Raw genomic sequence first — 57,671 nt, 5'->3', positions numbered from 1 at the left:
TGCCAAAGAATGAGGCTGCCCTGGTATTTGGTTCCAATACGATCGCCAACATGGTGAAGACAGTCAACGATAAAATCGGATTGATCACACCGCCGATGAATGACGAGGGCACAAAGGCCCTCTGGTTAAAACCTGGTATGTATTTTTCGATTTCTGCATCCTCCTCTGATGAAAAGCAGAAGGCAGCAGCCGAATTTGTAAACTGGTTCCTGAACAGCGAGGAGGCCGGCGGAAAAACCGGAACAGACAGAGGGATTCCCGCCTCCTCAAAAGTACGTGATGCCCTAAAAGAAGGAACCATCGGAAACATTGACCAGAAGGAAAAAGAGATGTTCGATTATTACGACGTGGCGGCCTCTGTATCAGGGGAATGCCCGCCTCCCGACCCGGAAGGTACATCGGAGATCAATAAAGTGTTCCAGGATGTGATGAATCGTGTATTTTATGGACAGATGACATCTGAGGAAGCTGCAGCTTCTTTCAGAGAGCAGGTAAACAAGATACTGGCAAAGAATAAAAATTAAGGGATGGAAAAACAGGGGAGGGTATACGTCCCGCCCCTGTCCAAAGAAAAAGGAGAATTACATGAGACATAAAAAGAAAAGTGCGAATGTGCTGGGATACTGCCTGATCTCTCCATGGCTGATTGGATTTTTTGTCATGTTCCTGATTCCCATGTGCATTTCTTTATATTATTCTTTTACAGATTATAATCTTTTAAGTGAACCAAACTTTATTGGAATCCAGAACTATGTGAGGATGTTCACAGATGACCCTGACTTCTGGCAGGCATTAAAGGTGACTTTTGTATATGTACTGATACTGGTTCCCTGCCGGCTGGCATTTGCCCTGCTGGTTGCCATGCTTTTGAATGCCAAGAGGAGAGGCGGGGGGATTTACAGGACCTTGTATTACATTCCATCCATCATAGGCGGAAGTATAGCGGTATCCATTGTGTGGAAACAGCTTTTTGGAAATAACGGTGTGGCCATGTCCCTGCTTGCCCTGGCAGGCATTGACCAGAAAGTATCGTTCATCGGAAATCCTGACACAGCGCTTGGAACCTTGGTCCTTCTTGGGGTCTGGCAGTTTGGTTCTTCCATGCTGATATTCCTGGCCGCTTTAAAACAGGTTCCTGCCAGCATCTATGAATCGGCCAGTCTGGACGGGGCCGGAGGACTGCGCAAATTTTTCAAGATCACACTGCCCATGATAAGCCCTACGATTTTCTTTAACCTGATCCTTCAGATCATCAACGGGTTCCGGGCATTTACCGAGGGGTATGTGGTGACAAACGGCGGTCCTATGGACAGCACGCTGTTCTATGTGCTGAACTTGTACCGGAGGGCATTTACCTACTTTGATATGGGATACAGCAGTGCAATGGCATGGGTCCTGGTTCTGATCATCGCCTGCTTTGCCGGACTTGTATTCAAGTCCCAGGGGGCCTGGGTGTACTATGAATCGAAAGGGGGAGAATAGGGAAATGGTAAAGAAACATAAAAAACTGGGTACTTTTCTGTACCATTTTACGGCGGTCCTTTTGGGGTCCGTTATGATATACCCACTGCTCTGGCTCATTGCCAGCTCCTTCAAAGACAACAGTGAAATCTTCGTAAATGCATTTTCACTTATCCCGGAAAAGTGGGCCATAGCGGAAAACTATCAATCCGGGTGGAATGGAGTGGGTGGCGTATCTTTTGGAAAATTCATTTTCAATACCCTGACCGTCACCGTGATAGGTATAGTGGGATGTGTCATCACCTCCCTTCTGGCCGCCTACGCCTTTTCGAGGATTCATTTTAAAGGCTCTAAGTTCTGGTTCATATGTGTCATGATCACTATGATGATTCCCAACCAGGTAATGGTGGTGCCCCAGTATATCATCTTCAAGAAACTGGGACTGATCGACACTCTCGCGTCCCTGATCGCCCCCTGGTTCTTCGGAGGAGCATTCTTTATCTTCCTGATGATGCAGTTTTTCAGAGGGATTCCAAAGGAGATGGATGAGGCGGCGGAGATTGACGGCTGCAATAAGATGCAGACTTTACTCCATATTTTGATTCCTATGGTATCGCCGGCAGTGGTGACAGCATCCATCTTTTCCTTCTACTGGATTTGGCAGGACTTTTTCCAACCGTTGATCTTCATGACAGATCCGGACAAATATACGGTTTCTTTGGGGCTCAAGCTTTTCCTGGACCCCGAGTCGGCAAGCAATTACGGCGGTATGTTCGCCATGTCCTTTGTATCCCTGATCCCGGTCATTGTGTTTTTCATCTGCTTCCAGAAATATCTGGTGGAGGGAATGGCGACATCGGGGTTAAAAGGATAGGTCATATAAAGAGATAAGGAGAGAGGATATGATAAACGCAGCAGTTGTAGGAACAGGAAATATTTCAAATGAACATATAGGGGGCCTGTTGGCTTTCCCTGACAGATGTAAGATCGTGGCCCTGGTGGATATCTACCCGGAGAAGGCCCAGGCTGTAAAAGAGAAATACGGCCTGCACCATGCGCAGGTGTTCGACAGCCATGAAAAGATGCTGAAATCAGGCTTGGACATCCACCTGGTACATGTCTGCACACCGCCGTCCGCCCATGCCGGGATCGCCGTCCATTGTATGGATGCCGGAAAAAATGTACTGGTGGAAAAACCCATGGCTCCCAGCCTCAAAGAGTGCGACGCCATGCTTGAGGCAGAAAAGCGAAACGGTGTCACTATGGGCTGTATTGCCCAGAACCGTTTCCGAAACAGCATCTATAAACTGAAAAAAATGGCGGACAGCCATCTGGCTGGTAAAATCCGCTGCGCTCATGTCAATTCTCTGTGGTGGAGGGGACATAGTTACTATGATCTGTGGTGGAGAGGTACCTGGGAGAAGGAAGGCGGCGGACCGACCCTGAACCATGCAGTGCATCACATTGATATGATCAACTGGATTCAGGGCGGCCTGCCTGTGGAGGTCACATCCATGCTTGCCAATGTCATGCACGATAATTCGGAGGTGGAGGATCTGTCCTTCGCAGCCCTCCGTTACAGGGACGGCTCTGTGGCTCTGGTGACAAGCTCCGTGGTGCATCACGGGGAGGAACAGGGAATCACACTGCAGTGCGAGAATGGCAAACTGGCAGCTCCCTGGTCAGCCGCTGCGGAGACATCACAGGAAAACGGGTTTCCGGTGGAAGGGCACAACAAAGAACTGATGGAGCAGCTAAATGCTGCCTGTGATGCCATACCGGATCTGCAGTATGAAGGCCATACAGGTGAGATCGACAACGTGCTTCATGCCCTGGAAAACAAAAGCAGGCCTTTGATCACAGGTGAGGACGGCAGAAAGACAGTGGAGCTTATCACTGCCATCTACAAAGCCGGATTCCAGAAACGCACCGTGGCGTTGCCGATCACATCGGATGACGATTATTATACGTTGGAAGGGATACAGAAAAACGCAGTCCATTTTTATGAAAAGACAGGGTGCGTAGAAAATTTTACTGCATCCGATATCACCGTTGGAAATTATGTGGATGACAAGTAGGAGGGAAATATGGATAAGAGAGACGGAATGAACTATGCGCCAAAAGGAAAACCCCATCCGGTGGTGGAGAAAGGGGATTTCGTGTTCGCGGCGATCGGGCTGGACCATGGACATATCTATGGAATGGCCAACGGCCTTATTGAGGCCGGCGCATCCCTGAAGTGGGTGTATGACCCGGACCCTGCAAAGGTGGAGGCGTTTCTTGCTGCATATAAGGAGGAGGGGGCGCAGGCTGCCGGCAGTGAAGAGCAGATTTTTCATGACCCGGAAGTGAAAATGGTGGCATCTGCCTGCGTTGCCTCAGAGCGTGCCCCCCTTGGCGTCCGTGCCATGAAAGCGGGCAAAGATTATTTTGTGGACAAAGCCCCTCTGACCACACTGGAGCAGTTGGAGATGGTGAAGACTGCCATCGGGGAGACAGGAAAAAAATACATGGTGAGCTACAGTGAGCGGCTGCAGGTGGAGAGTGCGGTGTACGCGGGGGATTTGATCAAACAGGGCGCCATCGGAAGGGTCATCCAGGTCCTCGGCCTTGGACCCCATCTTTTAAATGCGCCGTCCAGACCAGATTGGTTCTTTGAGAAAGAGAAGTATGGCGGAATCCTCTGCGATATCGGCAGCCATCAGATTGAGCAGTTCCTGTATTACACCGGGGCCGAGGATGCGACGGTTGTGAACAGTGAGATTGGCAATTATGATCACCCGGAATATCCGGGTCTTGATGATTTTGGGGACGCCACTCTTGTGGGAGACAATGGTGCCATGGGATATTTCCGTGTGGACTGGTTTACCCCGGACGGGCTTTCCACGTGGGGAGACGGCCGTACTTTTATCCTGGGAACAGAGGGCTACATAGAGCTGCGCAAATACACGGATGTGGCAAAAGATGAGAATTGTGACCATGTTTTCTGGGTGGACAAAGAGGGAGAGCACTATATCAATGTGCATGGACAGGTGGGATTCCCCTATTTTGGGCAGCTCATTCTGGACTGCATCAACCGGACAGAGAATGCCATGACCCAGGCACATGCCCTGAAAGCCGCAGAACTGTGTGTCAAGGCACAGATGCTGGCCCGCAAGGTGAGATGAAAGAAGGTGTTTTCATGCTGAGGATCGGAATTGCGGGGCTGGGGGTCATATCAGCCAGCCATCTGGAGGCCATCGGAAGGCTGAAAGAGAAGGCAGTGATAGCCGCTGTCTGCGATATTGATACGATAAAGCGGGGAAAGGTGCCGGGAGCCGTGTTCTACACAGATTTGGAGACTATGTTGAAATGTGAGCGTCTGGACTGCCTCCATGTATGCCTTCCGCATCATCTCCATGTGCCTGCCGGGAGACTGGCTGCCCGCTATGGTGTCCATGTGTTCATGGAGAAGCCGGCGGGACTTGACGGGGAGGATGTGGAAAGCCTTATAGAAGACCAGGAATCCCAAAAGATCAAAATAGGCGTCTGCCTGCAGAACCGCTGTAACGAGACTACCAAAAAGATGCGGGAAATCCTAAGCAGCGGCAAATATGGGAGGCTGAGAGGCTGCAAGGCCATTGTCACCTGGGACCGCACCAGGGATTACTATACCAAAGACCCGTGGAGAGGAAAACGATCCGAGTCCGGCGGCGGCGTCATGCTGAGTCAGGCCATACATACATTGGACCTGCTGGAGTTGTTCTGCGGGAATCCAGTGTGGGTAAAAGGATTGGCGGGAAATCTGCTGCTGGAGGACATAGAAGTGGAGGATACCGCCTGCGCCCATATAGCATTTGAGGACCATGTAAGTGCTGTCTTTTATGGCACGGTGACCCATTGCAGCAATTCCAGCATTGAACTGGAAATCATTATGGAGGACGCTGTTTTCTGCATAAAGAACAACAGGCTCATCCGCCTGAAGAACCACCATGAGACTGTGCTGGCGTATGACAATATCCTGCCGGGAGGAAAAGATTATTACGGTTACAGCCATTACAATGCGATTCGTGAGTTCTATGAAGAACTGGAAGGCAGAAACGGCTCCCATACCAGGCTTCAGGAGGCTAAAAAAGTAAATGTGCTGATAGATAAGATCATGGAATCCGCAAAAAGCGGGAAGAAAGTCTATTTTTGATGATGGCAGACACACATTTATCCCAGTGCCCTATCGTTTGATCAGGCTCCCCAGTACATCTGGGGAGTTTTTGTGTTGCAAAATGCGGAAAAAACCGTTATGATAGTATCCGTACAAAAAGGAGCAGAACTATGGAGAAAAAAGAAATCCACGGTGTTGTCTTTGACATGGACGGCCTGATGTTTGACAGTGAGAGGATCGTAAAATACTCCTGGGATGTGGCGGGGGAGCGGATGGGATACGGGAAGCTGGGGGATAATATTTTTCATACCCTTGGTTTTAATGTAGACAAGAGAAAGCGCCACTTTAAAGATAAGTACGGGGAAGATTTCCCCTTCGGACAGTTCCGGGATGAATACAGAAAAGCATTCTGGGAGTATGAGAAGAAGAACGGCCTTCCGGCAAAGAAAGGGCTTCATGAACTTCTGGATGTGCTGGCACAGCGGGGGATTCCCATGGCAGTGGCAACCTCATCAAGCCACGAGTATGCAAAGAACAATCTGAAACGGGAAGGGATAACCGCATATTTTACGGCTGTCATCACAGGGAGTATGGTTTCCGAGGCAAAACCATCTCCTGAGATTTACCTGAAAGCCTGTGAAGCGCTGAAGGTCAGCCCAGCCCATGCCCTTGCCCTTGAGGACTCTTACAACGGCATACGTTCGGCCCACAAAGCAGGTATGATAACCATAATGATACCCGACCTGCTCACGGATTCCTCACCGGTGGACCAACTGCTGGACGGCAAAATGGAATCCCTGCTTGCCGTTGCCAGGTGGATTGAAAATTGCTGATATAAAAGAAATTACCAAAGGAGAAAGTTTCGATGGAGAAAAAAACATTTGTCACAAAAGAACAGTTGGATGAAATTGTAAAAAAATACCCGACGCCCTTTCACCTGTATGACGAGAAAGGGATCCGGGAGAACGTGAAGGCTGTGAAAGAGGCATTTTCCTGGAATGAAGGGTTTAAGGAATATTTTGCAGTGAAGGCAAATCCCAATCCGTTCCTGGTGGATATTTTAAGAGAATACGGCTGCGGCTGTGACTGCTCCTCCTACACAGAGTTGATGCTGTCCGAAGCCATGGGCTGCACAGGGGATGACATTATGTTCTCCTCCAATGACACGCCGGCAAAGGATTATGTGTATGCCAGCAAACTGGGAGCTGCCATTAATCTGGATGATTTCACACATATTGATTTCCTGGAAAAGACCTTGGGCGCTATCCCGAAACGCATTAGCTGCCGCTATAATCCGGGCGGTGTGTTTGAGATGGGAAACGGCATCATGGACAATCCCGGAGATGCAAAATACGGAATGACCACAGCGCAGATCTTTGAAGCCTTCCGCGTCCTGAAGGAAAAAGGCGCGGAGGAATTTGGGATCCATGCATTTCTGGCCAGCAATACGGTGACAAATGAGTATTACCCGGTGCTGGCAAAAGAGCTTTTCAAGCTTGCAGTAAAGCTGGAACAGGAGACCGGGGCAGATATTAAATTCATCAACCTGTCCGGAGGCGTGGGAATTCCCTATACTCCTGATATGAAGGCCAATGATATCCGCGTGATCGGAGCAGGCGTGAAAGAAGTATATGAGGAAGTATTGGTGCCTGCAGGTATGGGAGATGTGGCGATCTATTCAGAGATGGGACGCTTTATGATGGGCCCGTACGGCTGTCTGGTAACCAAAGCCATTCATGAAAAACATACTCATAAGGAGTATATCGGTGTGGATGCCTGCGCAGTGGATTTGATGCGCCCTGCTATGTACGGTGCATATCACCATATCACCGTCATGGGAAAAGAGGACAAACCCAGTGATCACAAATACGATATTGCAGGTTCCCTGTGCGAGAATAATGACAAATTTGCAGTTGACCGCATGCTGCCTGAAATCGAAAAAGGTGACTTGCTGGTTATCCATGACACAGGTGCACACGGCTATGCCATGGGATATAATTATAATGGAAAACTAAAATCCGCGGAGATCCTTCTGAAAGAAGACGGCAGCACACAACTTATCCGCCGCGCGGAGACGCCGAAAGATTACTTTGCCACCCTGGATTGTTTTGATATTTACAGCAAACTGGATCAATAAGAGAGAGACTGCCCCAGTCCGGAGACAAGCCGGACCGGGGCGTTTTTTTATCCAAATATAGTTCAAAAACTGTCAAAGATAACCTATTGTCCCTGCTTTTTACAAAGGATATACTAAATGATATATATGAAAAAATACCCATATTCTGTGGAAAAATAAGGAGAAAACAATATGGTTGATACACTGCACTTACTCATAAAACCTGCATCCGGAAATTGCAATATGAGATGTTCCTACTGCTTTTATGCGGACGAAGCCTGCAGCAGGGAAATTCAATCCTATGGGATCATGGAGTTGGATACTGCGCAGACGCTCATAGAAAAGGCCTTGGACTATGCGGAAAAACGCTGCACCTTTACTTTCCAGGGAGGGGAACCTACCCTTGCAGGGCTATCTTATTACAGGGCATTTACAGAGATTGTCAAAAAAAACAATAAAAAGAAAATACAGACAGAATATAACATCCAGACCAACGGATACAGGATGGGGGAGGATTGGTTTCCTTTTCTGAAGGAAAATAAATTCCTGGTGGGAATCTCCCTGGATGGCGGCAGGGACTGTCACGACCGTCTGCGCAGGGATGCGAAAGGAGAAGGTACCTTTAAACCGGTCATGAAAACCATCGCAGCGCTAAAGAAACATGGAATAGAGTTTAATATCCTCACCGTTGTGACGGGGTATTCTGCCGGACATGCACAGCGGCTGTATAGTTTTTTCAAAAAGCAGGGGCTTTACTGCCAGCAGTATATTGAATGCCTGGACCCCATTGGGGAGATACAGGGAACAGGCACTTACTCCCTGTCTCCTGAGAAATACGGCCTTTTCCTGAAAAGTTTGTTTGACTGCTGGTATCAGGATATAAAAAAGAAAGCAGGGAGGCCGTCAGAGGAGAAAAGTGTTTACATCAGGTATTTTGAAAATCTGGCGGCCATACTGAAGGGGCAGGCACCGGAGCTGTGCAGTCTGCGTGGCGTCTGTGGGATCCAGTGGGTAGCAGAGGCGGACGGCAGCCTGTATCCCTGTGATTTTTATGCCCTGGATGCATGGAGGCTGGGGAATATCAAGAATAATACTTTTGAGGAGATGGATGCAAAAAGAGAAGAGCTGGGATTTATCAGGGGGTCCAGGATACTGCCAAAAGAGTGCAGAGAATGCCCGTATCTGGTACTTTGCAGGAATGGCTGCCGTCGTTTGTGCAGAACGGAAAAACAGGTGGACGGCACGTATATAAGAGGAAAGAATTATTACTGTGAGGCATACAAGGCATTCTTTGCTTATGCCCTGCCTAGACTTCAGGAGATCGTACATATATGGGAAAGATAAAAAAGAAATTACAGAGCCTGGGCCTGGGACGGAAGATTCTTCTATCCAATCTGGTGTTATTTGTGGTGCCGTGTTTGATCCTCATGCTGCTGCTTTTTAACCTTGTGCAGACAGGCGCCAATGAGAGGCTGAACAGCTCTAAGATGGTGATCCTGAATCAGATAGACCAGAACATGGAGGACATGTTCCAGGACATTATATCATATACAAATTATTTTTACTGCAACCGGGAACTGAACCGGCTGATCTCCCTGAGGGATTTTCCGGCTCCTTATGATGAAATCGTGACACAGAAGCACATCCGCAGCTATTTCAGGGAGAGCCGGATTATCTACAGTAATATGGACTACAATATGCGCCTTCTCTGCGACAACGGAAAAAATTATTCCACAGAGGATGACGGAAGTGAAAACCTAGTTTATCCCAGGCTTGAGCAGCTTATGCAGGAGGATTGGTACCAACAACTGGGGGAGAATACCAGCAGCATCAAATACATTCCCGCATATGTGAGTGAGGAATTCCAGAAGACAGAGGACGGCAGCGCCATGCGGGCTGTGCGCCTTACTAAGAATCTGAACAGCGGCAGAGTGCTTGGGATCATGGAGGTCAATATACAGCAGAAGCAGATGAAAGACATCTTCCAGGGTGGTTTGGAAAAAGAAAGCCAGCAGGTTTTTCTGATGGACGGCACAGGGCGGATCCTCTGCAGTACAGAGGACAGCCTCACGCAGCAGAGGGTGGAGGAGAAGGGGTATCTGAGCAAACTGACAGGATATGACCACGGATATTTTTCCGCTGGGATGAACGGCCAGCCGGCTCAGGTTTCTTTTGTCACAAACGAGACAACAGGCTGGAAACTGGTGATGTATGAGGAGGAAAAAGGAGCGGTATGGGCCGGAAACCGTATTTTTGTCATGATTCTCCTGGTGGCTGCTGTGTATGTCCTGCTGGCTGTGTTTATGTCTGTATACAATTCCAGATATATCAGCGGTCCGCTGCAAAAGCTGAAGGCAGACATGAAAAATGTATACAGAGGGGACCTGACTGTGCGCACTCCGGTGGAGACAACCGATGAATTCGGTCAGCTGAGCCTGCAGTTTAATCAGATGCTGGAACGGATAGAAGAGTTGATCGTTAGGCTGGAACAGGAGGAGGAGGAGAAGCGGAGCCTGGAAATGCAGGCTTTGCAGGCGCAGATAAATCCCCATTTTTTGTATAATACCCTGGCATCCATCCGCTTTCTGGTAGAAATGGATATGGGGGACCGGGCAGACCAGTCCCTTCTGGCGCTGGTGAAACTGCTCAGAAGAACCTATTCTGACAAAAGAGAGCTGATTCCTGTCGCAGAGGAGATGGAATCCCTGAAAAATTACCTGGTCCTTATGGAAAACAGATATCAGGATACCTTTGTGTGGAACCTGGAGGTGTCCGCTGAGGCAGGAGACTGCCTGATTCCCAGGATATCCGTTCAGCCCCTTGTGGAAAATGCCATTGCCCACGGTTTTTGCCAAAAAGAGGATACAGGCCATATCCTGATCGAGGCCAGGGCAGAGGGAGGGATTCTTTTGGTCCGCGTGGAGGATGACGGAATCGGGGGCAATCTGGAATATATCCGTGAGGTTTTGGCAGGAAAGGAGGAAACACACACAAAAGAACAGTTCAGCGGAATCGGAATCCGAAATGTACAGAAACGCCTGCAGATCATTTATGGTGAGGAATACGGAATTTCAGCGGAGCACACTTCTGGAGGCGGAATGCGTTTTGACATCAGGATTCCCCACAAGGCTGTGCAGAAAGGTGTAAGGACTACAGGGCAGGAGGAGATGAGAGACATAAGATGCGGATTATAATTGTGGAAGACGAAGCAGTAACCCGTAGATGGGTGAGGAAAAAAATAGAGGAACTGGATATTAATTATCATGTGACAGGGGAATTTGCTAATGGAAAACAGGCCTTGGAATACTGCAGGGAGCATGAAGTGGAGGTGGTGTTTACTGATATCCGGATGGCAGTTATGGATGGTCTGGAATTTCTGGATGAACTGAAAAAAGAGAGGGTGGTACAGCCTTACAAAGTGATCCTGAGTGCTTATGATGATTTTCATTATGCCAGACAGGCACTGAAGACAGGGGCTCATGAATTTATACTCAAGCCTGAGATCACCAAAGAGGGATTGAAATCTATTCTGGAGGAGGCCAAGCGTTTTCTTGAAAAAAGCAGAGTGCCGGAAAATACTGCGGATTCCGGCTCCGGGGAAGCGCAGCAGAAAAATATAATACTGAAGCTGATAGAAGCTGACTGCAAAGAGAAACAAGAAATTCTTATCCGGGAAATGGGGGCGTACGGCATTTCTCTGAAAGAGAAGGGGATTGTTCTGCTTTCTATATCTCTGTCAAAACAGGAAGAAAAGTATGCGGCAGCGGAAGTTGCAGAACTTTTCATGCAGGAGGAACACATAGACGGTGTCTGCATCCCCATGGAAGACGGGGAGTATCTTCTTATCTATAATCCAGGCCTGCATATGGACCGGGACGTATTCGCAAAAAAGCTGGAGGCGCTTTTAGAGATGAATCTGGGGGCGGAGGTTTATATAGGGAGCAGCGCAGGGAAAGACGGTTTTTTACATCTTAGGGATAGGCTGAGACAGGCCAGGACAGCCAGGGAGAACCGTATCTTTTTCGGAATCCCGGGAATGCAGAGATATGAGACCATGTCGGTGAGCGCCGCTGCCGGGGATGGTGATTTATATTATGCTAAGGAGATGAAAGAGATTCTGGCAGCAGTGTCAGAAAATGATTTTGCAAGCGCTGAGGAGAAGATGAGAGGTGTCCTTCTGGATGCAGGAAGAAAAACCATGCTGCCCCCTGCCTACGTGAAAGCACTGTGCATTGAGCTACTGTCCTCCTGCATCCAGAAGGCCAGGACGTATGCCCTGACAGCAGCGGAAGAGGAGAAAGTCAGAAATACAGAAATGATGTTCAGCGAGCAGTTTGAGACATTAGACAGCCTGAGAAGCTGGATGTATGCCGGGATGGCCGGTATATGCAAAATCTGCAGAGAAAAGTGCAGCATAAACCAGTATTCGCTTCCGGTTCGGCAGATAATAGACCATGTGAAACAGAATTATAAACAGAAGATCTCCCTGGAAGAGGTATCGGTTCTGGTCCATTTAAATAAAAGTTATGTCTCTGTTCTTTTTAAAAAGGAGACGGGAGAGAAGTTCAGTGACTTTCTTCTACGAGTCAGGCTGGAGGAGTCCTGCAGGCTGCTGGCTGACACCAGAAAAAGCATACAGGAGATTGCAGGAATGGCCGGGTTTCCGGATGCGGCATATTTCAGCAGGGCTTTTAAGGAGCGGTATGGAAAGTCTCCTATGGAATACAGAAAGAGAATCTGAAAACCAGTCAAAAAATCCAAAGATAATCCATATTTTCCGCGGGCAGTCTGAGTAAAACCCAAAAGGCAGGGCTCGTGCAGGAAAACTGCAAAACACAGTACAAAAACAAGCGGACACGGTACATGGAAGTACAGCCCTGTTTTTCTTATACTGATCATAGAATAAAAAACAGGAGGAACTTAAAATATGAAGAGAAGAACAGCACTGCTGTGCGCGGTACTAATGGGAACAACTGCAGTCCTGGGCATGGCAGGATGCGGCAGCAAAGGGACAGAGGAGCTGGTGAAAAAAGAGGAGCAGACAACTTCTGATACCGGGAGATCATCAGGGGAGAAAACAAAACTGGTCTTTTTAAGAGGCGGGACAGAACCTGAGCGTAAAGCCTACTGGGAAAAGATGATCGCCGGTTTTGAAGAGGAGAACCCGGATATTCAGTTTGAGTATCAGGAATGTCCTTACGGAGATGACTTTGAGACGAAACTGAATACAGGATTTGCTTCCGGCACTGCCCCGGATATCATTAATTTCACCATGGCGTCTATGGGGACCAGGGTGCCCCTGGGACAGTATGCGGCACTGGATGAATATGTGGACAATTGGGAAGGCAGAGATGATTTTATGGAAAATGCCCTGAAGCTGGGCAGCATCAATGATAAGACATACGGAATCGCTGTATTTCCGGATCCCAGAATGCTGGCGTACAACAAGGAACTATTTGAGGAGGCAGGGCTTGACCCGGATACACCGCCTGCAACCTGGGAGGAAATGCTGGAAGACCACAAAAAACTGATTAAAAAAGATGACAGCGGCAATGTGGTACAGTCCGGGTTCGCCATGCCCACTTCCGGAACTTCCATGCAGCATTATATGTCTATCTTCATAGAGGAGAACGGTGTGAAGAACCTGGTGGATGAGGATAATGACGAAATCCTCTGCAACACAGACAAAGCGGTTGAAGCGGTAGAGTTCATGAAAGAGGTTGCGGATGCCGGAGTCATTCCCTTTGACTGTTCCAATTCCGAGCAGGACCCTTTCGGTATGGGAACCGCAGCTATGGGCATTGTGACGGATCAGACGTTTAAGCAGTTAAATGATGGCGCCCTGAAAGGAAAGATTGCGCTTGCCAGTCCGCTGAAAAACACACAGCAGGCAACCTTCTGCGGCATGAGCTTTCTGTTTATGAGCGGTGAGACACGGCATAAAGAGGAAGTATGGAAGTTTATTGAATATGTATCCAGCCCTGAGAGCATGTGGACGAGATATGAGGATCTGGGAACCACGCCGATCAGGGAATCCCTGAAAGATAAGTTTATTGAGCAGGACCCTGAGACAAATCAGGTCATCTATGATTCTATTAACTGCGGAACCGGGTCGCCGAAAGTGCCCTATGCCAATTCCGTTTACAATATTATCAATGAAGCTATGGAAAAAGTAATGTATGATGTGGAAAGTCCAAAGGCAGCCATGGATGCGGCAGCGGATAAGATACAGGAAGAAATAGACAATCAGTAAATTCTCAAAGAGGTACTAAATGCTGATAAAAAGGAGGAATTTACATGATGAAAAAAGCAAACGCCGTGAGAAAAAAGAACAGAAATGACAATTGTGCGTATCTTATGATTCTGCCGGCCTACTTCGTTTTCACAGTCTTTATCCTGGTACCCATTGGAGTTGTGATCTATTACAGCGTAACGAATTTTAATCTCTATTCACCGCCGGAGTTTGTGGGGATGAAGAATTACCTGAACCTGTTTAAAGATGCCGATTTTCTGGTATCTGTTAAAAATACATTGCTGTATACTCTGGGCACCTTGTTTCCCCAGTTGTTTCTGGGGCTTATGCTGGCAGTGATGCTGTACCGGAAGTCAAAGCTTATTCCCATTTTCAGAACAGCTTTTTACCTTCCAAATGTTATGTCCATGGTCTGCATGTCCATGGTGTGGCTGTGGATCTATGATCCCACCTTTGGCCTCTTAAACAGTCTGTTAAAAGTATTTGGATTATCCGCTAAGCAGTGGCTGCAGGACCCTAAATTGGCTATGTTCTGTGTGATCCTTATGAGTATCTGGAAGAGCTGCGGATACAGTATGGTGATCTTCCTGTCAGGCCTTACCTCCATACCGGATTCCCTGTATGAGGCGGCAAGCCTTGATGGGGCGGGGAGCCTTCATAAGTTTCTGCATATTACCTGGCCCCTGTTAAGACCCACCACCTTTTTTCTGCTCGTGACGGGAATTGTGAACAGCTTTTCTGTATTTGAACAGATTAATATCATGACAGCAGGCGGGCCTTTGAATAAGACCACGACCATTGTGCACCAGATTTACAGAAGAGGTTTCCTGGAATTTAAGATGGGTTATGCCAGTGCCCTGTCTGTTATGCTGCTGTTGTTTTCCGTGCTGATCACCGTGCTGGTATTCCGGTTTGGAAGCGGCGGGCAGGATGTGGATGTATCATAAGGAGGATAAAAAACGTGAAGAAAAAGAAGGTATATCACATACTCTGGATCATTCTCATGAGTGCGCTGACAATCCTAATGCTGGTACCCATTATAATGATGATCACAACAGCGGTTAAGCCCATTGAGGAAATCCGCTCTGCAGTATTTCACCTGCTGCCGCAGACCTTTACACTGGATAATTTTAAAGAGGCCATGAGCGCGGGGCCCTGGAATCTGTTTTTCAGAAATTCCCTGTTTATCACACTGGCCGCTGTGGTGTTCTCCCTGCTGTTTAATTCCATTGCGGGATATGCATTTGCCAGGCTTAGATTTAAGGGGTCAAAAGTGCTTTTTATGTTTCTCTTAATAGGGCTTATGATGCCGCCCCAGGTGACCATGCTCCCCACCTTCCTGATCATGGCAAAATTCCCGCTGATGGGGGGGAACAGCCTGTTTGGAGCTGGCGGAACAGGAATGATAAATACCTATGCCGGACTTGTGATCCCTCTTGTGGCAGGCTCTTTCGGCGTATTTCTCTGCAAACAGTTTTACGAGAATTTCCCCCAGTCCCTGGATGAAGCGGCAGAGATAGACGGAACCAACAAGTGGCAGACCTATTTTATGATATATCTGCCAAACTCAAAGGCGATCCTGGCTACCCTGGGACTGTTAAAAGGAGTTTCTGTGTGGAATGATTATCTCTGGCCTTTGATCATGACCAACTCTGAAAATATGAAAACCGTACAGCTTGCGCTTACCATGTTCAAGACAGACGGCTACATACAATGGGGACAAATGATGGCAGCCTCCGTGCTGGTGGTCATGCCCATGATCCTGCTGTTTCTATTCGCACAGAAATACTTTGTACAGGGCATCGTCACTTCAGGATTGAAATAGGAAGGAGAAAAATTAATGGAAAGGCCTAATATTATTTTTTATTTTACAGACCAGCAGAGGCATGACACGCTGGGGTGTTACGGGCAGAAGCTGGATATCAGTCCGAATCTGGATGCATTGGCAGAGGAGGGGGTGCTTTTTGAGGAGGCTTATACAGCCCAGCCGGTGTGCGGGCCATGCAGGGCATTGTTTCAGACCGGACAGTATCCCACAGCGATCCATTGCTTCCGCAACGCACAGCCTCTCCCTATGGATGTAAAAACGCTGGCCGATTATCTGGAGGAGGCCGGATATGAGACCGCTTATGTGGGAAAATGGCATCTGGCAAGTGAGAGGAAGGATTACGGCACTCCGCCCATTGTGGATTATGAGACAAGGGCAATCCCTCCGGAGAGAAGGGGCGGATACCGGGGATACTGGAGGGCAGCCGACCTTCTGGAATTTACATCCCACGGCTACGGCGGGTATGTATTTGACGAGAATATGCAGAAGTGTGAATTTAAAGGATACAGGGCAGACTGCATAACAGATTTTGCCCTTGATTTTTTGGAACAGTATGAGGGGGAAAAGCCGTTCTTTATGACAATCTCCCATATTGAACCCCATCATCAGAATGACCGGCAGTGTTATGAGGGGCCGGCAGGTTCAAAGGAACGGTTCCGGGATTTTGAACTGCCGGGTGACTTGGCGGCGCTTCCCGGGGATGCCAGGGAAATGTATCCGGATTACCTGGGGTGCTGCAAAAGCCTGGATGACAACCTGGGAAGGCTGGTAGAGAAGCTGAAAGAAAAAGGGATTTACAGGAACACGGTCATTATCTACAGTTCTGATCATGGGTCCCATTTCCGAACCAGAAACAGGGATGAGCATCTGTGCGGTGGAGATGATTACAAAAGATCCTGTCACTCTGCCTGTCTGCACGTGCCCCTGGTGATTTCGGGGCCGGGATTTCAGGGCGGCAAAAAAGTAGAGGAGCTGGTGAGCACTGCAGGGCTGCCAAAGACGATTCTGGCTGCAGCAGGAGTGGATGTGGGGGACGCCATGATAGGGGAGAATCTGAAAGAAATCGCAGATGGGAACCTGCAGCACCATACAGACCGGGTATTTGCCCAAATCAGCGAAAGCAGGGTGGGACGCTGCATCCATACAAGAGATTGGCTTTACAGCATACATGCTCCCGGGCTAGACGGCAGCTTGTACCCTTCCAGCGGCTATTATGAGGAAGATTTCCTCTATGATTTAAAAAATGACCCATATGAGTTGACGAATCTGGCAAAAGATGATAAGTATAGAGCTATCAGAGCGCAGCTTGCAAAGGAACTTCAGGAGGAGATGAAAAAGGCCGGGGAAGAGGTTCCGGTCATCGCACCTTCCTGATCAGGCTGCCTTGAATAAACCAGAAAGGACAGCAGTAAATATATGGACGAATTACTCTATGGCGTGGCATATTATGACGAATATATGCCTTATGACAGGCTGGAAAAAGATGTTGCAATGATGAAAAAGGCAGGAATCAATCTGGTAAGGATCGCGGAATCCACCTGGAGCACACTGGAACCACAGGATGGGGTGTTTGATTTTTACCATATTGACCGGGTTCTGGATGCCATGGAGGAGGCAGGTATCCACGTGATCGTGGGCACGCCTACTTATGCCATTCCGGCCTGGATGGAGAAAAAGCATCCGGATGTGATGGCAGTGACCAAACAGGGCCGGGGTATCTACGGGGCAAGACAGATCATGGACATCACCAACCGCCATTATTTGTTTTACAGTGAACGTGTCATAAGAAAACTGATGGAGCATGTGAAGGACAGAGCGTGTGTCATAGGCTATCAGATCGACAATGAGACAAAATATTACGGGACCGCAGGGGAACGCGTACAGGAGGCATTTACTGCTTATTTGAAAGATAAATTCCGGGGTGATGTGGAGGCGATGAACCGGGAATTCGGCATGAATTACTGGAGCAACGCCCTGCACTCCTGGGAGGATTTTCCCGATGTGAGAGGGACTATCAACGGCAGTCTGGGCTGTGAATTTGAAAAATTCCAGCGGGGCCTGGTGACGGAATTTCTGTCCTGGCAGGCAGCCCTTGTGGGGGAATATAAGAGGGAAGACCAGTTTGTCACACAAAACTTTGATTTTGAGTGGAGGAACCATTCCTTTGGTGTACAGCCGGAGGTAAACCATTTCCATGTATCCAAATGCCTGGATGTTGCAGGGTGTGATATCTATCATCCAACCCAGTCAAAGCTCACGGGGAAGGAGATCGCTTTTGGCGGGGATTTGACACGTTCCTTAAAGCAGGACAACTACTATGTGCTGGAGACCGAGGCTCAGGGCTTTACCCAGTGGGTGCCTTATGACGGACAGCTCAGGCTGCAGGCATTTTCCCATCTGGCAGGCGGAGCGGACTGTGTGGAATACTGGCACTGGCACTCCATCCACAATTCCTTTGAGACTTACTGGAGGGGGCTGTTAAGCCATGATTTTGCCGAGAACAAGACATATGGGGAAGCAGTGGTCATCGGAAATGAAATGAAGCGTCTGGGAAGCCATTTGCTCCATTTGAAAAAAGAGAATAAGGCTGCCATTATGGTGAGCAATGAAGCGCTGTCAGGTCTGAAATGGTTCCCGATCCAGGGCAGTCTGGAGCAGAAGAAATCCTACAACGATGTGGTGCGCTGGATTTATGATGCCCTTTATGAGATGAATGTGGAATGTGATTTTGTGTCACCGGAGGCGGAAAATCTGGAAGATTATAAGATGCTGATCCTTCCCGCGCTCTACTGTGTGCCGGAGGAGACGCTTGTCAGGATCCGGAGATTTACGGAGAACGGCGGATGTCTTCTGGGTACGTTCAAGACTGCTTATGCCAATGAGAATGTGAAAGTTTACCACGATTCCCAGCCTCATATCCTGTCTGAATGCTTTGGGATCCTGTATAATCAGTTTACATACCCGGAGGATACATACCTGGAAGGCAGGCTTTGCAGCAGAGAGGAGAAAGAGGGAGCAGAGGTATTCATGGAATGTATTCAGACAAAGGGGGCAGAGACGGTTCTTCGGTATGTGCATGACAACTGGGGCCAGTATGCCGCAGTGACAGAGAATACGTTCGGCAAAGGAAAAGCCGTGTACCTGGGATGCATGTTCAGCCCAAAACTGCTGAAAAAACTGTTGGAAGAACTTTTAAAAGACTGCCAGATCCATCCGAATCCAGGTTCCTGCGGATTCCCGGTCATTGTGCGGGGCGGCAGAAACCAAATGGGAAAACAGGTGTATTATTTCCTCAACTATTCCGGAGAGAAACAGGAGGCTGCGTGCCCGGAGGGAACATGGACAGAGCTGTTTTCAGGGGAGACCAAGAGGGCAGGGGAAACGTTGTTATTACAGAAATGGAACCTTTTGATCCTGGAAGAACAATAACCATTATATGACCATTTCGCGTACGAGTCCGGCTTGCCGGACTCGTTGTCTGTTGCATGGGAACGTACCAAAGACTTTTTGGGAACAGCGGCCATGCCTGGACGCGGGAACCCTGCAGAGCCTACTTTCCCACTTGATAGCGGCAGTATTTCCTGCATCCAAACAGGCAGGCGGAGACCAGAATAATGCCTGAGATCAGATAACTGCCTACACGGTAAGCAAAGGGCCACGAGGTCAGTTCATGGAACGGCAGGAAGAACGGAAGACAGTTGAACAGCATCCGGAGCAGCATTACGATCCTGCCGGGCCCCATTTCCACAAGGAAAACGGTGTAAAGGGCTGCAGGGAGCAGATAAGCGGCAGCGGACCACAGCAGAGTGGAAAAAGAGCTCTTTTTTACAGAGGAAATATACAGCGTTATGGCAGCGGTCACGAGAACTGAGAAAAGCCCTGCCAGCAGATAAACCAGCAGTACGGCACCGGTGGTCCTTTTGGGGTCGCCATTCCAAAATAGATTGCCTGTGATCAAGTCGGGAAAAGAAAGGCCTGCGCTGACCGCAAGGCCGTCGCTGCCGTAAATAGACAGAAAGGCTCCCGCCAGAAGCAGGGTAAACAGAAGGTATATGCCGCCTGCCCACGCAAATGCTGCAAGTATCTTGGCAGCCGCTGTCTTTGTCCTTCCGTTTTGTGTGGTCAGCAGAATTCCGGCAGCCTGTCCCGCGTACTCTTCCGAGAAGACAGGAGCACAGGAAATGATCACCAGCGCAGAGACGATCCAGAGGATCATCATATGCATTTCACTGAAGGTGTTGTCCCAGCCGCCGATATAGCCGTATACATATTCTCCGTTCATCATTTCCGCGGCATAATTGTCGTCCGTACCGGCAATGGCAGTGGGGACACCCTCCTGGGATCTGGAGTTGGAAAGGCGGGTGGTCACAAAGCGGCTGGTGGAATTGGCATAATAGCCAGGTGCAGTATCGCCTGTATCCAAATCATCATCATTTATATACCAGCCAAATTCTGCTATGACAGCCTCCGCCTTTTCCCGGGTCAGGGGGCCTGCGTAGCGGCGGGCGATTTCCCGGTTATATTGAATGGCGTCTGTTCTTCTCAGACAGGTACCGTTATCAAAAGCAAATTCTGTGCCAAGGACAGACATCTGAACATAGGCGGCCATGAATAAAAAGCCCAGCAGTGCTCCGGCTATAAGTATTTTCCTGGAACAGATTTTGTACAATTCATTTCGGAACAGCATATCAGCACACCTCCCTGTTTTCTGTGACATAGAGATAAGCGTCTTCCAGGTCAGGCTGTACTTGGCTGGCATGGGGAGAGGGACAAGTACGGGAGAGAATGCGCAGCCGCAGGTTTTCTCCTTCTGTCCTCACATTGCACACAGGGAATTGTTCCTGAATGGCTTCTGCCTCCTGGGGGGAGGCTGTAACTTCCCATACATGTCCGGAGGCCGTCTGGAGCAGAGCGTCCGGTGTCTGATCTTCTATGATCTTCCCCCTGCGCATGATCAGTATCCTGTCAGCAGCATTTGCCACATCCGACACTATATGAGTGGAGAGGAGCACCAGCCTGTCATGTCCCAGAGAGCTGATGATATTTCGGAAACGGATGCGTTCCTTTGGGTCAAGGCCTGCCGTGGGTTCATCCAGCAGCAGGATCTTCGGGTCATTGAGCAGCGCCTGGGCAATCCCCAGCCTTCGTATCATGCCTCCTGAGAGATGCTTGATTTTCCGCTTTTCCTCCTCCTGGAGCCCTGTAAGCTTCAGCATTTCCCTATATCGGGTCAGTGCTCGTTCTCTGGGAAGTGCTTTTAGGGATGCCAGATAGAGTAAGTAGCGTTTCACTGTGAAGTCGGGGTAATAACCAAAATCCTGGGGCAGATATCCCAGCAGGGTGCGGTAGGATGCCCCCATTTTATGGATGGAAATGCCGTCCAGTGTTACCGCCCCTTTATCGGGCATGAGAATACCGCAGAGGATGCGCAGTAGTGTAGTCTTACCTGCGCCGTTTTCCCCGAGAAGCCCGTATACACCGTTTTTCAGTGTGAAAGAGATATGGTCTGCGGCTGTCTTTTCTTTATAATGTTTTGTGACATTTTGTGCTTTTAATTCCAGCAAAATTCTTTACCTCCTGTGGTTAAACTGTAAAACAGCCTGTGCAGCTCTATGGCCAGAATCACAATTCCGGCTGCCAGTGCCATGGCCCATAGGGGCAGATAGAGGCTCTGGTACGCTTTTGGAAAGGCTGCGGGAAACAGGGAAAACAGGAAGACAAGCAAAAGGGTTCCGCTCAGGATCATTTTCTGGGAGGAGAGCCTTCTTGTTGACAACAGGAAAAAATAGCAAACATGGGAAAAAATAAATGGAACAAGCAGATACAGACAGAGGGCAAAAATGCTGTATTCTGTCTGATCCCGAATACCGAAAAGCAGCAGAGTCAGAATACATAAGTTTACACCCGCTGAAAAAAACAGTTTTACCGCCCAGATCTGTCCCAGGTTAAAGCAGCAGCTCTGTTCCAATTCTGCCATACGGCAGGAACGGCTTTTAGCCAGTTCCAGCACAGCCGCCAGACCCAGACCGGAGGAAAGGGCGCAGACAGGCGGCAGAATGTTTTCGCTGCCCTTTATCAAAGAACCAAAACAGGTCAGCAGGACAACCGCAGCGATCAAAAAGAAAGACTGTATGATCCAGTATTCCAAAGATATATAATGTATTTGGTCCAGCAGCAGCTTTGGCATGGAAATCTGTCTTTTCAGATTTAACGCGTCTATCTCAGCACGGACGGTTTTCAGGGAAGCTTCTTTTTTTTCCCGGTTTACGGGGATGCGTGGTACGGGTATTTTCATGTCAGCCATAAAAATCCTCCTTCCTTAATGTGCGCTTCAATTTGTCCATGCCCTGCTTCATCCGGGATTTCACCGTGGATGTACTGGTGCCGGTAATCTGCGCGATCTCTCTGTGCTTCAGGCCGTAGAGACTGTGAAGGACAATAACTTCCCTCTGGATATCCGGCAGTTTCATAAGCGCCTGCACCAACTGTCTGGAACGTTCTTCCCGGATAACAGCCCCCAGCAGATCGTCCTGTATCCCGGAGCTGTCAGCCCAACGGATGGCCGGATTTTCCGGGGCGGATTTTTCCAGAGGTGTAAAGGTAAGATGACGGTGGGAGACTGCTTCCCCGGTGAAATAGTCAAAACAGACATTTCTGGCTATGGTAAGAAGATAGCCTTTCAGGTTTTTATAACGGTAGTTGTCCACATAGCGGATGAAACGAAGAAAAGTTTCCTGCGCCAAATCATAGGAAAGATCGGGGTTGCCGGTCTGGTAACAGCAGAAGCGGTAAATGTCGTCGTAATATTTTTCCGCCAGCAGATTCAGGTATTCTTTTCTGCCGTTTTGTATTTCTTTGATCATTTTTCTGTCATCCATAGACTCCCCCCTTCCTGTCTTCCATTATATATAACCCGGAAAGGAAGAAAAAGGTTTTATTTTTTTACAATATCCTGTAAACGCGCTTCACAGTGCGGCACATGTTCTGGCGCATAAACCACAGCCAATGCATGAAGCTGTATCAAAGTAGCGAAAACGCTCATAATCGTTCCGGCATCGGGCAGAGGGGAATTGTACAATGAGGCTGGACAGGTTGCTTTTGAAGATTTGCTTGACGGTTAAGAGAAGCCCGATGATACCGCTGATAAAAATATTACAGATCAAAAAGTATATCATAAAATCAGCCATGCGAACCGCCCCCTTTCTTTGGACGTTTGGAAAGGAGGGAGCGAAGCGCGTTTATTTCTGTTTCGGACAGTTTACCGTTTTCAAGATAGGAAGACAGCATACTGGTAATGTCTCCATCATAGTAACGATCCAAAAAGGAGTCGCTTTCCTGATTGATGTATTTGCTCTCCTGTACTAACGGCGTATAAACAAATATCCTGCCCTGTTTTTCGTAGGATAGGACTCCTTTGGTTACGAGACGTTTGATCAGAGTCTGTATTGTCTTTGGACTCCAGGCTGTAGTTTGTAATAATTTTTCGGTTATCTCATTGGTATTGACCGGCGCATATTGCCATACGATTTTCATAACTTCGAATTCGGCTTCAGATATTTGCGGTAAGGCAGCCATGATAAATCCCTCCATAAATCTTACATGTGTAATAAAAGTATTATAGACAATATCATAATGCTTGTCAATTTCAAGAAGTTCATTATCTGCGGCTTTCTGGCCCCAGACTGCGGACAGGTCTGGGGGAGAGGGCAGGTACTGGGCAAAGTTGGATGCACGCCGGAGAATGAAAAATCTGCCAGCTTTATACCTCAGCTTTTGACTTAGGGTAACAGAAAATAAGCAGCATTAGTAAAAATAGGAATATCCCGTGGGGATCAAGTGCTGAAAGGTACCTGATCCTACGGGATATTCCTATTTTGGGGTAAAGGACTTAAAAATCGGTATTAACCGACAGCCCCCGGTTTATCTTAGCGTAACCTTTGTTTACTTAGTCATAACCCTGCAGCCGTTCACCGGCAGCTTGGGCAGGTATTCAAAATACCAGTTCTGCCGTTCACCGGAATATTTCAGTATGGCAGGTATCCACGCATTAGAGACCTGCACATACACATATTGTTCCGGATGAACGGGTATCTTCTTGCTGCCGCCATTCTCTTTGAGAACACAGGTACGGCCGTTATTCATTAAAGTTCCTATCATGTGTTAAGCCTCCTTTACTCTTTTTATAATAAGAGTATATATGGTAATTATGACCATTTCTTGGAAAAAATGTGAAGGGTTGGTGATATTTGTGTGAAAAGAGTAAAGTTTTTATGAAAAGCAGAAAAAATCCTGCTATTTTATGGGATGTGAAAAAGAAATTATGGAGATAGCGGGATTTGAACCCGTGACCTATACGTTGCGAACGTATCGCTCTCCCAGCTGAGCTATATCCCCAAAAAGAAATGGAAGCAAGGAGGCTCGAACTCCTGACCTTTCGCGTGTGAGGCGAACGCTCATCCCGGCTGAGCTATGCTTCCATATAAAATATTATAGCACTTTGTTTTCAAAATGCAAGAGAATTTCAGGTAAGATTAATTTGTATATCACAAATTTTTGTAGTATAATCCCAGTTAAAGATTTATATAAGAAAGGATGCAGCAGCATTTTTGTAAAAATCGGAAGTAGCAGCGGATTTTTATGAAATCTGACTGGATAGCTGGGACATATGTATAAATTACTGTTTGTTGATGATGATAAAGCCCTTCTTAAAATGCTGGAGAATTATTTCCGTTTGAGAAGATACCGCATTCTGCTGGCAGAGGATGGTATGGAGGCGTTGGAGAAAATTGAGGATGTCCCGGATTTGATCCTGCTGGATATCAATATGCCCCGCATGGACGGCATGGAGCTGTGTGTGAAAATACGGGAATTGGTCTCCTGTCCGATCCTGTTTCTAACTGCCAGGGTAGAGGAGCAGGACAAGGTAAACGGCCTTCTGGCAGGGGGGGATGATTATATACTCAAACCGTTCAGCCTGAAAGAACTGGAGGCAAGGATCTCGGCGCATATAAAGCGGGAGGAGAGGAACCGGCACAAGACCCGTTTAAAATACAGGGAGGGCCTGCTGCTGGACTACAGTGCCAGGAAGGCAATGTTTGGGGACAGGGAACTGGAACTGACAAAGCTGGAATATGATATCGTAGAATTTTTATCCGGGAATCCCGGACAGGTATTTGACAAAGAAAGAATTTACGAAAAAGTATGCGGCTATGATGCGGAGGGTGACAGCCGGGTGATCACGGAATTGATCAGAAGGATCCGCAGAAAAATGGGGGAATATACCGGGACAGAGTATATTGAAACCGTATGGGGAAGTGGGTACCGATGGAAAAAATAAAAAATCTTTCGCTCAGGAAAACAATCATACTCTATGTGGCTGCTGCACTGATACTCACGTTTTTTATCTCCTCAGGCATTATCCTGACGGCGGAACAGACGCAGAAACACATATGGGGCCAATACACTGACAGTGATATACTGTCGGGTCATGAAGTGGGGTACGGATATATTGCTGAAGTGGAAAGACCTGACAAAAACCATATGCTTTACCGGGACTACATGATATCACAGATCTGCGATGCGGTTGAAACCTGGACCATGCTGTTTCTTCCCATGACGGGAAGCATTATCGCGGTTTTCTGTTTTTACAGGGATAAGGTCAAAGAACCTCTTGAAATTCTCACAGAGGGTTCCAGGAAGATACAGGAAAACCGTTTGGATTTCCCTGTGCATTACAGGAAAAAGGACGAGATGGGACAGCTCTGCCGTGAGTTTGACCGGATGCGTTCCCAGCTCCAGGTAAATAACAAGAAGCTCTGGAACATGGTGGAGCAGGAGCGGACTCTGAAGGCTGTCATTGCACATGATATCCGTTCCCCTCTTGCCGTGCTCCGGGGATATCAGGAGACCCTTATGGAGTTTCTGCCGGGCGAACAGTTAAGTGAGCAGGATACAAAAGAGATACTGCAGTCCGGTATGCAGCAGATTGACCGGATGAATGCTTTTGTAGAGCAGATGCGGCGGCTGTCAGGGATTGAAGAAAGAGAGATCCATTATGAGAAAATAGAAACGGCTGTACTGCTTCGGTATATGGAAAATACGGCAAAGATTCTGGCAGACAGGGAAGAGTGCCGGGCCGTGATAAAATCAGAGGATATACCGGAAAGCTTTCTGGGGGATTATTCTGTCATCTGTGAGGTTTTTGAAAATCTTCTGGGAAATGCAGTGCGGTATGCCAGGTATATGATCCTTATTTCTTTGGAAGTTTCTGAGGATAAGCTTTTTATATGCCTTGGGGATGACGGAGAGGGATTTCACGGGGAGGAGGACGAAATCACAAAACCTTTCTATCATGATAACCTGGCAGATGATTTGAAACATTTTGGACTTGGCATGTATTTGAGCAAATTATACTGCGAAAAGCATGGAGGTAAGCTGCTTTTAGGCAGTGCCCATATAGGGGGTGCCTATGTAAAGGCGGGGTTTCATGTGCAGAGAATAGAATAGAGACAGAAAGTATGCAGTGCCGGAAGAAATTCCGGCCTTTTTGTTGTCTTTTTGTTGTTATTTATAGTTTATGATCAAAGCATAACAAGGAGGAATGCATTATGAAGGTTATAATCAAAAAAGAGCTGAAAGGGTTTTTGAAAAATCCGATCTACTATGTGGGAATTCTGCTGATCGTTTTTGGACTTTTTCAGATCCTGCAGCCGTATCTGAAGCTGCATTACTGGGAAAATGATGCGCAGGTTGCGTCTGCCAGGCTGAAAAATATAGCAGATGCAGATATTATGGACGGATATCTGCCGGCAACAGAGGAGGAGCAGATTGAGCTGGCCTTGCCGGATATCTGCAGAGAACTCAGGGAATCTCTGGATGTCAGCAAGGAAGAAACCGATGCGATAACAGAAATGTTTCTGAAAGAGAAATACAAGCAAGACGAAATTATGGATTATCTGATTGACCATTACAGCTACACCAACATGGATTATTACTTTCAGGAGGCAGAGCTTAGACAGGGGAGCGCAGAGGAAGTTAACGCGTACATGGAAGAAAAATTCGGACAGATGCGCTATTCCGAATATTTTGCCAGGAAATTCGCAGATTTTGCAGGACTGTTCTTCGTGTTTTTTTCCGCTGTGTTAATGGCATTTTTATTTCTGCAGGATACAAGAAAAAACACTTATGAACTTCTCCATACGAAACCTGTTTTGGCGTGGCAGTATGTGTTAGGGAAAATCACGGGAGGTTTTTTGGCACTTTTGCTGCCTCTTGCTCTCATCACTTCCTTTTTCACTTTCTTATGTCTGCAGAATGGAAAAAACCAGGGATTTCCGGTAGCTGTGTGGGATGTATTCGGAGCGGCATTTGTGTATATTCTGCCAAATCTGCTGATGGTCATCTGCGTATATGCCCTGACGGCATTTATATTTAAAAACCCGCTTCCGGCCACACCGCTTTTGATCCTTTACATAGTTTATTCAAATATGGGGAGTATTGGACCGGATGGAAAGTACGGGTATTACGGAAGACCGCTGGCTATTATCGTGCGTTTTCCGGGGCTGCTTTTGGACACTTCCCCGCCGCCGCTGGCTGTTATGAACCAGACCATGCTTCTTTTTGCGGCAGCCGGAGTTATTTGGGGGTGTATAAAGATTTGGAAGAAAAGGAGGGTATAGATGAAAGAGATTAAAATATGTCTGCCGCCTTACAAAATGATCTGTGCCTTTTTCTTTATCTTCATTTTGGCGCTTGTCAGGGGGATTTCTGCTGTAGATGAGATTGGGCCTACGATTGATACCTATATTGCCCTGCTGACACTTGTCCTGTGTGCAGATACCTGTTATCAGGAGATCCCCGGAGGTGCCTGGGAGATCCTGGCTATCAAACCGGGAAAAATACAAAGGAGAACGATCATGCGGCGTTTTGCTGTACAGTTTGTATTTTTGATCTGGGTGGCAGCGGCGGGGTATGGTATGTTTTATCTTGTACAGCATCCATATATAGCAGGAAAGGAACCCAACCGGTTTTTAACCGCAATGGCGGCAACAGCGGCGAGTATTGTTATGTTTGAGGCTGTCCCTGTATTTTTTACAAAAGTCACAGGCAGCCTTTGGGGTTCAGTGGGGGCCTCGGCTGTCCTCTGGTTTTTCCTCATATCCAGCAACGCGGTAAAACTGCCGGCTTTTCTTCAGATCTTTGCCTTCGGAGGCAGTACCATGGAGGCGGGAGATATGAGCTGGCTCAGTGGAAAAGCAGCAGCACTGGTCATTGGAGCAGTCTGCATCTGGGCAGTTGGTGATTTTGGCAGACACACAGTTAGAAAGAAGAAAGAAAGGGTATAGGTGAGTATATGTCAATTCAGATAGAAAATGTAACGGTTGCGTTTCAAAAAGGGGTAAAGGCCCTGGATGATATTTCTTTTACAATTCCATCCGGAGTTTATGGGCTTCTTGGGGAAAATGGTGCTGGCAAGACCACACTGATGCGGGTGCTTGCCACACTGCTTGGGCCGGATTCCGGGGAAGTGAGGATGAATGATTTGCTATACAGGGAGAGAAATTATCCTTCCATTCAGAAGAAAATAGGATATCTTCCACAGGAACTTTCTCTGTATCCCAATCTGACGGTCCGGGAGTGCCTGGAATATCTCGGGGCAATGTCCGGTATCGCAGAGGGGGAATGCAGGAAGCGGATCGACTATTACCTGGAAAAAACAAGCCTGGAGGAACATCAGAAAAAGAAAATGAAACAATTATCCGGGGGGATGAAACGGAGAGTGGGTTTGGTTCAGGCACTTTTAAATGAACCGGAGTTTCTTATTGTGGATGAACCCACAACGGGGCTGGACCCGGAGGAGAGGATCCGTATCCGGAATCTTCTGGTGGAATTTGCTGTGGGGCGGACCGTATTATTCTCCACTCATGTGGTGGAGGATCTGGCGGCAGCCTGCAGCCAGTTGTCTGTGCTGAAAAAAGGGAAAATGCTTTACAGCGGTTCTGTGAGTGAGCTGCTGAAACTGGCAGATGGGCATGCCTGGATATGTAAAACAGAAGAGGAGCAGCAGGTGCGTCTGCTGGAACAGAAATATCATGTCTCCTCCAAACAGATCCTGGAGGATGGCATGACCATCCGGGTGATCAGTCCGGTGAAGCCGGAAGTGCCGTGCAGTCCGGCGAAAGTGACATTGGAAGACGCATACATTTATGTGTCGAATTTCTAAATATTTGGATACAGGCAGGCCGCGGTTCAATGAATTCCGCGGCCTGCCATTTTCTATGCTGTGAGTCGGTTTTTCGTGTATGAAATATCTTTTGAGCTGTAAGTCCCTAACGGTTACCTGAAATTATTCATTGCCGGAGAAGGAGCATTTTCTTCCTGTGTGTTTCCGGAATCTGTGCTGTCTCCCAGTGTGACAGAGACCGTTTTCTCCTCATAGCTGTTGTTTTGGCCCGGAACCTGCAGTGCCACATCCACGGTTTCGCCGGCCTTATAATACTGGAGCAGACTCTGTAGCTGGCTGATGTCTGTGATAGATGTACCATCAAATTTTGTCAGGACACTTCCGGAAGAGATGCCTGCTTTTTCGGCTGCACTGCCGGAAACGACTTCTGAGATGTACACACCTTTTGGAAGGCCATAGATTTCTTCTGCTTCACTTGTAACATCAGCACCTTTGATTCCCAGACTGCCCTGTTCCCCTTCAGAAACTTTTTCACGGGTGGTTTTGTTCATAAGTGTTTCGATAATGTCAGAGGCCCTTGACATGGGGATGGCATATCCCATGCCTTCTACTTCTGTGGAGGCCAGTTTTGCGGAGTTGATGCCAACGACCTCCCCGTTCATATTGAGAAGGGCACCGCCGCTGTTTCCGGGGTTGATGGCAGCATCTGTCTGAATATAAGTAGCAGAACCGGAGTCATCTGTGCTGGCACCCGTCTGGGAAGAGGAACCGGAAAGTGTACGGTTTACAGCGCTTGCGATACCTGTTGTGACGGACTGTCCGTAGCCCAGTGCATTACCAATGGCTACAACCTGCTCCCCTACCTTCAGGGAATCAGAATCACCGATGTTAGCCACTGCGATCGCTGACATGGTTTCATCGGAAATACTGTCAAGCGGTACTGCGATAACAGCTAAATCGTTCTCTGGGTCCGTACCTTTTACTTTTGCTTCCAGTACATTGTTGTCAATGAAACATACGGAAAGGGTATCTGCGTTTTCCACAACGTGATTGTTTGTCACAACTAAAAGTTCCGTATCATTTTTTCCGATGATAATACCAGAACCCTGGCTTTCTGTCTCCTGCGTCTGTGGATATCCGCCGTATCCGAACTGGCTGAAATAATTCCGGACTTCCTGTACGGATTTGTTCGTTATGGCAACAATGGAGGGCATAGCCGATGCTGCGATATGGGACACATCCAGGCTTCCCGTGATCGTACCGGAACCGCTGGAAACTGCTGTTGTTTTCAGAAGGCTGGATTTTGAACTATCACCGCTGTCTCCTGAGGCACCGGAGGAAGCTGCTGGCGCATTTGCGGTGTAAATATGATTGACCGCCTGGAAAGAACCGGCTGCCACGGACCCGAAAAGAACAGCACTCAGAGTCAGGGTACCAATGCGTTTTGCAAGGTTTTTCTTCTTGTTTCTGCTGCGTTTGGATGGCTTTTTATCAGATTCCGGTGATCCTGTAGGGCCGTCTGAAAGAATCGGATAGTGGGACTGCTCGTTGTTATTGTTGTTATCTGAATTAAAATCATAGTAGTTTGACATAATGAATTCCTCCTCAATTTTACGTTTACCTCAATTTTACGTTTATTATTATTTGTTTGTGTTTGTATGTTGCTGCCTCTTTGTTTATGTCTATAGAATATCGGATAATTGTGGTGAAAATGTTTTGATTCTGTGATGAAATTGAGGAGGAAGTGTGTAAATTTGGTGAACTGATGTGGGATGGGGAAGAAATGACTTGATGGATATAGAAAAGGGGCTATCTCATTTTGATAGTCCCTTTGGCTAAGCTTATATTTTTGAGAACCGATACTCCATGATAAATTCCTCATCTTTGTCGATGACAGCCTTAAAGCCCAGGCCTTCATACATTCGCAGTGCGTAATTTTCCTTCTGCACAGACAGGGAAACTTTTTCATAGCCTTTTTCTTTAAGCAATTCCAACATCTGCCTCATCAGTTCAGTGCCTATGCCGCAGCCCCGGTACTCTTTGAACAGGGAAACGGCAAATTCCGGTGTCTCGTCATCAATATTGCCATATCCATGAATATTTCTTACCCAGACAGCGCCCGCTAACTTGTGGTCCACCTCTGCGCATAGGCAGAAGTCATCTTTCAGAGTTCCGAAATCCTGAATGTAAACCTGTAATTCCGGATTTTGTATTATTGTTTTTGGGAATGGAATTTCGTTCTCTCTCTGGAAGATAGATTCATACAAAAATTCCGCCAGAAGCGGATATTCCTGTGGGTACATTTCTCTTATAATATATTTCATAGCGTCCTCCGATTTTTTGTAATTTTAGAAATCGGCTGTCCTTCCACACATACGGATACCCCCTTTATATAATATAAGATCATTGTAACAGCCGGGATGTGTCTTGTCTATATAGAGGCGTGTAAAACATCGGTTTCTAACAGGAAATCCTCGTTGCTTATCCATACTTTTTTATGGTAAGATATAAGCAAAACAGTTTGGAGATTGGTGCATGAAAAATAGTGATTCAATACTACAGATTACAAGTGAGGCGTTTTCGGATGAAGGATATATGCCCAAGAGGTATACTGGTTTCGGCGAAGATGTTTCACCGCCTTTTTGCCTCTTGAACTTGTCACCCAAAGCAGTTTCTGTTGCGATCATTATGAATGATCTGGACATTCCTATGGTAAAAGAATATACTCACTGGCTGATCTGGAATATTCCGCCCCAAAAGCAGATACCGGAGAATATCCCATATGGGCCTGTGGTGCAGGAACTGGGCAATGCAGTACAGGGAACAGCTTATGGCAAGAACAGATACCGAGGACCAAAACAGCCTATATTTATTAGAAATACCCACAGGTATGTATTTCGCATCTATACACTTGACTGTTTTTTGAAACTTCGCAAGGATGCGGGAAGGAAGGAACTGCTCGATGCCATAAAGGGCCATGTGATTCAGGAGGGCAGTATAACCGGCAGATATAAGCGATGATTTCCGGGAAGTGTTATAATATGTACCGGCAGCGTATTGCAGACTGTAGAAGTAATATAGGAGAGAAACATGGATAAGGATACTGTGATTCATTATGTGGAGATAGACAAAAAAGATGCTTCCATCTACGATGAAATAGAGATGAAAGTAAGAGTGAAAGAAATCTATGAGGTTAATGGGAACGGGGTGGATGATATTACCTTTCAAAAGAAAGAAGTATCACCATATACAAAAGATTTTACAGAAAACGCTAATTATAAAAGATGGAAAAGGCAGTTTGATTTAGAAAACTGGAATTTTTTCGTGGCATTTGATGGGAACAGGCCAGTAGGTGGAGCTGTGCTGTGCAGTCATTCGTCTGAGCTGAATATGCTGGAAGGGCGGGAAGATTTGGGTGTTCTGTGGGATATCCGTGTGGATTCCGGTTATAAACATTGTGGTGTGGGGCAAAGACTATTTCAATTGGTAAAGGTTAAGGCAGAGAATTTAGGTCTTATACAGTTAAAAATAGAATGTCAGAATAATAATGTTCCAGCAGTGGATTTTTATTTCAAACAGGGGGCACACATAGGCGCAGTGAACAGGTATGCCTATTATGGAGATAAGGATGCGGCAGATGAAGTGCAGTTCCTTTTATATGTAAATTTGTTCCCTGGAATACATAACTGAAAAACAAAAGAATTGTTTTATCATTCATGAGTGTGATATGATTTACGAAATCAGATTTTTTAAAGGAGAACATTTATATGGCGAAAACGGCATGGATCTTCAGCTACAAACTCAAGAAAAATGTGAGCGAGGAACAGTTTATCGAACGAACAAAAAAGTTACACGATGAAGTTATTTCTAAAGCGAAAGGATTTATTTCCTGGGAACATTACTTACAAGATAAAGTGTGGACTGACTTTGTTCTTTGGGAAACAGAAGAAGACGCAAATAACGCTACAACGGTAGGACAAGGAAAAGAAGTTACGGAGAATTTTTATGCTTGTATCCAAATGAATACTTGTAGAGCCTTGATCTCAAAACTTGTTAAAAAATACTAGAGTGAGTCGGAATGAATTTTCAGACACACTCTAGCAGCTTAATTCGTTCATAAGTTCAGTATGGGTTTCGGTCAGTTTAGGGCTTGGATCTTGGCGAGGGATTTTGCGAAACAAAGTGTAGTGTTATACGTTTCTTTGGCGTTGCTGCTTCAAATGCCGCTGCTATCGGGGAGGGTAATTGAAGCGGCAGGTCTTTTCCTGGTTCACAACTGCAACCGGACAAAATACAGTCCGGACTGTGCTGCCGGCAGTCACGGGCAGGAGAAAAAATTTAGTGGATATGATTCGTTTTTGTGGATTTTTACAGGATTGACAGGTTAGAAGAAGGAATGTATAATCGGTTTATCTGGAGAGCAATTCATTTAATCTGCGGCAGGTCTGCCGAAAGTTCCAGAAAGTATAAAATTGAATATGGACGGATGAAATGGCGGGAATGGCAGAGTTTTGCGGTGATTAGCAAAGTGATAGTTGATATAAGCTGTTTTTTATATTATACTTATGGTATAGAATACAATTGCCAAATTAACTGCTAAGTGTGCTGTGATCTGATGGCTCAATCTTTGCTTTTTTATCCGGGAAGGAGGTCTATGAAAGGAATTATGCTGACAGCAATGGATGAGGAAGTCTATGAAGGGCTGTCAGATAACGAGATTTTTGCAGATTTATTTAACGGCGCCTTGTTCGGCGGAAAACAGGTGATCAGGCCGGATATGCTGGAACAGGAAAATGAGAAAAAGGTGATGCGTGCAGGAAGAGAGGGCGGAAAGCGGGTGATACTCCGTAGAATCCGGGATGTGCAGAAACTGTCTGTGATGGGGGATAGCTGCCTGGCAGTTATACTGGCGGCAGAGGGACAGAGGACGGTACATTATGCTATGCCTGTCCGCTGTATGCTTTACGATGCCATTGATTATACAGGGCAGGTGGAGCATATTGTAAAGGAGAGAAAAGGAGAAGGAAAATTAAAGAAAGGGGCAGAGTATCTTTCCGGGATGAAGAGGGAAGACAGGCTGCTGCCGGGGATCACGATCGTTTTTTATTATGGGGAGGAGCAGAGCTGGGATGGGCCGCTGAGTCTTCATGATATGCTGGATATCCCGCCGGAACTGAGACCGTGGATGGAGTGTATCCAGGATTACCGGATCAACCTGGTGTGCAGCAGTACAGTGGAGAGCAGTAATTTCAGGACGGGGCTTCGGGAGGTCTTTGAATTGCTTCCGCTGCTGAAAGATAAAGAAGGGATGAAGGAATTTCTGGAGGCCAGAAAGGATGAGTTCATGCATCTGGATGCAAAAAAGGGCTGGCTGGTGTCAAAATTCCTGAATGTTCCTGCTTTGAAAGAGCTGAAAGAAAATGAGAAAGGAGAGGTGGATATGTGTACGGCCATTGAGGAAATGATGGAAGAAAGGGAAGAACGTGGAATATTACAAGGAATAGAGCAAGGAATAGAGCAAGGAATAAAACGTGGAGAAGTACGAGTAAACCAATTGATTGAAGTATTGTTACAGCAACCATGCCAGAATGAGGCCTATAAAGAAATCCGGAGGGCAGTAACAGACCGGGAATATCAGAAGAAACTTTTTGATAAGTTTGGAATTTAGAAAGCTTTATATTCTGTAACGGATGGGGCGTATTCGTAGTTTCAGAAACTGGTGTCAAGGCATTAAGGGGCGGAGGTGGACGGACAACCTCCTATGGGGGCATTCCCCGCCACTTTGCAATACAAAGCATTTTATTTAACGGTAAAGAACTGGTGGGCTCTATGCCGGCACAGATGTTACGCGATCCCGTTAAATTAAGACAGATTTTGGTGTGTACCGTTTCAAATCTTTTATTCTTTTTGCTCCTGTTTTTTATATTTTAAAGAAATCTTCTTCAATAGAATATGAAACGTGTACAGAAGTAACAAAACGCCCCAGGAACCAGCCTCGGCATATGCAATGATCATATTCCCGCACAGTCCGACAAAAGCATATGAAAATATAATCCGGGAAATCAAGGAAATAACACCTGCAATACTGGAAAACAGTATATCCCCAATTCCTTCTATGTAGCCCCGAACCGACGCCGCAATGCCAAAAATGGCATAGAAAACAGCAATTGTCTGAAAATAATTTTTTCCAATCTCCGTTACCTCCGGGCTTACTCCAAACATAGCGATCAAATAGCCGCCGGTCTCCACTATGAGCCATGTCAGCAAAAGGGAAACGCAAAACATCATTGCAGTGCCAACGCAGACAATCTTGGGAATCTGCCTTTTCCTTCCTGCACCAAAATTCTGTGCCACAATTGTGGATATTCCCGAGCCAAGATTAACGATCGGCAGAAGTACCATAGTATCCACGCGGTAGGCCGTGGTGATCGCCGCAACGGTCTGTGTTCCGAAGCCATTCATGAAATTTTGTAATATGAGTCCTCCCAGTGAAGTGATGCTGGATTGGATCATAGGAGGAATTCCTAAATGAAGCCCCTCTTTCAAAACGGAGTAGTCCAATGTCCATTTCTTTACAGAGAAACGAAGGCAGGAATGCTTCTTTACACTATATAAAATAATAAAAATTGTCATAAAAGTCTGTGATATCACAGTTGCAATTGCCGCACCGACAACACCCCAGTGCCAGACACTTACAAATACAAGGTCCAGTATGACATTTACAACAGATGAAAATAAAACAGCTGCAAAAGGTGCACGGCTGTTCCCAATCCCGCGAAGCGCTGAAGCATAAACATTATATACGGCAAGGAAAGGGATTCCAATCAATATTATCTGCAGATAATCCTTTGCCATATAAATAGTATCCTGTGTTGTATTCATGATACGAAGCAGCGGATACGCTCCTAATATACCGATGATTGATATTATCAAAAACACACCGCCGAGGATTACAGAAAATACAGAAAGTATGTTTGAAATATGGACCTTTTTTCCTGCACCGTACTTTTGTGCAAATAAAATACAAAGTCCAAGCGTAAATCCCGTAATAGCGTTGAGGAACAGATCAACAATGGTACCGGTCGAACCGATAGAGGCAAGCGCCTTCTCTCCCATTGTATTCCCGACGATAAAGGCATCCACCCAATTATAGAGCTGCTGCAGTATACTGCTCAAAATAAGAGGTACACAAAATCTGATCAATGTAATTGCTATATTTTCCGTTGTATTTTTATCTCTGTTCATTATCAAACTTTCCCCCAAAAACAAAAACCGTATACAAGACATAGCCTTGTATACGGTAGGTGCTCACCCGTTGATTAATAAAGTATATCAAATAGCTGTTATAATTACAATAACAAAGTAAAAGCCCAGTCTCCCCGTATAGAACACAAGCTGCGGACTATATTAGTCAGCATATAATATCCTTGATCTTATGAAGCAGAGTAACGGACACGGCGCCGGATATATCAATATTTCTAACTTTATCCGGGTAGGTCAGATTAAAGGAAACGCGTGCACTATTTTCAGTAACCGGGACTGTGAAACTTCCGGATGCGGAAGCATTACGTGACGCAGAACCGGTCGGGGCAAAAAAAGAATACAACCGTTTAAGCGTCCCATTGATTTTAGGTGTGATCTGCATGAAACTGTCCGCTTCCGGCGTTGCTAAAAATATAAAATCTATAAGATACAGATATCCCGGTTCCAGAAAGATTTCTGCATCCGTTAAAGAAATATGATTACCCTCCTGAAACAAAACAGCCATTGGCAGGTCAGATTTAGACGGTGGATTTGCTTGTACACCGTATTGTGCGTAAGAATATGTTTCACATGGTTTCATGCAGCCACAATGAAAGTCATTAAAATTCATATTATATTTTCCCTTTTTCTTTATAGTGTATGGTTTACAAAATAATATTGCCACAGATGGAAAATGACCGGACAGACACAACAGACTCTGCTGCCCGCCAGTCCCCTTCGGTCATCAGGCAAGCCCCTGTCATTTCCGTTTCACATTACCGATCTCCCTGATTACGCTGTATAATAAACACAACGAACAGGGACACCTCTCTATGCAGACTATGGAGGAAGTGAAAAAGGAGCAGGAGGAAATCCGCTGGCGTACAGAGGAGCCGGATTTACATTGTAGCGGAAAGGCTTGGTGTAATCCCAGGTATCAAAAACGATAATATGCTTCAGGGACTTGCCTGCATATTTCAGCATACCCGCCTCGCCTTTTCTTCCATTATAGTGGAACGTATGTGGAATGGAGTCCCGGAAACGGTTCACTTAAGACCCTCGGCAATGATGGCTCTGCTGTCAACACTACTGGTCCGTTTTGACATAATGGCTTTATATTCCGGGGATGAGAAGCAGTATTTTCCTGTGGCTGCACTCAACGGTATAGATGCCAACCGTTGCTGGGTTCTTTTTTGCGATTCTGCGTTTATTATGTCGCAAACATGTATGGTTAGTGGTATAATGGATTATGATTTTCATCCGCTGCAGGAAAGGGATATCTGCACAGATGAAGGATTCAGAGAACGGAAGGAATAGGAGAACAACATGCTTGTAGTAATGAAATTCGGTGGCAGCTCGGTGGCTGATCTGGAGAAGATCAAACATGTGGCAAAGCGCTGCATAAAGAAATGGAGAGAGGGAAACCAGGTGGTTGTAGTCCTCTCTGCCATGGGAAAAACCACGGACCGGCTGCTTGCCCAGGCGGGAGAGATCAGTAAGATGCCGTCCAGACGTGAGATGGACATGCTTCTGGCAACAGGGGAGCAGGTGTCTGTATCCCTCATGGCAATGACAATGATCCAGATGGGGGTGACAGCCATCTCCCTGAACGCATGGCAGGTGCCCATGCACACCACCTCAGTGTACCAGAATGCAAAGCTGAAAAGGGTAGATGCTGAGAGGATCACCAAAGAACTGGATTCCAACAAGATTGTTGTAGTGACCGGATTCCAGGGCATCAATAAATATGACGATGTTACCACCCTGGGAAGGGGCGGTTCTGACACCACCGCTGTGGCGCTTGCGGCTGCCTTGAACGCGGATCTGTGCGAAATATATACAGATGTGGACGGTGTGTATACGGCAGACCCCCGCATTGTACCGGATGCCAGGAAGATGCCGGAGGTGACGTACGAGGAAATGCTGGAATTTGCATCCCTGGGGGCAAAGGTGCTGCACAGCCGCTGTGTGGAGATGGCAAGGCGGTATAATGTGAATCTGGTGGTAAAGTCCAGCATGAGTGAAGAAGAAGGGACCATTGTGAAGGAGACGACAAAGATGGAAAAAATGCTGATAAGCGGTGTGGCCGTTGATAAGAATATTGCAAAAATCGCAGTTTCAGGTATGAAGGACAACCCGGAGAGTACTTTCCGGCTCCTGAACCTCATGGCAAAGAACGGGGTGAATATTGATGTCATGATCCAGTCCCTGGAAAAAGACGGAACCAAGACGCTGACATTCACTGTGGCAAGGCCGGATATGATGATGACCCTAGACCTTCTGAAAAAAAACAGCGACGTGATCGGAAATGCAAACGTGGGCTGTGAGGAAGATGTGGCGAAAGTCTCCGTGGTGGGGGCAGGGGTGAGCTCCAATCCGGGCGTGGCGGCAAAAATGTTCGAGGCCCTGTCAAATGCGGGGATCAACACAGATATGGTGACAACCTCTGAAATCCGCATTACTGCGGTGATCAAAGAGTCTGAAGCGGAAATAGCTATGCGGGCAGTACATGACAGATTTGCGTCTGAGTGGGAATAAATGCTTTTTGCCCAGGAAAACTTGTTGTGCATTTAAGTTGCGCTGTGCTTTACCGTACGAAATAAAGACTTAGTATGGAAAGGCGGAATCAACGTGGCAAAAAAGTGATGATCAGCATGGCGGCGGAGCGGGCCGGGGTTTCCCGGGGAACGATTGACCGTGTGCTCAACCGCCGCCCCCATGTCAAGCCCGATGCGTATGAGAGTGTGAGACCGATATTCCGGATGAGAGCATTGAGCGGATGGACAGCCAGCTTGGACAGCAGGTCCGGGGATCGCAATGTGCGCAAAAGACCAAATTGCTATTGTGGAGAAAATAGATGAACTCATCTGTGCGGAAAATCTGAAGGGCAGAATATAGGCTGCCGCTGCTTTCCCCCTGTTGGGGGGGGCGGAGAATAAGTGACAGATCTATAAGGTCTCTTCCACATAGAGTTCTATCTCTTTCGTATTGTTAATGCGAATGACAGGTTTTCCCGAACCTGATTCAAGTCTGTTCCTTTTGAGCAGACGCTGCGGATCATTTATGGTACCGTTTTTCGTTGTATTAAAATTCAATTTAATATTATCGGGTAACTTATCTAAACAAACAGAAACACCTGGAGATATACCGGATTCTGAACCCTCCAGCGTAATATTATGATCCAGTTGCTCAGCCTCCAATTCAAGAACTACAAATGATTTGTCTGGGTGAATAAATACATCCGAGTGTATTGTGTCAAAATGGATTTGATGAAATTCCCCGGCACTCTCAATTTTTTCAAATTCTTTCCGGGGTATGTAAACGACAATGGAGCCAAGAATATTATTATCCGCTTCGGCATTTTCCATCATAAGGCTGATATTAAGCAGACTGCCACTCTGGTCACATCGGACTTCATATTTATGATCAGCATTCAAATCGGCATTATAAAATTCAAAGTTATTATTTTCACTCTGCTTTATGACAACAGATCTGGCATTCCCGCTTATATTGACATGGCTGATATTTCCGGCCTCAATATCATCATGTACTTTTTCTCCATTCTCACTCCTCGTAATATTTAAAGTGTTTTTTTCATCTTCACATGCAGTGAATAAAACCATGCAAAGAACACATACGCAGAGTAGGCGTATTCCTTTTATTTTCCTCATTTTCCCCACCTCTTAATTTTTGACCGGTGGTGCATCCGGTACAATTTCCAGCCGGATGCACCACCAACCTGATTATACTATACATGCAGAAAAAAATATAGATATGAATATTTTTTCCGTTTTGCGGTTTTGTGCAAAGGTTCGCGGACACGTTTAAACAGACCCCCGACTGCCGTTATATTGCTGATCCGCCGTGGCTGAACAGCAGAGGAACGGCGGATGTGACCATCCGCATCTGGCCAAGGGGGAAGGCGATGTGGATCTTGAAGGCATATTTGAGACTTTACGCGAGATGGATCTTGCAGAGCGGCAGCTTAGGACAGATGCGCCTAAGGCGGGCGGTGATAATATAGCCTGCGTCTCCAGTTTGGCTTTCCTGAAACATCCTTAAATTCGGGTTTCTTTAAAATGATTGCTTATCTATATTTGCTATGGTAAAATTAAAGGAAAACTGACTGGGACGGCCGGGCATATTGGGAACAGGGTCTGGACACACGGTGGAGGAATATCATAGCTGAGGGGGATAAGGGGTAATGATCATGCAGGATAATACAGAGAAATCAAAAGAACGTGTGGGAAAAAGAAAAGGGTCTATCATCTGGAAATTAAGCTTTAATCTGATGGTGATCCTGATTCCGGCCCTTGTTATCATGATCGTGGTGGCGTGCGTGGTGGCGTCCCAGTCCATTTCCGGGCTCAACAATAAGCTGCTGGATGTACAGACAGACTATGCCATTTCCATTGTGGATGATTTTTTTAGTGGAAAGATAGCAGCTGCCAGTATGTATGAGAATGACGCTATGCTGATCCAATACTTTGATACTGTGGAAAACGTGGAGGATATTGAGCAGTATGGAGAGAAAGAATCCCTGATTCGCGAGTTGTCAGACACGCTGGAACGGACGGGTGATGAGAAGGTGATGCAGGTATGGGTGGCGGATGATAAAACGGACAATTACCTGTTCTCTACAGGGGAAACGGGGAAAGCAGGCCTGGCAGAGCTGGAATGGTACGAGATGGTGATGGAAAGCAGGAAACCCATAGTGTCGGACCCCTATCAGGACGTTTTTTCAGGGGAGACAGTAGTATCAGTTGTGGCTCCTGTTTTTTCTGATGAGGGGTCAGATATCATTGGCTTTTTTGGACTTGATGTGACTATGGACAGCCTGGCTGAACTTCTTTCCGGAATAAAAGTGGGTGAAAACGGCTACATGGAGCTCCTATCAAACTGCTCGGTATACATTTACAGCAATGACAAAACCTCCATTAACAGAGGGGTGGATGAGCTGGATATATCAGATGATTATAAGAAAAAAGTCCGCGAAAATTACAGCGGAACCTATGACTTTACATACCGGGGGATTGACTATACTGCCATATTCAGAAACAGCCAGACAACCAAATGGCTGGCGATCGCCACACTGCCTGTCTCGGAGATGAATGCCACGCGCAGCCATCTGATACTGTTGATGGCAGTGCTGTCTATACTGATTCTCTCTCTTTTGATCGTAATGGTTGTGGCGGTTGTCCGCAGGATGATGCAGCCTCTGACAGAGATCAGCAGCCAAATGGAGAGCTTCGCAATGGGAAGGCTGGATGTGGATATTGAGATTCACAGAGACGATGAGATTGGGCGCCTGGCAAAGAGCATTCGTATAACGATCCATTCACTGAAAAACATGATCGTTGATGTGTCTGATATACTGGGGGAAATCTCCAATGGGAACCTGAATGTAGAGATGAAAGGCAGCTACATGGGGGATTTTATACATATTAAGGAAGCCCTGGAGCAGATCACCACAGCTTTGAATGCTACGCTTGGACAGATCAACAGTGCCGCGGAACAAGTATCAAGCGGTTCCAGCCTGGTTTCGGACGGAGCCCAGTCACTGGCGCAGGGGGCATCGGAGCAGGCCGGTACTGTGGAGGAGCTTGCGTCGGGGATTCATGAAATCTCTGACCAGATAACATCCAATGCCGCCAATTCAGAGAATGCCAGTAAAAGAGCTTCCGCTGTGGGAAGAGAGGCAGTTGAGAGCAACAGCCGTATGCAGGAGATGCTGGCAGCCATGGACGGCATCAGAGAGAGTTCCAAGAAGATTGGAGATATTCTAAAAGTAATAGAGGACATCGCGTTCCAGACGAATATCCTGGCGCTGAATGCCTCTGTGGAGGCCGCAAGAGCCGGTGAGGCAGGCAGAGGTTTTTCCGTGGTGGCCGGTGAAGTCAGAAACCTGGCATCCAAGAGCGCCCAGGCAGCTAAAAACACCACAGAGCTTATTCATAATTCCCTGCATGCAGTGGAATATGGGACGAAAATTGCAGATGATACGGCAAAATCCCTGCAGAATGTAATGCGGGGGGCCGGTGAAGTGGCAGACGCCCTAGATAAGATCTCGAAAGCATCCGGCGGGCAGGCTCACTCTGTAGAGCAGGTGACCAGGGGGATTGAACAGATTTCTAATGTGGTGCAGGATAATTCGGCCACCGCAGAGGAGAGCGCAGCAGCCAGTGAAGAACTCTCGGCACAGGCAATTCTGTTAAAAGATCTCATCGGAAGATTTCGTATCAAGGAGAACCGATGATCTGGCCGAATCTGTGGGGACGCAAGACGGTATCTGGCACAGGGACTCTCCGTTCAGGAGACTGCAGAGCGCACAATGTACCCGGTTGAATTTGTGAAACAGATAAAATGGTAAAACAGATAATAGCTGACAACTCCTGCATGGAGCGGTCAGCTATTTTCATTATACTGTTATTTTACTGTATACGCAATGACTGCGGCCTTTTTCAAGTCTGGCTTTTGTGTGCATTCTGCCAATGTTCTGTTCAAAGTGATTGCAGATTTATAAGCACTATGATAAAATTAAAGGAAATATGTAATGAAAAAATAGAATTTTCAGACCAATTTAAAATATTGTTATGAAGTATGCAAAAAAGGTAAGGGAGGTAGCGTCATGATACGGGAAGTTTCTCTTTCCGCAGACCAGGTAAAGGCACTGATGGATAATGCACCCATGGCTGTCTGTGTTAGTTCAGCGGATACATATAAAATACTGTACGCCAACCGGCTGGCACGAGAGATATTTATGCCCTGGGATGGTGTGGGACAAAGGTGCTGTTATCAGGTGGCGGGCTTTGATGAGCCATGCCGGTTTTGCCGGGAAGACAGAATGAACAGAGAAACACTGCTGACCCGGGAGTACTGTCATCCGGTCAATGGCAGGGTTTATCAGCTCAGCGGCAAAATGATCGAATGGAATGGAGAAGCTGCGCATATTGAGTATATACAGGACATTACAGACAGAAAAAGGGATGAGGAGCAGTCCGTTGTACTGAAAAAAGAACTTCAGGATACTTTTTGCAGCATTCCGTGCGGATTATGCGTTTACCGGTATGAAGGGGAAAAGATTTTACCTGTTTTTCACAATCCTGCCTTTTATGAAATTATGGGTTATTCGGAAGCGCATATCAGCATCATTGAGAAAAAAACTAATTATATGGGTGTCCATCCGGAGGACTGCTGCTTACTTCAGAAAAAAATACAGAATGCAATACACAGCGGAAAGAACATGGAGCACACATACCGTGTCTGGAATGACCGGGAAGAAGAGTATCACTGGATTCAGCTTGAGGCCTCTGTAAAGACCCAGCCGGATAATACAAAGCTGCTCTACGGTGTTTACAGGGATGTAAGCGAAAAGATACAGATGGAACAAGAGCTTATGGCAGCAAAGGACAAGATGCAGGATATTGTCAATGCCATACCGGGCGGTGTGGCTATTTACAGAGTATCCGGTATTTTTGAAACGATCTATTTTTCTGATGGTGTACCGGAACTGACGGGATATACGGTTGAGGAATATGAGGAGATGGTGAAGCGGGATGCTGTAAAGATGACCTACTGGGAAGACACAGAGATGGTCATCCTGAAAGTCATGGAAGTCATACGGACTCATGAGGTCTTAAAATTTGAATTCCGCAAACTGCACCGGGACGGACATATTGTCTGGGTGCGGGCTCATGTTAAATGGATCGGGGAAGACCACGGCTGTCCGCTGCTCCACTGTGTTTTCCACAATATCTCTGATCTGAAGGAAACCCAGCTTGAGATGGACCACCTGGTAAACTCCATACCGGGAGGGATTGCCAGCTATGGTATAGAGGGGGACAAGATCACACCCATCTTTGTATCTGACGGTGTTATGGCGCTGTCCGGGCACACCAGGGAGGAACTTCAGCAGTATGACGCGTTCCGTCTGATCCACAGGCAGGACAGAGAACGGGTGCTGTCGGCCATGCGGGCAGCCCTTGAAAACGGCAAGGTCCTGGATGTCTCCTATCGGATATGGCATAAGGATGGAAGCCTGAACTGGATTCATCTGAGGGGCCGCAGAATGGATACTTATGGGGAAGTGATGCGGTTCTATGCGGTTTTTACCGGGATGTCGGCAGAGGCCAGATTATTCCAGAGTATTGCAAACGATACGGCGGATGGGATTTATGTCATTGCAAAAGAGAATTACGACCTGCTCTATGCCAATGAGTCTAAGATGCTGTTTCAAGGAGGAAATAAACATCTGGGGCAGAAATGCTACAAAGCACTTCACGGAAAGGAAACACCCTGTGAGTTCTGCACCCAGCAAGAGCATAAACCGGATGGGGAAGCCCACCGGATGATGGACAGAGAGAATAACCACTGCTATAATGTCCGTTTCCGGGAGACGGACTGGAACGGCATTCCGGCCTATATCAAGTATGTGAGGGACATTACAGAGGAGGTGAAGACACAGGACGAAAAAGAAAGGCTGGAGCAGTATTTCCAGACTGTACTGAAGTATCTGCCCGGGGGAGTTGCCGTAATGAGATATGAGCAGGACGGCACAATGATACCGGAATTTTTGTCCAAGGGTTTTGCGGAAATGACGAAAACGACGCAGAAGCAGGCCTGGGAGATTTACAAAAAGGATGCCATGGCCGGCGTGCACCCGGACGACAGAGAAATTGTAAACAAACGGATGGAAGAGTATCTTGCTGTCGGTAAAGGGCACTGTGAAATGGTATACCGGCTGAAGGCAGGTGACGGCGGTTATGTGTGGGTCAAAAATACATTATCGTTGATCAAAAGTGCCAATGGGGAACAGCGCGTATATGCCGGATATCATGATATGACTAGGGAGCGGGAGGAAAAAGCGCAGATACGAAAGCAGTATAATGATCTGATACTGCAGCATTACCGCACCCCCGGACCAAACGCTCTGATCGTTGGACACTGCAGCATAACCCAGAATAAAATCCTGGAGATCATTGATTATACGGACTCTGATCTTTTGAAAACCTTTGGCGATGTAAGGGAAACGTTTTTTACCGGTATTGCCGGATTGGTGGCAGAGCCGGATATGCGGCAGGCATTTTTGGATACATATCTGAATAGACCGGCACTTCAGGCGTTTAAGAATGGGGATACAGAGCAGATACTGGAATGCTATGTGAAGCTGCCAAAAGAACAGAACGGCCGTTATGTGCAGTTTAAAGTAAACCTGGTGGAAACACCGGATACGGGCGGTGTCACCGGAATTCTGACAGTGACGGACATAACCGAGCAGACGATATCTGAACGGATCCTGCGGCAGCTCTCCGTGACCAGCTATGATTTGGTGATTGACGTAGATATTCTCAATGACACTTACACAGTCCTTACCAGTGACGGTTCTGTCGGTGATCATCCCAACTCCCGGGGCTGTTATTCCCGGAGAGTGACAGAGATGTATCATTCCAGGGTAGTGCCCAGGGATAAAGAACATGTCATAAAAATGCTCACCAGGGAATACATGATGGAACATCTCAAAAAAGAGGACAGTTATTCTTTTCACTTCTCCATTATTGACGAAAAAGGAGAAGTCCTGACAAAGAATATGACAGTTTCAGCCATTGATCTGAGGCTTGGGCGTGTGTGTCTGTCCAGAACAGATATCACAGACTCTGTACGGGAACAGCAGAGTATGCTCAATGTAGTGGCCTATACTTTTGAACTGATGGCTTTTGTGGATGCGAACGGCGGACATGTGACTATGTATACCCGCCGGACTGTGTTGGAGAATCTATCCCCTTATATTTTAGATAATTACAGGGATTTGGTTAAAAATATAACAGATTTTTACATTACCAGCCAATTGGACGGAGAAAAAGAAGAGTATTTCAATCTGGATAATATGCTGAGACACCTGGAAGAAAAGCCATCAGGTTACGATTTTGTACTCCCATACAATTCCAGGGATGGTCTGCGGTATAAGCAGATCAATGTGCTTTGGGGAGACCGAAGCCGCAGAAGGGTATGTATGGTCCGCGCGGATGTGACGGACATGCTGGCAGCAGAGCGGGAGGCAAAGGATGCCCTGCAGGATGCGCTGGCCCTGGCGGAGGATGCAAACCGGGCAAAAAGTGAATTCCTTTCCTCCATGAGCCATGATATCAGGACGCCCATGAATGCTGTGATAGGCATGACATCCCTGGCAGCCGCCAATCTGGACGACAGGGGGAGAGTGGAAGACTGTCTGCGTAAGATTTCTTCATCTTCCAAATATCTGCTCAGTCTTATCAATGATATTTTGGATATGAGCAAAATCGAGCGTTCTAAGATCATGTTGAACCGCATGCGGATATCTATGCCGGAGCTGCTGGAAGAACTGTCTGTGATGATGGAACCTCAGGTGGAGGCAAATGCCCTGGAATTTCATATGGAGTCAAAAGGGATCAGGCATGAGATTTTTTATGGGGATAAGCTTCGCATCAACCAGATATTGATCAATATTCTAAGCAATGCCATTAAATTTACGCCGGAGGGAGGCAGTGTGGATTTTCTGGCGGAAGAGACAGACGGTGACTGCGGGGAGGACCGGGTGTGCTATCGTTTTACGGTCAGCGACACAGGGATCGGTATGACGGAAACGTTTGTGGAACATATCTTTGAGGCGTTTGCCAGGAACAGCAACACCACATCCGTTGAGGGAACAGGGCTGGGACTGAGTATTACGAAGGGCCTGGTGGACCTCATGGGAGGTAAAATATGGGTTAAGAGCAGGATTCATGAAGGCAGTACATTCTATGTTGAACTCATGTGCGAGGCAGCGCGGGATAAAGAGGATACCGACTGGGACCCAGATGCTATGACCGGGGAGCTGAATGCCGGAAAAACGCTGACAGGCCGCTGTTTCCTGGTTGCAGAGGACAATGCCATCAATTCTGAGATTTTGTGCGAGCTGCTCAAGATGCAGGGTGCAAAAACGGTGGTGAAGACAGACGGTGTACAGACAGCCGAAGAATTTGTAAGGGCACAGCCCGGAACGTATGACGCGGTGCTGATGGATATCCGTATGCCGCGTATGAATGGGTATGAGGCAGCCCGTGCCATCAGAAAGATGGAGCGGGAGGACGCGAAGACCATTCCGATCATAGCAATGACGGCAAATGCTTTTGCGGAGGATGTACAGGAAGCCATGGACGCGGGTATGAATGCACATGTGGCAAAACCTATTGACGTGAATATACTGCGGGATACACTGACAGGACTGCTGTCAGGACGGGATTTAAGCGGTAAAGAAAATGATCTGGTTAGTGGATCAGGGGAGATGATAAAGTGAATTTAGAGAGATATAAAAGATGTTCTGCTATCGCCCGTGGTTTGGAAAAAGCAGATTTTGTATTGAAGAATGCCAAGATTGTCAATGTCTTTACGGAAGAGATCATAGAGGGTGATATTGCCATAGCGGACGGCCTGATTGCCGGAATCGGCACTTATAGCGGCATCCGGGAAAAAGATCTGAATGGGAAATATGTGTGTCCCGGATTCATTGACAGCCATCTGCACCTGGAATCTACGCTGGTGACACCAAAAGAGCTGATATCCCAGGCTGTTTTGCACGGAACCACTGCTTTTATCGTTGACCCTCACGAGTCAGCCAACGTAGCCGGGCTTGCGGGGATCGACTATATTTTGAGGGAGACGGAGGAAGTGTCAGCCAACGTGTATGTTATGATGCCGTCCTGCGTCCCCGCTACAGGGATTGAAGACAATGCCTGCAGGATCACCGCGGACATGATGGAACCCTATCTGCAAAATGAGCGGATCCTGGGCCTAGGGGAGGTCATGGATTATATCTCTGTGGTGGAAGGGAGCCCGCAGATGTATGAAAAGCTGCAGCTCTTTGACAAGAGGGTGCGGGACGGACATGCGCCGTTTCTTCAGGAACCGGATCTGCAGGCATATGTCATGGCGGGGATTTCCACGGACCATGAGTGTTCGGAGTTTTCCTATGCCATGAGAGAGCGGAGAAACGGAATGACCGTTCACATACGGGAGGGCAGTGCCGCCAGAAATCTGAAGGACATTGTACAGGGGATTGTGGAGAATCATGTGAGCACAGACGGCTTCTGCTTCTGTACAGATGACAAACATATCGAGGATATAAAAAGAGAAGGGCATATTGACCATAATGTGAGAAAGGCAGTTTCTCTGGGAATCACTCCTGTTCATGCCATCCGGATGGCAACCATCCAGGCCGCCAGATGCTACGGCCTGTCCCATTTAGGGGCAGTGGCGCCGGGGTACCAGGCTGACCTTCTGGTGCTGGATGACCTGGAGCAGGCAGCAGTGGGGGAAGTTTACTACAAAGGCCAAATCGTGAAACCGGAAAATGTCTGTCCGGCCCATACCTGCCCTCTGGAGCTGAAAAATACAGTACATGTGAAGGCATTTACAAGAGAGAAGCTGAAATACACCGGTTCTTTTCCATGCCACATCATTGGGATGGATGAGGGGCAGATCACCACAAAGGATATCCTTGAAGAGAATCTCTGCGGGGATGATCCCGAAGGAAATGGTCTGCTGGAGAAGATCGCAGTGGTGGAAAGGCACAAATGTACCGGAATGGTGGGTGTGGGATTTGTGAAGGGATACGGCCTGCGATGCGGAGCCGCAGCATCCAGCGTCTCCCATGACTCCCATAATATAATTGTGATCGGCGACAATGATGAAGATATGGAACTGGCTGTCAGAGAGTTGATCCGTACCCAGGGGGGTTATACCCTTGTGAAGGACCATCAGGTCTATGAGACACTGGAGCTTCCCATCATGGGTCTGATGACGGACATGGGTTTTGAAAAGGCCAACGAAAAACTGGAAAAAATGATCCGAAAGGCGCATGAGATGGGGGTGCCAAAGGGGATGGACCCGTTTATCGCCCTGTCATTCATGGCACTGCCTGTCATTCCGGAAATCAGAGTTACGCCAAGAGGGATATATTCTGTCACGGGCAATGCTTTTTATACCTGATAATACAAAAAATAAGTTGAACTGATAAAGACAATCTTTTATAATGGAGATATCTTGAAAGAGGAATGCAACTGATAGGTAAGCCTGAAAAAGGAGGTCAGAAATGAGTGAGATCAAAAGAATGAAATACCTGGCAGGAGGGCAGTGGCTGGACACAAGATCAGGAAAATACACACCTGTGTATAACCCAAGCACCGGAGAGGTGCAGGCAGAAATCCCAAGCTGTACCACTGAGGAAGTGGCATACGCCATTGAATGTGCAAAAAAGGCGTTCCCGGCCTGGCGTGATACACCTGTGATGAAGAGGGTGCAGATCCTGTACAAGTTCCGTGATCTGCTGGACCAGCACTGGGATGAGCTGACGGAGTGCTGTGCAAGAGAACACGGAAAGAACTGGAAGGAATCTGCCGGTGATATCGCAAAGGTGAAAGAACCTGTGGAACTGGCCTGCGGAACCCCTACCCTCATGATGGGAGAATCCATGATGGACACTTCCAAAGGATATGACACAGTCAGCTACCGTGAGCCTCTGGGTGTATTTGCGGGAATAGCTCCTTTTAATTTCCCGGGTATGATTCCCATGGGATGGATGACGCCTATCTGCATCGCGACCGGCAATACCATTGTTATCAAAGCCGCTTCCAAGACACCTCTGACTGCGCTGCGCTGCGCAGAGCTGTGGCAGGAAGCAGGCCTTCCGGACGGCGTGCTGAACATTGTGACCTGCACCAGGCAGGAATCTGAGCAGTTCCTGACACATCCCGATGTAAAAGGTATCTGTTTTGTGGGTACCACAGGTGTGGGGAAACACATATACGGTATTGCGGCGGCCAACGGCAAAAGGGTACAGGCACAGACAGAGGCCAAGAACCATGCCCTGGTGCTGGAAGACGCAGCTTTGGAGCGTACCGCAAGAGGTATAATCAATTCCGCTTTCGGCTGTGCGGGAGAGCGCTGTATGGCTCTGCCTGTTGTGGTTGCCCAGGAGAGTATTGCGGACAAACTGGTTGAACTGCTGGTAAAATTCGCGGGTGAATTGAAAGTGGGGCCAGCCTATGACAAGACAACGGATTTGGGTCCGGTGGTAGATGCCTCCCATAAAGCTAAAGTGGTCAAATGGATTGAAAAGGGAGTGGAAGAGGGCGCCCGGCTTGTTCTGGACGGTCGGGGCATCACAGTACCCGGCTATGAAAACGGCTTTTATCTCGGCCCAACCATTTTTGACCATGTGACAGAGGATATGGCGATTGGACAGCAGGAGATTTTTGGCCCGGTTCTGGCTGTGAAGCGCTGTAAAGATTTTGATGAGGGGATTGAAATGATGAACCGCAATCCCTTTGCCAACGGAAGCGTCATTTATACCCAGAGCGGCTATTACAGCAGAGAGTTTGCCCGCCGCACAGACGGCGGAATGGTGGGCATCAATGTGGGAATCCCGGTACCGGCAGGTATTTTCTCATTCAGCGGCCACAAGGACAGTTTCTTTGGTGACCTGCACTGCCTGGGCAAGGACGGCGTTCGTTTCTTTACGGAGATAAAAGCAGTCACCACCCACTGGTTTGATGAGGAGGAGAAAAAAGCCAAAGAAGTAGATACCTGGGAGGGTTCTGTGGGAGGCAGTATGTAATGCCCCAATAGGGACAGCAGTTACTTCGGAAAAGTCTTCCGCAGCTATACGGGATGCACTCCTACAGAGTAGCGCCGCTGATACTTGTGAAGAACAAAAACTTCATCATAATGGGGCCGGGCTGGCTGACAGCCGGGTCCCTTCCTCTTTTTCCCTTTTTTTTCTTTGCAGGACAGAATGAAGAATACTATGAATAAAGCTCCTTTGAAAGCCGGATACTATAGTTTAAAGTTTAAACGAGGTGCGGCATGAAAAATAAGGAGAAAAAACCACGCAGGCCAAACAGGGCTGAAGCGCTGTCCTGTCTTATTGTGATGATTCTTGTAATGCTGATCGGTACGGTAAAAGGATTTGATCTTTCGGTATCTCTTTTTGTTACAGCGGCTTATGTGGGGATCATAGGATTAAACTGCGGATATACTCTGCACGAGCTCTTGGAGGCAATGTATCACAAGGCCGGGGAACTGACGGACTTATTTTTTCTTTTGTGCGGGATTGGATTTCTGACGGCTTCTTTTGTATTTGCAGGTACCATACCTGCCCTGATCACTTATCTGCTGAAATTTGTGACGCCCAGTCTTTGTATTTTACTGGGTTTTTTGTTTACCGCAGTTACAGCTTTTTTCATTGGCACCAGTTTTGGCACCTGCGGAACTATCGGGGTGGCTATGATAGGGCTTGCCATTGTAATGGATGTGAATCTTCCTGCAATGGCCGGAGCGGTGGTGTCAGGATCACATGTGGGACTGTTTCTCTCACCTATGGCGGATAACTTTAATCTGGTTGCGTCAGTTACCAAATCGGATTCCCTTACGGTAATGAAACGTGCTGCTTATATTGGGATACCCACGTTTCTTGCGTGTATCCTATTCTATACCATATTAGGTTTTGCAACCGGTTCTTCACAAGGGGTTTTTGACAATGCCGTGCTTTCAGAGGGGCTGGCCTCTGTTTTTAATATCAGTCCCATCGCCCTGATTCCCATTGTGGTGGTGGTTGCAGGCAGCTTTATGAAGCTGCCTTCTGTGGTCTCTTTGTTTGGGGGCGGTATGATAGGAATCGCCATTGGTTCCCTGCTGAATGGTTTTTCTTTCTGGAAAGGGCTTGCTGCAGGCTATAGTGGTTTTGATCTGACAACCATTACCGGAATTTCCACAGATGCTGTTTTACCGGAGATTGTTACGCTGTGCAACCGGGGCGGTATGCTTTCCATGTCCTCTCTGTTTGTGATCTTGTTTGCTGCCGTGGGAGTTGCCGGCATTATGATAAAGATCAGAGTGGTTGAGGTGATCGTGGAGACTTTGTTTGGGAAGATCCGTTCTCTTTTTGGCCTTGCAGTCAGCAGTTGGTGTATCGGCTCCATAACAGGGGCGATCACAAACAGCTCTGCGATCTCCATACTCATGCCCATAGAGATGCTGGAGGATAAATACAGGGAGTTGGGATATTCGGCCCTGGATTGTGCGGTGGTATCCAACACGGCCGCAAGCCCCATGCTCAGTATCATTCCGTGGACAGACGTGGCTGTTTATATGTCCGGCGTTGTGGGCGTTTCAGCCGCAGTCTATGCACCTTACAGTATGTGGAGCTGGGGACTGGGGTTGATGGGCATACTCTGCAGTATTTTTAAAGCAGGCTACAAGAGATAACCGTAGATATTGCCGCTGGGATGTGCATTGACAAGTTGAAATGAACATGGTATCATTCAATATAGTTTTAAGGGAATGAGGTTCTCCCGTGGATGATTCCAAAAGTGCGTGTATGCTGATGACTTCTGTGTAAAAACAGGGTTATCAGCTTTTTTTGTTGGGCAGAAGCATGGATGGGCGAACATTTATTACCGGGAACAGACAGAGGAGGAAAAATATGAATCACAGAGTAAAAAGAATGTATCAGACCTACAGAGAATTATTCATTCTGGGACTGCTGGGAATCCCTATTGGATTGGTCATAGGGGGAATTGACGCGGTGTTCGGAAGAGTTCTGCTGGCGATCACTGATTTCAGGGACGGTCATCCCATGCAGCTTATCCCGTTTTTGTCTTTGGCAGGCGTCCTGATTGCCTTCTGCTATCTCAAATTCGGGGGAAAGAGCAGTAAGGGGATGAACCTTATTTTTGAAGTGGGGCATGGTGAGGAGGAAGTGATTCCGTTGAAGCTGATCCCATTTATCATTTCCGGGACATGGATCACCCATTTGTTCGGCGGAAGTGCCGGGAGGGAAGGCGTGGCAGTGCAGATTGGAGCCACATTTTCCCATTGGGTGGGCAGGAGGATCCCGCTGGAAAACAGCTCCCATATTTTTCTGGTAACAGGGATGGCAGCCGGATTCGCCGGTCTGTTTCAGACGCCTATAGCGGCGGTGTTTTTCGCAATGGAGGTTCTGGTGGCCGGTGCGCTGGAATACCAGGCGCTGTTTCCCGCTGTTACGGCTGCCTTTACGGCCAGTGCGGCGTCAAGCTTTCTGGGGCTGGAAAAATTTTCATTTGTGCTGACTACACAACTGAATCTGGATATTCCCAATATGGGAAAACTGGTGCTGCTGGGAATCCTGTTTGGGATTGTAGGAGGGGCGTTTGCCTGGACGTTAAAATATATGAAAGGAAAGCTTGCCGTGCTGTGGAGGGAGCCGGTACTCAGGATTTTTTTCATGGGGCTGATCTTGAGTGCCCTGCTGCTTATACTCTATAAAGGCAGATATGCAGGTCTTGGAACGAACTTGATCCATGCAAGCCTTTATGGTGAGAAGATTTATAGATATGACTGGATATTAAAATTCCTTCTTACTATACTCACATTGGCTGCAGGCTTCCAGGGCGGGGAGGTGACGCCCCTGTTTTCCATCGGTGCGAGCCTTGGGGTGGCAGCAGGACCATTGTTTGGCCTTCCTGTTGAATTTGCCGCGGCACTGGGGTATGCCAGTGTCTTTGGGAGCGCCACGAATACGTTCCTGGCACCGGTGCTCATTGGTACGGAGGTGTTTGGATTTGCCTATCTGCCGTATTTCTTTGTGGTATGCACGTTTTCCTATTTGTTTAATCTGAATAAATCTATTTATTCCCTCCAAAAGTTAATGGACAGGCATTGACAGGGCAGAAAAGTACAGGGCAAAAGACTGGCATTGGGGGAAGTTATATTCTGACCGTGACCAAGCAAATCCGGATCTGTTTTACAGCAGCATGAGTAAAGTGCCTGCTGTAATTTGAACAAGTCCCGCTGCTGATCTCAGGGATAGTTTCTCGTGAAATACCAGGTAGGAAAAGAAAACAGTAACCAGTATACTCAGCTTGTCTATGGGAACAACAACACTGGCAGGTCCATCCTGCAGGGCTTTATAATAACACAGCCAGGAGCCGCCGGTGGCCAGCCCTGACAGGAAAATGAAACCCAATTCTTTTTTAGGTATATGCCGTAGTTCTTTTTGTTTTCCTGTAACTGCAACCATGATCCAGGACATTACCAATACCACGCCAGTGCGGACAGCCGTTCCCAGATTGGACTCCACATGGGAGATGCCGATTTTTCCAAGGATGGCAGTCAGGCTGGCAAATACTGCGGAACCTAAGGCAAAAAACAGCCAGCGGTTGTTTTCAGGAGCTGCCTGTTTTTTGCCTTTCTTTTCAATCATCATATAGGTACCCACAGCGATCAGAACCACCCCAATTCCCTTAAACCGGGTGATCTCTTCCTGAAGCAGGACGGCTGCCATCAGGATTGTCATAATCGTGCTGGATTTATCCACAGGGACTACTTTATTGATATCGCCCAACTGTAAGGCTTTAAAGTAGCACAGCCAGCTGGCACCCGTGGCAAGGCCGGACAAGGTCAAAAATAAGATGGTTTTTAAATCTATATTTTTTATCTGGCGCTGGGAACCGGCCAGAAATACCATCAGCCACGAAAAAAGCAGTACCACAATTGTGCGCAGAGCAGTGGCAGCAGTGGAATCTGTTTTCCGGATTCCGCATTTTGCCAGTATGGAAGTGAGGCCTGCAAAAAGAGCAGACCCAAAAGCAAAGAAGACCCACATGAATTTTTCCCCCGTGTTTTTTCTTTAATGATAGCATCAGGGGACAAGGTGGTCAAGGCGTGGATTCCTCTTTATTTTTCAATTTACATATGGTCTGTGTCATTGTCCCCATAGGGCAGAACGTGCACCAGCTCCTTGGTTTATAGAGCAGCATCACAGCCAGCCCGATCAGAGTGGAGGTCAGCATAAGGCTGTAGAAACCAAAACTGAATTTTGCTGCCCAGTCTGTAACCGTACCGGCCGTATAAGTCCAGCCCCAGGGAACCTTTATAGTCCAGAACAACTGGATCACCTCTTTTAAACTGTTGGCTCCGGATGCCACCAGCCAGGTCTGGAATACCATATTGCCGAACATGGTAAGAAAGAAGAGGAGAAAGCCATAGCGGAACCATTTGGAAACCATCCATCCCGGGGTGGTTTTATTTCGTGAACATTTGAGGGAGCTGCCGAGAAGATGAAAGAGCTGGCCTCTGCCGCACATGTGATTACAGAACCATTTGTTTCCTCCGAAGACAGCGATCATGAGGGGAAGCAGAAAGTCGATCATTCCAAGCCAGGCAAATAAAATATTAAAAAATCCCAAAGCAAAATAAACGATGGACCATATCCAAAGATGATCATACCAGTGTTTTGTTCTCATTTCTGTTCACCTCGATTCCTGATCTGGATACATCCCGCCGGGCATATCTTAGCACATTTGCCGCACCCTATACATTTATCCGGGGCAGGGGCAGCATAGCATCCTTTCCATAAATGTACAGCTTCTTTTGGACAGACATTCATACATGCGCCGCAGGCGACACATTGGTTTTTGTCAACAACCGCATATTTTTTTGAGGGCATATTTGTGAACTCCTTATTTTTGATGTGACTATGATACTATAAAATGGATTTGATTTCTGTGACTAGATTACAATTACCACCACTGGTTTTAAAATGCGGACAGGAGGGGGCCTGGTATATAGATTGTACCGGTCAGGCTATTTTTACATATAATACAAAAAAAGAGAAAGTATCAATATATGATGGATGATTTGATTTTATTCCTAAAACTTTATTCTCTTTTTCCTGGGACCGGATTCCCGGAAAAAGGGTGTGATCATATAAAAAGTGCCGTGTGGTTCCGCAGCTGGTGGGAAAATGCTTTAATAGCCGGCACACCTTTGGGATATAAAAATATGGAAGGAATGGAGGGGTAAGTTATGGAATTATGTAATTATATGCAGAAGCCTAATATCAGAATGTACAGGATCGAGGCCATAGAAATACCAATAGTATATAATAAATACGGCGATCACGATCCGAATGGATTGTTATATGTGCTGCAGAAAGATGCGGGGAGGATAAAGAGAGGCGCGCTGGCGAATTTTAACAGACCGGACCCTCAGCCTTATGAGGGAGTGAAACCGCTGGTCATCCGGGCAAACCTGGGGGAAGAGATCCATATCTACTTCCGGCATTCTCTGAAAAGAGATTTGTCCATCCATGTACAGGGGCTTCGATATGATGTTCAGACCTCCGACGGAGCCAGTGTAGGGATGAATCAGGACAGCACCACAAGAAATGAGATTGTCTATACCTGGTATGCAGAGAAAGAGGGCGTCTATCTGTTCAGTGATATGGGAGATACCAGGAGCAGCGAGGAGGGGACAAATATACATGGCCTCTTTGGGGCCATGATCGTTGAGGCGCCTGAATCTGTCTGGCTGGACCCGGAGACGGGAGAAGAGCTGGAGAGCGGTCTTTTCGCAGATATTTATCATCCTGCCAAGCCATCCTTCCGTGAATATGCTGTGTTTTTCCATGATGAGCTGGAAATAAAAAATAAAGAGGGAAATACCCCAACAGATCCGCACACAGGGCTTCCGTCGGCAACGACTGGAATCAGTTACCGTTCGGAACCTATGAGAAACAGACTTCCCCTGACAGAAAACCATGCGGACACGGCAGAAGATATCTCCATGAGCTCCTGGGCATACGGAGACCCGGCACCGCCGATCCTGAAAGCATATGTGGGAGATCCGGCTAAAATCCGGCTGGTTCACGGAGGCGTGAAAGAAACCCATGTATTCCATCTCCATAATCATCAGTGGAGGCTGGAAAATGATAATCCTAATTCTACGATTTTAGATTCTGTTTCTATAAGCCCCCAGGAATGCTATACGCTGGATATTCTGCACGGGGCGGGAAGCCTGAATGGGATGGTGGGGGATGCTATTTTCCACTGCCATCTATATCCTCATTTCCATGAAGGAATGTGGACACTCTGGAGGATTTATGACCGTCTGCAGGATGGAAGCGGAAAACTTCCGGACGGAATGCCCATACCCAGACTGATACCCCTGAAAGACAGGAAACAGCCGCCGCTAAAAGACCGGGAACATCCGGGATATCCCAATTTTATCAACGGACAGTTTGGAATGCGCCCCCTGCAGCCGCCGCTGGGCATCCTGGATGCTGACGGAAATAATAAGATAGTGCCTACGCCTTTGGAAGCAGATAACTTTGTAGATGCATTTGAACCGGGCGCACTCTATACAGACACCTGCCCCTGCCATACCGATTGCGGATGTGAGTGGGGGGAGGCGGAGGAAGGGAAGGTCAAAGTATTTGAGATAGCGGCCGTACAGGCAAAAGTAGTTTATAACAAATACGGATGGCATGATCCTCAGGGGCGTTTCTTTGTCCTGAAAGAGGAGCTGGAAAGACACGGAGGGCTGGAAGCGTATATCCAGAAGGTGGAAGCTCAGGAAATACAGGTGGAACCGCTGGTGATCCGCGCAAATGACGGT

Annotated in this window: 48 protein-coding genes, 2 tRNA genes, 1 pseudogene and 1 riboswitch (2 of these 52 running past the window's edge); of the genes and pseudogenes, 34 read left to right on the top strand and 17 right to left on the bottom strand. The window is 47.3% G+C overall.

The genetic code is table 11. The annotated features are described in order from the left end of the window. From A4V09_RS12495 to A4V09_RS12420, 16 genes are all read left to right on the top strand, one after another. On the top strand, positions 1-524 hold the 3' portion of the coding sequence (locus tag A4V09_RS12495; RefSeq protein WP_065542644.1) for an ABC transporter substrate-binding protein. The gene continues 817 nt to the left of window position 1, outside the view; 524 of the gene's 1,341 nt are visible here — the last part of the coding sequence; its start codon lies off the left edge, out of view; its stop codon occupies positions 522-524. A gap of 61 nt (positions 525-585) precedes the next feature. Then, positions 586-1,482 (top strand): carbohydrate ABC transporter permease, encoded by an 897-nt coding sequence (locus tag A4V09_RS12490; RefSeq protein WP_065542643.1) that lies wholly within the window; start codon positions 586-588, stop codon positions 1,480-1,482. A gap of 4 nt (positions 1,483-1,486) precedes the next feature. Then, positions 1,487-2,335 (top strand): carbohydrate ABC transporter permease, encoded by an 849-nt coding sequence (locus A4V09_RS12485; protein ID WP_242963826.1) that lies wholly within the window; start codon positions 1,487-1,489, stop codon positions 2,333-2,335. Positions 2,336-2,363: 28 nt separating this feature from the next. Further along, positions 2,364-3,539: a Gfo/Idh/MocA family protein gene (locus A4V09_RS12480; protein ID WP_065542642.1), complete on the top strand. Its 1,176-nt coding sequence runs from the start codon at positions 2,364-2,366 to the stop codon at positions 3,537-3,539. Positions 3,540-3,548: 9 nt separating this feature from the next. After that, entirely contained in the window at positions 3,549-4,628 is a 1,080-nt protein-coding gene (locus tag A4V09_RS12475; protein ID WP_065542641.1) for a Gfo/Idh/MocA family protein, read from the top strand. 14 nt (positions 4,629-4,642) lie between these two features. Further along, positions 4,643-5,638, top strand: coding sequence for a Gfo/Idh/MocA family protein (locus A4V09_RS12470; protein WP_065544762.1), 996 nt, complete (start codon positions 4,643-4,645; stop codon positions 5,636-5,638). Positions 5,639-5,769: 131 nt separating this feature from the next. Continuing rightward, positions 5,770-6,432 carry an HAD family hydrolase gene (locus A4V09_RS12465; protein WP_065542640.1) on the top strand — a complete coding sequence of 221 codons (663 nt, stop codon included), beginning with the start codon at positions 5,770-5,772 and terminating at the stop codon, positions 6,430-6,432. 32 nt (positions 6,433-6,464) lie between these two features. Beyond that, on the top strand, positions 6,465-7,736 hold the full coding sequence (locus A4V09_RS12460; protein ID WP_065542639.1) for a diaminopimelate decarboxylase: 1,272 nt from the start codon (positions 6,465-6,467) through the stop codon (positions 7,734-7,736). A 171-nt stretch (positions 7,737-7,907) separates the two neighbouring features. Further along, on the top strand, positions 7,908-9,059 hold the full coding sequence (locus A4V09_RS12455) for a radical SAM/SPASM domain-containing protein (protein ID WP_065542638.1): 1,152 nt from the start codon (positions 7,908-7,910) through the stop codon (positions 9,057-9,059). Beyond that, entirely contained in the window at positions 9,047-10,909 is a 1,863-nt protein-coding gene (locus A4V09_RS12450) for a cache domain-containing sensor histidine kinase (RefSeq protein ID WP_065542637.1), read from the top strand. The genes A4V09_RS12455 and A4V09_RS12450 overlap by 13 nt, the downstream gene beginning before the upstream one ends. Next, positions 10,897-12,456 carry a response regulator transcription factor gene (locus A4V09_RS12445; protein WP_065542636.1) on the top strand — a complete coding sequence of 520 codons (1,560 nt, stop codon included), beginning with the start codon at positions 10,897-10,899 and terminating at the stop codon, positions 12,454-12,456. Before A4V09_RS12450 ends, A4V09_RS12445 begins: the two co-directional genes overlap by 13 nt. 186 nt (positions 12,457-12,642) lie before the next feature. Beyond that, the gene (locus A4V09_RS12440) at positions 12,643-13,968 is read left to right on the top strand and encodes an ABC transporter substrate-binding protein (protein ID WP_065542635.1); all 1,326 of its coding nucleotides are present in this window, start codon (positions 12,643-12,645) and stop codon (positions 13,966-13,968) included. 44 nt (positions 13,969-14,012) lie between these two features. Then, positions 14,013-14,915 carry a carbohydrate ABC transporter permease gene (locus A4V09_RS12435; protein ID WP_065542634.1) on the top strand — a complete coding sequence of 301 codons (903 nt, stop codon included), beginning with the start codon at positions 14,013-14,015 and terminating at the stop codon, positions 14,913-14,915. A gap of 14 nt (positions 14,916-14,929) precedes the next feature. After that, positions 14,930-15,793, top strand: a complete 864-nt coding sequence (locus tag A4V09_RS12430) for a carbohydrate ABC transporter permease (RefSeq protein ID WP_084043574.1) — start codon at positions 14,930-14,932, stop codon at positions 15,791-15,793. Between the two features lie 15 nt (positions 15,794-15,808). Continuing rightward, positions 15,809-17,170, top strand: a complete 1,362-nt coding sequence (locus A4V09_RS12425) for a sulfatase family protein (RefSeq protein WP_065542633.1) — start codon at positions 15,809-15,811, stop codon at positions 17,168-17,170. 42 nt (positions 17,171-17,212) lie between these two features. Next, positions 17,213-19,225, top strand: coding sequence for a beta-galactosidase (locus tag A4V09_RS12420; RefSeq protein ID WP_065542632.1), 2,013 nt, complete (start codon positions 17,213-17,215; stop codon positions 19,223-19,225). A 121-nt stretch (positions 19,226-19,346) separates the two neighbouring features. On the opposite strand, the gene A4V09_RS12415 is transcribed toward A4V09_RS12420, so the two are convergent. The 9 genes from A4V09_RS12415 to A4V09_RS12370 form a co-directional block, all read right to left on the bottom strand. Further along, a complete protein-coding gene (locus tag A4V09_RS12415; RefSeq protein ID WP_065542631.1) occupies positions 19,347-20,483 on the bottom strand; it encodes a hypothetical protein in 1,137 nt (378 codons plus the stop codon). 1 nt (position 20,484) lies between these two features. After that, positions 20,485-21,360 carry an ABC transporter ATP-binding protein gene (locus A4V09_RS12410; protein ID WP_065542630.1) on the bottom strand — a complete coding sequence of 292 codons (876 nt, stop codon included), beginning with the start codon at positions 21,358-21,360 and terminating at the stop codon, positions 20,485-20,487. Continuing rightward, positions 21,348-22,100: a hypothetical protein gene (locus A4V09_RS12405; RefSeq protein WP_065542629.1), complete on the bottom strand. Its 753-nt coding sequence runs from the start codon at positions 22,098-22,100 to the stop codon at positions 21,348-21,350. The genes A4V09_RS12410 and A4V09_RS12405 overlap by 13 nt, the downstream gene beginning before the upstream one ends. Beyond that, entirely contained in the window at positions 22,093-22,674 is a 582-nt protein-coding gene (locus A4V09_RS12400; protein ID WP_065542628.1) for an RNA polymerase sigma factor, read from the bottom strand. Before A4V09_RS12400 ends, A4V09_RS12405 begins: the two co-directional genes overlap by 8 nt. Positions 22,675-22,761: 87 nt before the next feature. Further along, the gene (locus A4V09_RS26810) at positions 22,762-22,971 is read right to left on the bottom strand and encodes a 4Fe-4S binding protein (protein ID WP_408606836.1); all 210 of its coding nucleotides are present in this window, start codon (positions 22,969-22,971) and stop codon (positions 22,762-22,764) included. A 4-nt stretch (positions 22,972-22,975) separates the two neighbouring features. Next, on the bottom strand, positions 22,976-23,371 hold the full coding sequence (locus A4V09_RS12390; RefSeq protein WP_065542626.1) for a BlaI/MecI/CopY family transcriptional regulator: 396 nt from the start codon (positions 23,369-23,371) through the stop codon (positions 22,976-22,978). A gap of 366 nt (positions 23,372-23,737) precedes the next feature. Beyond that, on the bottom strand, positions 23,738-23,953 hold the full coding sequence (locus A4V09_RS12380) for a hypothetical protein (RefSeq protein ID WP_018596279.1): 216 nt from the start codon (positions 23,951-23,953) through the stop codon (positions 23,738-23,740). A gap of 164 nt (positions 23,954-24,117) precedes the next feature. Next, a tRNA-Ala gene (locus tag A4V09_RS12375) sits at positions 24,118-24,190 on the bottom strand. 9 nt (positions 24,191-24,199) lie between these two features. Continuing rightward, a tRNA-Val gene (locus tag A4V09_RS12370) sits at positions 24,200-24,273 on the bottom strand. A 188-nt stretch (positions 24,274-24,461) separates the two neighbouring features. Between A4V09_RS12370 and A4V09_RS12365 the strand changes: the two genes are divergently transcribed. From A4V09_RS12365 to A4V09_RS12345, 5 genes are all read left to right on the top strand, one after another. Beyond that, positions 24,462-25,133 (top strand): response regulator transcription factor, encoded by a 672-nt coding sequence (locus A4V09_RS12365; RefSeq protein ID WP_065542624.1) that lies wholly within the window; start codon positions 24,462-24,464, stop codon positions 25,131-25,133. After that, a complete protein-coding gene (locus A4V09_RS12360; RefSeq protein ID WP_065542623.1) occupies positions 25,121-26,302 on the top strand; it encodes a HAMP domain-containing sensor histidine kinase in 1,182 nt (393 codons plus the stop codon). Before A4V09_RS12365 ends, A4V09_RS12360 begins: the two co-directional genes overlap by 13 nt. Positions 26,303-26,403: 101 nt before the next feature. Next, the gene (locus A4V09_RS12355) at positions 26,404-27,474 is read left to right on the top strand and encodes an ABC transporter permease (protein WP_065542622.1); all 1,071 of its coding nucleotides are present in this window, start codon (positions 26,404-26,406) and stop codon (positions 27,472-27,474) included. Beyond that, positions 27,475-28,140, top strand: coding sequence for a hypothetical protein (locus A4V09_RS12350; RefSeq protein ID WP_065542621.1), 666 nt, complete (start codon positions 27,475-27,477; stop codon positions 28,138-28,140). An 8-nt stretch (positions 28,141-28,148) separates the two neighbouring features. Beyond that, positions 28,149-29,018 carry an ABC transporter ATP-binding protein gene (locus tag A4V09_RS12345; RefSeq protein ID WP_065542620.1) on the top strand — a complete coding sequence of 290 codons (870 nt, stop codon included), beginning with the start codon at positions 28,149-28,151 and terminating at the stop codon, positions 29,016-29,018. Positions 29,019-29,131: 113 nt separating this feature from the next. Here the strand turns inward: A4V09_RS12345 and A4V09_RS12340 are convergent, their stop codons facing one another. Further along, positions 29,132-30,571 (bottom strand): S1C family serine protease, encoded by a 1,440-nt coding sequence (locus tag A4V09_RS12340; RefSeq protein WP_065542619.1) that lies wholly within the window; start codon positions 30,569-30,571, stop codon positions 29,132-29,134. Between the two features lie 249 nt (positions 30,572-30,820). Further along, a complete protein-coding gene (locus A4V09_RS12335; RefSeq protein ID WP_065542618.1) occupies positions 30,821-31,303 on the bottom strand; it encodes a GNAT family N-acetyltransferase in 483 nt (160 codons plus the stop codon). Positions 31,304-31,514: 211 nt separating this feature from the next. On the opposite strand from A4V09_RS12335, the gene A4V09_RS12330 reads away from it, so the two are divergent. The 4 genes from A4V09_RS12330 (at position 31,515) to A4V09_RS12315 (ending at position 34,647) form a co-directional block, all read left to right on the top strand. Next, a complete protein-coding gene (locus A4V09_RS12330; RefSeq protein ID WP_065542617.1) occupies positions 31,515-32,000 on the top strand; it encodes a YbhB/YbcL family Raf kinase inhibitor-like protein in 486 nt (161 codons plus the stop codon). Between the two features lie 69 nt (positions 32,001-32,069). Then, positions 32,070-32,669 carry a GNAT family N-acetyltransferase gene (locus A4V09_RS12325; RefSeq protein WP_065542616.1) on the top strand — a complete coding sequence of 200 codons (600 nt, stop codon included), beginning with the start codon at positions 32,070-32,072 and terminating at the stop codon, positions 32,667-32,669. A gap of 77 nt (positions 32,670-32,746) precedes the next feature. Further along, the gene (locus tag A4V09_RS12320) at positions 32,747-33,046 is read left to right on the top strand and encodes a hypothetical protein (protein WP_065542615.1); all 300 of its coding nucleotides are present in this window, start codon (positions 32,747-32,749) and stop codon (positions 33,044-33,046) included. 587 nt (positions 33,047-33,633) lie between these two features. Next, positions 33,634-34,647 (top strand): hypothetical protein, encoded by a 1,014-nt coding sequence (locus A4V09_RS12315; RefSeq protein WP_065542614.1) that lies wholly within the window; start codon positions 33,634-33,636, stop codon positions 34,645-34,647. Between the two features lie 230 nt (positions 34,648-34,877). On the opposite strand, the gene A4V09_RS12310 is transcribed toward A4V09_RS12315, so the two are convergent. Both A4V09_RS12310 and A4V09_RS12300 read right to left on the bottom strand, forming a co-directional pair. Continuing rightward, positions 34,878-36,224, bottom strand: a complete 1,347-nt coding sequence (locus A4V09_RS12310; RefSeq protein ID WP_065542613.1) for an MATE family efflux transporter — start codon at positions 36,222-36,224, stop codon at positions 34,878-34,880. A gap of 837 nt (positions 36,225-37,061) precedes the next feature. Continuing rightward, entirely contained in the window at positions 37,062-37,205 is a 144-nt protein-coding gene (locus tag A4V09_RS12300) for a hypothetical protein (protein ID WP_198168538.1), read from the bottom strand. A gap of 342 nt (positions 37,206-37,547) precedes the next feature. Here A4V09_RS12300 and A4V09_RS12295 point away from each other — a divergent pair, with 342 nt between their 5' ends. Further along, positions 37,548-38,759 (top strand): aspartate kinase, encoded by a 1,212-nt coding sequence (locus A4V09_RS12295; RefSeq protein WP_065542611.1) that lies wholly within the window; start codon positions 37,548-37,550, stop codon positions 38,757-38,759. A gap of 410 nt (positions 38,760-39,169) precedes the next feature. Here A4V09_RS12295 and A4V09_RS27000 read toward each other — a convergent pair whose 3' ends face one another. After that, positions 39,170-39,892 carry a hypothetical protein gene (locus A4V09_RS27000; protein WP_065542610.1) on the bottom strand — a complete coding sequence of 241 codons (723 nt, stop codon included), beginning with the start codon at positions 39,890-39,892 and terminating at the stop codon, positions 39,170-39,172. A 140-nt stretch (positions 39,893-40,032) separates the two neighbouring features. On the opposite strand from A4V09_RS27000, the pseudogene A4V09_RS12285 reads away from it, so the two are divergent. From A4V09_RS12285 to A4V09_RS12255, 7 genes and pseudogenes are all read left to right on the top strand, one after another. After that, positions 40,033-40,330: pseudogene (locus A4V09_RS12285) on the top strand (hypothetical protein); the annotation flags it as partial. A gap of 101 nt (positions 40,331-40,431) precedes the next feature. Next, entirely contained in the window at positions 40,432-42,477 is a 2,046-nt protein-coding gene (locus tag A4V09_RS12280) for a methyl-accepting chemotaxis protein (protein ID WP_065544759.1), read from the top strand. A 372-nt stretch (positions 42,478-42,849) separates the two neighbouring features. After that, positions 42,850-47,532 carry a hybrid sensor histidine kinase/response regulator gene (locus A4V09_RS12275; protein WP_084043570.1) on the top strand — a complete coding sequence of 1,561 codons (4,683 nt, stop codon included), beginning with the start codon at positions 42,850-42,852 and terminating at the stop codon, positions 47,530-47,532. Then, the gene (gene ade, locus A4V09_RS12270) at positions 47,529-49,223 is read left to right on the top strand and encodes an adenine deaminase (protein ID WP_065542608.1); all 1,695 of its coding nucleotides are present in this window, start codon (positions 47,529-47,531) and stop codon (positions 49,221-49,223) included. The genes A4V09_RS12275 and ade overlap by 4 nt, the downstream gene beginning before the upstream one ends. A gap of 103 nt (positions 49,224-49,326) precedes the next feature. Continuing rightward, on the top strand, positions 49,327-50,850 hold the full coding sequence (locus A4V09_RS12265; protein WP_065542607.1) for a CoA-acylating methylmalonate-semialdehyde dehydrogenase: 1,524 nt from the start codon (positions 49,327-49,329) through the stop codon (positions 50,848-50,850). Positions 50,851-51,098: 248 nt separating this feature from the next. Next, a complete protein-coding gene (locus tag A4V09_RS12260) occupies positions 51,099-52,499 on the top strand; it encodes a Na+/H+ antiporter NhaC family protein (RefSeq protein ID WP_065542606.1) in 1,401 nt (466 codons plus the stop codon). 62 nt (positions 52,500-52,561) lie between these two features. Beyond that, a riboswitch (Fluoride riboswitch) is annotated at positions 52,562-52,634 on the top strand. An 82-nt stretch (positions 52,635-52,716) separates the two neighbouring features. Beyond that, on the top strand, positions 52,717-53,937 hold the full coding sequence (locus A4V09_RS12255; RefSeq protein WP_065542605.1) for a chloride channel protein: 1,221 nt from the start codon (positions 52,717-52,719) through the stop codon (positions 53,935-53,937). An 81-nt stretch (positions 53,938-54,018) separates the two neighbouring features. On the opposite strand, the gene A4V09_RS12250 is transcribed toward A4V09_RS12255, so the two are convergent. Genes A4V09_RS12250 through A4V09_RS12240 form a run of 3 tightly spaced genes read right to left on the bottom strand, consistent with a single transcriptional unit; the run spans position 54,019 to position 55,722 of the window. Further along, positions 54,019-54,879, bottom strand: coding sequence for an EamA family transporter (locus A4V09_RS12250; RefSeq protein WP_065542604.1), 861 nt, complete (start codon positions 54,877-54,879; stop codon positions 54,019-54,021). Positions 54,880-54,931: 52 nt separating this feature from the next. After that, positions 54,932-55,519: a 4Fe-4S binding protein gene (locus A4V09_RS12245; protein ID WP_065542603.1), complete on the bottom strand. Its 588-nt coding sequence runs from the start codon at positions 55,517-55,519 to the stop codon at positions 54,932-54,934. Continuing rightward, positions 55,516-55,722: an ATP-binding protein gene (locus A4V09_RS12240; protein WP_065542602.1), complete on the bottom strand. Its 207-nt coding sequence runs from the start codon at positions 55,720-55,722 to the stop codon at positions 55,516-55,518. Before A4V09_RS12240 ends, A4V09_RS12245 begins: the two co-directional genes overlap by 4 nt. Before the next feature lie 359 nt (positions 55,723-56,081). Here A4V09_RS12240 and A4V09_RS12235 point away from each other — a divergent pair, with 359 nt between their 5' ends. Continuing rightward, on the top strand, positions 56,082-57,671 hold the beginning of the coding sequence (locus A4V09_RS12235) for a multicopper oxidase domain-containing protein (protein WP_065542601.1). Its footprint extends 2,094 nt past the window's final position; the window shows 1,590 of its 3,684 coding nt (coding positions 1-1,590); it begins with the start codon at positions 56,082-56,084; the stop codon falls past the right edge of the window.

Origin of the sequence: Blautia pseudococcoides (assembly GCF_001689125.2) — a bacterium.
GTDB lineage: Bacteria > Bacillota > Clostridia > Lachnospirales > Lachnospiraceae > Blautia > Blautia pseudococcoides.
The sequence above is the reverse complement of the archived record's forward strand: the minus strand, read 5'-3'. Positions and strand labels throughout refer to the sequence as shown.

Coding starts and splice junctions, on each gene's coding strand:
- A4V09_RS12260 (WP_065542606.1), top strand. CDS start 51,099: ATGAAAAATAAGGAGAAAAAACCACGCAGGCCAAACAGGGCTGAAGCG.
- A4V09_RS12355 (WP_065542622.1), top strand. CDS start 26,404: ATGAAGGTTATAATCAAAAAAGAGCTGAAAGGGTTTTTGAAAAATCCG.
- A4V09_RS12315 (WP_065542614.1), top strand. CDS start 33,634: ATGAAAGGAATTATGCTGACAGCAATGGATGAGGAAGTCTATGAAGGG.
- A4V09_RS12295 (WP_065542611.1), top strand. CDS start 37,548: ATGCTTGTAGTAATGAAATTCGGTGGCAGCTCGGTGGCTGATCTGGAG.
- A4V09_RS12435 (WP_065542634.1), top strand. CDS start 14,013: ATGATGAAAAAAGCAAACGCCGTGAGAAAAAAGAACAGAAATGACAAT.
- A4V09_RS12425 (WP_065542633.1), top strand. CDS start 15,809: ATGGAAAGGCCTAATATTATTTTTTATTTTACAGACCAGCAGAGGCAT.
- A4V09_RS12440 (WP_065542635.1), top strand. CDS start 12,643: ATGAAGAGAAGAACAGCACTGCTGTGCGCGGTACTAATGGGAACAACT.
- A4V09_RS12460 (WP_065542639.1), top strand. CDS start 6,465: ATGGAGAAAAAAACATTTGTCACAAAAGAACAGTTGGATGAAATTGTA.
- A4V09_RS26810 (WP_408606836.1), bottom strand. CDS start 22,971: ATGATATACTTTTTGATCTGTAATATTTTTATCAGCGGTATCATCGGG.
- A4V09_RS12400 (WP_065542628.1), bottom strand. CDS start 22,674: ATGGATGACAGAAAAATGATCAAAGAAATACAAAACGGCAGAAAAGAA.
- A4V09_RS12345 (WP_065542620.1), top strand. CDS start 28,149: ATGTCAATTCAGATAGAAAATGTAACGGTTGCGTTTCAAAAAGGGGTA.
- A4V09_RS12255 (WP_065542605.1), top strand. CDS start 52,717: ATGAATCACAGAGTAAAAAGAATGTATCAGACCTACAGAGAATTATTC.
- A4V09_RS12250 (WP_065542604.1), bottom strand. CDS start 54,879: ATGTGGGTCTTCTTTGCTTTTGGGTCTGCTCTTTTTGCAGGCCTCACT.
- A4V09_RS12405 (WP_065542629.1), bottom strand. CDS start 22,100: ATGGCTGACATGAAAATACCCGTACCACGCATCCCCGTAAACCGGGAA.
- A4V09_RS12420 (WP_065542632.1), top strand. CDS start 17,213: ATGGACGAATTACTCTATGGCGTGGCATATTATGACGAATATATGCCT.
- A4V09_RS12455 (WP_065542638.1), top strand. CDS start 7,908: ATGGTTGATACACTGCACTTACTCATAAAACCTGCATCCGGAAATTGC.
- A4V09_RS12320 (WP_065542615.1), top strand. CDS start 32,747: ATGGCGAAAACGGCATGGATCTTCAGCTACAAACTCAAGAAAAATGTG.
- A4V09_RS12280 (WP_065544759.1), top strand. CDS start 40,432: ATGCAGGATAATACAGAGAAATCAAAAGAACGTGTGGGAAAAAGAAAA.
- A4V09_RS12470 (WP_065544762.1), top strand. CDS start 4,643: ATGCTGAGGATCGGAATTGCGGGGCTGGGGGTCATATCAGCCAGCCAT.
- A4V09_RS12490 (WP_065542643.1), top strand. CDS start 586: ATGAGACATAAAAAGAAAAGTGCGAATGTGCTGGGATACTGCCTGATC.
- A4V09_RS27000 (WP_065542610.1), bottom strand. CDS start 39,892: ATGAGGAAAATAAAAGGAATACGCCTACTCTGCGTATGTGTTCTTTGC.
- A4V09_RS12450 (WP_065542637.1), top strand. CDS start 9,047: ATGGGAAAGATAAAAAAGAAATTACAGAGCCTGGGCCTGGGACGGAAG.
- A4V09_RS12335 (WP_065542618.1), bottom strand. CDS start 31,303: ATGAAATATATTATAAGAGAAATGTACCCACAGGAATATCCGCTTCTG.
- A4V09_RS12240 (WP_065542602.1), bottom strand. CDS start 55,722: ATGCCCTCAAAAAAATATGCGGTTGTTGACAAAAACCAATGTGTCGCC.
- A4V09_RS12350 (WP_065542621.1), top strand. CDS start 27,475: ATGAAAGAGATTAAAATATGTCTGCCGCCTTACAAAATGATCTGTGCC.
- A4V09_RS12485 (WP_242963826.1), top strand. CDS start 1,487: ATGGTAAAGAAACATAAAAAACTGGGTACTTTTCTGTACCATTTTACG.
- A4V09_RS12365 (WP_065542624.1), top strand. CDS start 24,462: ATGTATAAATTACTGTTTGTTGATGATGATAAAGCCCTTCTTAAAATG.
- A4V09_RS12245 (WP_065542603.1), bottom strand. CDS start 55,519: ATGAGAACAAAACACTGGTATGATCATCTTTGGATATGGTCCATCGTT.
- A4V09_RS12330 (WP_065542617.1), top strand. CDS start 31,515: ATGAAAAATAGTGATTCAATACTACAGATTACAAGTGAGGCGTTTTCG.
- A4V09_RS12340 (WP_065542619.1), bottom strand. CDS start 30,571: ATGTCAAACTACTATGATTTTAATTCAGATAACAACAATAACAACGAG.
- A4V09_RS12325 (WP_065542616.1), top strand. CDS start 32,070: ATGGATAAGGATACTGTGATTCATTATGTGGAGATAGACAAAAAAGAT.
- A4V09_RS12415 (WP_065542631.1), bottom strand. CDS start 20,483: ATGCTGTTCCGAAATGAATTGTACAAAATCTGTTCCAGGAAAATACTT.
- A4V09_RS12310 (WP_065542613.1), bottom strand. CDS start 36,224: ATGAACAGAGATAAAAATACAACGGAAAATATAGCAATTACATTGATC.
- A4V09_RS12465 (WP_065542640.1), top strand. CDS start 5,770: ATGGAGAAAAAAGAAATCCACGGTGTTGTCTTTGACATGGACGGCCTG.
- A4V09_RS12380 (WP_018596279.1), bottom strand. CDS start 23,953: ATGATAGGAACTTTAATGAATAACGGCCGTACCTGTGTTCTCAAAGAG.
- A4V09_RS12300 (WP_198168538.1), bottom strand. CDS start 37,205: ATGCTGAAATATGCAGGCAAGTCCCTGAAGCATATTATCGTTTTTGAT.
- A4V09_RS12360 (WP_065542623.1), top strand. CDS start 25,121: ATGGAAAAAATAAAAAATCTTTCGCTCAGGAAAACAATCATACTCTAT.
- A4V09_RS12265 (WP_065542607.1), top strand. CDS start 49,327: ATGAGTGAGATCAAAAGAATGAAATACCTGGCAGGAGGGCAGTGGCTG.
- A4V09_RS12480 (WP_065542642.1), top strand. CDS start 2,364: ATGATAAACGCAGCAGTTGTAGGAACAGGAAATATTTCAAATGAACAT.
- A4V09_RS12390 (WP_065542626.1), bottom strand. CDS start 23,371: ATGGCTGCCTTACCGCAAATATCTGAAGCCGAATTCGAAGTTATGAAA.
- A4V09_RS12275 (WP_084043570.1), top strand. CDS start 42,850: ATGATACGGGAAGTTTCTCTTTCCGCAGACCAGGTAAAGGCACTGATG.
- A4V09_RS12475 (WP_065542641.1), top strand. CDS start 3,549: ATGGATAAGAGAGACGGAATGAACTATGCGCCAAAAGGAAAACCCCAT.
- A4V09_RS12445 (WP_065542636.1), top strand. CDS start 10,897: ATGCGGATTATAATTGTGGAAGACGAAGCAGTAACCCGTAGATGGGTG.